We start from the raw sequence: 57,671 nt of genomic DNA on the forward strand, positions 1-57,671 counted from the left end.
AACAACACGGAAGATCAGCCCTCATGGTGAGGAGGCCCAAAGGCCCGTCTCGAACCACGAGGGCGGGTGGCTGGCCTCCCTTTACAACCTCCATACTTCCAGCATCGTGCTCTACGTGCTTATACTGCCGAAACCGTGTGTATAGATTTAGGTTTGAGCAATGTTCTTGCTCTATCGTGCCAACAACACGCCGGATTTGGCGTCACGGTTCAATGGGAAGAACGTTCATGGCCACGATCAATTCCACCAGCTTCAGCGGCGAAACTTTGGAGATCATTGCTTTCCGGCTGCATGATCAGGAATTCTGCGTCAAGACCACCACGATCCGCGAAATTCGCGGCTGGGCGCCGTCGACGCCGATCCCGCACGCACCGGCCGATGTCATCGGCGTCATGAACCTGCGCGGCTCGGTAATCCCGATCATCGACCTCGCCTACAAGCTCGGCATGCAGAGCACGGTCGCCAACGAGCGCAGCGCCATCGTTGTTGCCGAAGTACACAACATGGTCATCGGCATGCTCGTTGACCGTGTCTCGGATATTCTCACGATCGCCTCCGAACAGGTTCAGCCCGTTCCGGAAGTAACCGCCTCCTTCGATCGCGCCTATTGCGAAGGCATCATCGCAACGGAGAACGGCATGATCTGCTTCCTGAACCTTGCCAAGATGTTCAAGGAAAACGAGACAGACGAACTCGCTGCATAACTTCGCAGCATATTCCGCTTTTAAGAACCGTCGCCCTTCCGCGGCGGTTTTTGTTTCCTAGTTATTTTAGTTAATTATGTTTTATTTAAATTATAATTTCTAATGCGCTAATTTTTACTCAATATTAAGGGAGAAAGATCCATCATCGATTGTGAAGCGAGGAAAGAAAATACAATCTCAACATTCCGACCATCCCGAGCGGAACGCCGTTTCTGGCGCGCCGACGAGCGCGGCCGCCCGCTTCGATGCCATCAATCGACGCCCGGGCAGGCGCGAGCTTTATGAGAGGGAATAGGAATGTTCAGTCTATCATCGGATGCCAGCCGCATTCTTTCCGCCGTTTCCAAATCGCAGGCCATCATCGAGTTCGACCTTCAGGGCAAGGTCCTGACCGCAAACGAGAATTTCTGCCGCGCGCTCGGCTATGACCTCAAGGAGATCGTCGGCAACCACCACCGGATGTTCTGCGACCCCGCCTATATCACGACCCCTGCCTATCACGATTTCTGGGCGCGTCTCGGCCGCGGCGAATATGATGCCGGCACCTACAAGCGGCTCGCCAAGGGCAATCGCGAGATCTGGATACAGGCCTCCTACAACCCCGTCTTCCGCAACGGTAAGCCGGTGAAGGTTGTAAAATTCGCGGCCGACGTCACCGAAACCAAGAGGAAGGCAATCGACGACGCCGGCAAGCTCGAGGCGATTTCCCATTCGCAGGCCGTCATCGAATTCCTGCCGACCGGCGAGATCCTGACGGCGAACGAGAACTTCTGCAACGCCATGGGGTATGCGCTCGGCGAGATCGTCGGCAAGCATCACAGCCTCTTCTGCGATCCGACCTATGCCCGCACGGAGGAATACAAGCGCTTCTGGCAACGTCTGGCGCAAGGCGAGTTCATCGCCAACGAATTCGTCCGCTACGGCAAGGGCGGCAAGGAAATCTGGATTCAAGCCGCCTATAATCCGATCGTCGATGCCGACGGCAAGGTCTACAAGGTCGTGAAATTCGCGACGGATGTCACGTCGCGCATGAGCGCCATCAGCGAACTCGCCGGCGCGCTGCGCAACCTCTCGGAAGGCGATCTGACGAAAAAGGTCGAACGGCCCTTCGTGCCGTCCATGGAGCAGCTTCGCCACGATTTCAACGCGACGATCGAGAAGCTTTCCGAGACGCTGACCACCGTCGGCCACAATGCCAGCGCCATTGCCGCCGGCTCGCGGGAGCTCGGTGATTCGGCAGAAGCTTTCTCGAGACGCACCGAACAGCAGGCCGCTTCCGTTGAGGAAACGGCGGCGGCTCTCGAAGAGATCACCACGACGGTCGCCGATTCCAGCCAGCGTGCCGAAGAGGCCGGACGTCTCGTGGCCGAAACCAAGCGAGGCGCCGAGCAATCCGGCACGGTGGTGCGCAGCGCCGTCGCCGCCATGGACCAGATCGAGAAGTCCTCGCGCGAAATCACCAACATCATCGGCGTCATCGACGACATTGCTTTCCAGACCAACCTTCTGGCGCTGAATGCCGGCGTCGAGGCGGCGCGTGCCGGCGAGGCGGGCAAGGGCTTCGCGGTCGTCGCGCAGGAGGTGCGGGAGCTGGCGCAGCGCTCCGCCAGCGCCGCCAAGGAGATCAAGGCGCTGATCACCGCCTCAAGCGAGCACGTCAAGAACGGCGTCGGCCTGGTCGGCCAGACCGGCAAGGCACTGGAAGAGATCGTCACCCAGGTCGGCGACATCAACACCAACGTCGCTGCCATCGTGAAAGCTTCGAAGGAACAGACGATCGGTCTCAGGGAAATCAATTCGGCGATCAATTCGTTGGACCAGACCACCCAGCAAAATGCCGCCATGGTCGAGGAAAGCACGGCCGCAAGCCTCCGGCTCGCCAACGAGGCCGATGCGCTGCACACGCTGCTCGCCCAGTTCCGCCTGGCCGACTCGATGATCCGCGACATGGTGATGCGGCGCGCGGCATAGCACCTCGCATCTTTCCATCCAGAACAAGCCGCCCCGAGAGATCGGAGCGGCTTTCTCATGTTCAAGGACGGTTATCCGAACAGCGCATAGGTGCTCTTGATCGTCACCCAGACACCCCAGAGCAGCGGAATCCCGACCAGCGCCCAGGCAATCAGCGCCTTGCCGTCGAACCCGCCCTTGCCGATGCCGAAGGAGCCGGTGGGGCCGGCATTGGCGGCAGCGGTCTTTGCCTGTAGCGCGGCCACTTCCTCGTCCGACATGAACCACTTGTCGGCAAGCGGCCTGACCAGCGAATTGGCAATCAACCCCAATGCCAGCATGGCTGCGAGGATATACATGGTGAAGGTATAGAGCTGCGCGCCTTCCACGCCTGCCGCCTTTTGCGCCTCGCGGATATAATTGACCACGACCGGCCCGATAATCCCTGCCGTCGCCCAGGCCGTCAGCAGCCGGCCATGGATCGCGCCGACGAACTGGGTTCCGAAGATATCGGCGAGATAGGCGGGAACGGTCGCGAAACCGCCGCCATACATCGACAGGATAATGCAGATCGCGCCGACGAACAGCACCTTGCTGTGAATGCCCGCGGCCCACGGAGCCAGGATGTAAAGCGCGATGCCGATGACGAAGAAGCAATAATAGGTATTCTTGCGGCCGATCTTGTCGGACAGCGACGCCCAGAAAAAGCGGCCGCCGATGTTGAAAAGCGAGATCAGTCCGGCAAAGCCCGCCGCAATGGCCGCGACCGTCGCCACCTGATCCTTGCTGAGATCGGTGAACTTCAGATCCGGCAAGCCGATCAGGGCACCGCCGAAGATTTCCTGCAGCATCGGTGAGGCCATGCCGATGACGCCGATACCGGCCGAGACGTTGAGGCACAGCACGGCCCAGATCAGCCAGAACTGCGGGGTCCTATGTGCGTTATGCAGGTGCACGTGCTTCGTCGTGATCATCGTGCTTTTGGCAGCGGGCGGCGTCCAGCCTTCAGGACGCCAGCCCGCCGGCGGCAGGCGATAGCCGAAGGCACCACCCATCATGAAGATGAAGTAGATCACCGCCATGACGATAAAAGTCTGCCAGACGCCGACCGAACCGTCGACGCGGAAGTGGTTCATCAGCAGGCTTGCGAGCGGCGCACCGATCATCGCGCCGCCGCCGAAACCCATGATCGCCATACCGGTCGCCATGCCGCGCCGGTCGGGAAACCATTTGATCAGTGTCGACACCGGCGAGATGTAGCCGAGGCCGAGCCCGATACCGCCAATGACACCCGCCCCGATCCACATGATCCAGAGCTGGTGGAAGATGACGCCGATCGCCGCGATCACAATGCCGCCGCACCAGCAGCAGGCGGCAACGACGCCGGCCTTGCGTGGCCCGGCCCGTTCCAGCCAGCCACCCCAGATGGCTGCGGAGGAGCCGAGCAGCACGAAGAACAGCGTATAGATCCAGCCGAGGTCGCTGACGCGCCAGTCGCAGCTCGTCGTGAACAGGGCCGTCAGCAGATTGAGGCTGGCGCATTCGGCCGGAGGTGGCGCCGCGGTGCCGAGCGCCTTGGAGAGCGGCAGCCAGAAGACGCTGAAGCCATAGGCCATGCCGATGCAGAGATGGATTGCCAGCGCAGCCGGCGGCACGAGCCACCGGTTAAATCCGGGCTTGGCAATGATGCGCTCGCGATCAAGCAGCCCCGCCGGCGCCGTACCTCGGGAAATATTCGTATCCGCAGCCGTCATGAACAACTCCTCCTTGTTTCAAAGACCGGCACCCCTTCCCTGATCGGGAATCGCATTCGTGGACGGAGCCTCCACTCTCCATCCCCTCACCCTCGCATGTCCCTGAATACTAAGCCGACTTACTTTCGCCTATCGGAGCCGGCCTGTGGATCAGCACGGCCGCCTCCAGAACCAGAGGATTCAGCCCGCTATCTCCATGATCGATGATCGCAAAAAGCTGGCGCCGCATACGCGGCTCCCAGAATTTGTTGATGTGCGTCGCAACTCCCTGAACCGCTTCGCCCGCCGGCTGCGTCTTGAAGAAGGTGGCGATCTGGTTCGCCATGTAGATGAGCTTCGTCTCGGTCTTGCCGTGCGGCGTTTCGTCAGGCGACATCGGCGATGCTCCCAGTGATGATGCGATGCGGATGGGTGAAAATCTCGAAATCGTCGCCGCGCACCAGCGCCACCAACGTCATGCCGGCCTCCTCGGCCGTACGGATGGCAAGCGCTGTCGGCGCGGAGATCGCGACAAGGACCGAGCTGCCCAATATCGCCGCCTTCTGCACCATTTCGACGGACAGGCGGCTAGTGACGGCGACCACGCCATCGCCCCCCTTGCGGCCGGAGCTGATGACGGCGCCGCAGAGCTTGTCCAACGCATTGTGCCGGCCGACATCCTCGCGCACGGCCAGCAGCCCCTCGGATGGGATATAGAAGCCCGCCCCGTGTACGGCGCGCGTCTCGCGATGCAGCGGCTGCGCGTCGTTGAGAAGCGCAATCGCGCGAACGATATCTTTCTGTGTCAGCGAAAGCCCGACCTTGGAAACGTCGGGCACCTTGCGCACCGCCTGCTCGATCGATTCGATGCCGCAGAGGCCACAGCCGACGGGGCCTGCCATATGGCGCCGACGCAGCCGCAGGGCATCCGCGACATCGTCGACCAGGCTGATCTGTACATCGATCCCCTGCTCGTCCTCGATCGGCTCGATCGCCGCGATCTGATCGATGTCGGTGATGATCCCCTCGGTCAGGCTGAAGCCGACGGCAAAATCCTCGATATCGGCAGGCGTTCCCATCATGACGGCATGCGACGTGCCGCCATAGGAAAAGGCGATCGGCACCTCCTCGGGGACGATGCGAGAACCCGAACGAACCAGGCCATTGCGGCGGGCGGTTTCGGGAACGGTGGTGGTTGGGGTGAACTTGGTCATATGGCTGCGATACCGGCATATTCTTTAACAGCACCACAAACTTTGGTGTTCGTGGAAAGCGAATACCCCCCTCTGTCACTCCGTGACATCTCCCCCACAAGGGGGGAGATCAGCAGGACGCAAACGCGCGCTCCTGTGATACCCACAGAGGGTGTTTCCAAGGGGATGGTGTCCATTATCTTGCGAGGAGAGCACCACCCATTAACAATCTCCCCCCTTGTGGGGGAGATGTCACGAAAGTGACAGAGGGGGGTATCACTTCTCGCACTTCGGCTCACTCCGCAGCCTCCATCTTCCCGGCGATGCGGCGGGACTGCTTGGCCTGCTCGTCATAGTCAACCTGCCACTGCGACGGACCATTCGACGGCGAGACCTGCACGGCCGTCACCTTATATTCCGGGCAATTCGTCGCCCAGTCGGTGTAGTCAGTCGTAATGACATTCGCCTGCGTATCCGGATGGTGGAAGGTCGTGTAGACGACGCCGGGCGCCACGCGGTCGGTAATCAAGGCGCGAAGCGTCGTGTCGCCGGAGCGGCTGCTGAGCCTGACCCAATCACCCTCGCGGATACCGCGCTGTTCCGCATCGTGCGGATGGATTTCCAGCCGATCTTCCGCATGCCACATGACGTTCTCGGTGCGTCGCGTCTGTGCGCCGACATTGTACTGGCTGAGAATGCGCCCGGTGGTCAGCAGCAGCGGGAAGCGCGGCCCGGTGCGCTCGTCTGTGGGAACATATTCCGTGCGGATGAACTTGCCCTTGCCGCGCACGAAACCGTCGATGTGCATGATCGGCGAGCCGAGCGGCGTCTTCTCGTTGCAGGGCCACTGCACCGAACCCATCTTCTCCAGATAGTCGTAGGAGACCAGAGCGAAGCTCGGCGTCGTCGCTGCGATCTCGTCCATAATCTCGGATGGGTGCGCGTAGTTCCAGCCGAGGTCCATGGCCTGCGCCATCTTCTGCGTCACTTCCCAGTCGGCGTAGCCGTTGCGTGGCGTCATCACCTTGCGCACGCGATTGATGCGGCGCTCGGCATTGGTGAAGGTGCCGTCCTTTTCCAGGAACGTCGAGCCGGGCAGGAAGACATGCGCGTAGTTGGCCGTCTCGTTGAGGAAGAGGTCGTGGACGACGACGCATTCCATCGCGGCAAGGCCGGCTGCCACATGCTTGGTATCCGGATCGGACTGGAGGATATCTTCACCCTGGATGTAGATGCCCTTGAAGGTGCCTTCGACGGCGGCATCCAGCATGTTCGGGATGCGCAAGCCGGGCTCGTTGTTGAGCTTCACGCCCCAGAGCTTTTCGAAGATGTCGCGGGTGGCATCGTCGGAGATGTGGCGATAGCCCGGCAGTTCATGCGGGAAGGAGCCCATGTCGCAGGAGCCCTGAACATTGTTCTGGCCGCGCAGCGGGTTCACGCCGACGCCCGGACGGCCGATATTGCCAGTCACCATCGCGAGGTTGGCGATCGCCATGACCGTGGTCGAGCCCTGGCTGTGCTCGGTGACACCGAGGCCGTAATAGATCGCGCCATTGCCGCCCTTGGCAAATAGGCGAGCGGCACCGCGAACGAGTTCGGGAGAAACGCCGGTATATTTTTCGGTTTCCTCCGGGCTGTGCTGCGGCTCGGAAACGAAGGCTGCCCAGTCCTCGAATTCGGACCAGTCGCAGCGCTCGCGGATGAACTTCTCGTCGAACAGGCCTTCGGTGACGATGACGTGGGCAAGCGCCGTCATCATCGCAACATTGGTGCCCGGCTTCAGCGGCAGATGATAGCTGGCTTCCACATGCGGCGTGCGAACCAGATCGATACGGCGGGGATCGATGACGATGAGCTTGGCGCCCTGACGCAGCCGCTTCTTCAGGCGCGAGCCGAAGACCGGATGGCCATCCGTGGGGTTGGCGCCGATGACGATGACGACATCGGAATGCTCGACGCTATCGAAATTCTGCGTGCCGGCCGAAGTGCCGAAAGCCTGGCCGAGGCCATAGCCTGTCGGCGAATGGCAAACGCGGGCGCAGGTATCGACATTGTTGTTGCCGAAGCCGGCGCGCACCAGCTTCTGCACCAGATACGTCTCCTCATTCGTGCAGCGTGAGGACGTGATGCCGCCGATGGAATCGCGGCCATATTGATATTGCAAGCGCTTGAACTCGGTGGCGACATGGGCAAAGGCCTCGTCCCAGGTTACTTCGCGCCATGGGTCTGTGACCTTCTCGCGCACCATCGGGTTGAGGATGCGATCCTTGTGGGTCGAATAGCCATAGGCGAAGCGACCCTTGACGCAGGAATGGCCGCGATTGGCCTGGCCATCCTTCCAGGGCACCATGCGCACCAGCTCCTCGCCGCGCATCTCCGCCTTGAACGAGCAGCCGACGCCGCAATAGGCGCAGGTGGTGACGACTGAATGTTCGGGCTGGCCGATCGAGATCACAGACTTTTCGGTCAGCGTCGCCGTTGGACAGGCCTGCACGCAGGCGCCGCAGGAGACGCATTCCGAATCGATGAAATGCTCGTGCATGCCGGGCGAGACGCGCGAGCCGAAGCCACGCCCCTCAATGGTCAGTGCAAAGGTGCCCTGCACTTCCTCGCAGGCGCGAACACAGCGCGAGCAGACGATGCACTTGGAGGGATCATAGGTGAAATAGGGGTTCGACTCGTCCTTCGGCATCCATTTCAGATTGATGTCGCCGTTGTTGCGTGCCTTGACGTGGTTGTCACCCTCGTAGCCATAGCGCACATCGCGCAGGCCGACGGCGCCTGCCATGTCCTGCAACTCGCAATCGCCATTGGCAGCGCAGGTCAGACAGTCGAGCGGGTGGTCGGAGATATAGAGTTCCATCACGCCGCGGCGGATGTCCTTCAGCCGGCCGGTCTGCGTGTGCACGACGAGGCCAGGTGCGACCGGCGTGGTGCACGAGGCCGGCGTGCCGTTGCGGCCTTCGATCTCGACGAGACAGAGGCGGCAGGAACCGAAAGCGTCGACCATGTCGGTGGCGCAGAGCTTCGGCACCTGGATGCCGGCTTCCATCGAGGCCCGCATGATCGACGTGCCCTCAGGCACGCTGATCTGACGGCCATCGATGGTCAGCGTCACCATGGTTTCGGAGGTGGAGGCGGGCGTGCCGTAGTCGATTTCTGGAACGAGGGACATGGATCTTACTCCGCCGCTTCAATCAAGGGTGCCGGAGAAAAGTCCTCCGGAAAATGGGTCATCGCGCTCATGACGGGATAGGGTGTGAAACCACCGAGCGCGCAGAGCGAGCCGAACTTCATCGTGTTGCAGAGATCGGCAAGCAGAACTCTGTTCTTCTCAGGCTCGATTCCTTGGGCGATCTTGTCGGCCGTCTCGACGCCGCGCGTCGAGCCGATGCGGCAGGGCGTGCACTTGCCGCAGCTTTCGACCGCGCAGAATTCCATCGCGAACCGCGCCTGCTTCAGCATGTCGGCGGTATCGTCGAAGACGACGATGCCGGCATGGCCGATCAGGCCATCCTTGGCCGCGAAGGCCTCATAGTCGAACGGGGTGTCGAACAAGCCACGCGGGAAATACGCTCCGAGCGGACCACCCACCTGCACCGCCTTGACCGGCCGCCCGGTTATCGTGCCGCCACCAATCCTGTCGACGATATCGCCGAGCGAAAGGCCGAAGGCTGTCTCATAAAGACCGCCATGCTTGACGTTGCCGGCGATCTGCAGCGGGATCGTGCCGCGCGAGCGGCCCATGCCGAAGTCACGATAGAACGCTGCGCCCTTGTCCATGATGATGGGGACAGAGGCGAGCGAGATTACGTTGTTGATGACTGTAGGGCAGTTGAACAGGCCCTTATGCGCCGGCAGCGGCGGCTTGGCGCGCACGATGCCGCGCTTGCCCTCGAGGCTGTTCAGCAGCGCCGTTTCCTCGCCGCAGACGTAAGCGCCAGCGCCGGTGCGGATTTCCATGTCGAACGCCTTGCCGGAACCGAGCACCGAAGCGCCGAGAATGCCGGCCTTGCGGGCGATTTCCACCGCTTCCGTCATCGCAGCAATCGCATGCGGATATTCCGAACGCGTATAGACGAAGCCCTTGGTCGCGCCCGTCGCGAGACCTGCGATCGCCATGCCCTCGATCAGCACGAAGGGATCGCCTTCCATGATCATCCGGTCGGCAAATGTACCGCTATCGCCCTCGTCTGCATTGCAGACGATGTATTTGCGGTCACCCGGCGCATCGAGCACCGTCTTCCACTTGATGCCGGTCGGGAAGCCAGCCCCGCCGCGGCCGCGCAGGCCGGAATCGGTGACGTCCTTGACGATATCGCCAGCCGCCATGCCGATCGCGCGACGCAACCCCTTCAGGCCGCCATGAGCTTCATAATCCGACAGCGAGAGCGGATCGGTAATGCCGCAGCGGGCAAAGGTCAGGCGGGTCTGTTCCTTGAGGAATGGGAGGCTTTCGACCTCCCCAAGACAGAGCGGATGCTCGCCGCCTTCAGCGAGCCCGGCATCGAAGAGTGCCGCTACGTCCTTTGCCTTTACCGGCCCATAGCCGATGCGCTTGCCGCTAATCTCGACCTCGACCAGCGGCTCGAGCCAGAACATGCCGCGCGAACCGTTGCGCACGATGCGCGCATCCAGGCCACGTTTGTCAATTTCCTGCGCAACCGATGTCGCCACCTTCTCCGCACCGAGAGAAAGGGCAGCCGCGTCACGGGGGATATAGATGGTGAGCGTCATTGGCGCGCCTCCTTAACGAGGTCGTCAGCGCTTTCGTCGTCGAGCCGGCCATAGAGTTCGCCATCCAGCATCGCCGCCGGCGCGCAGGCGCAGAGCCCGAGACAGTAGACCGGCTCCAGCGTGACGCTGCCATCGAGCGTGGTCTGATGGAAATCGATGCCGAGCAGCCGCTTGACGCGCTCCGCCAGCGCATCGCCGCCCATCGACTGACAGGCCTCGGCGCGACAGAGCTTGAGGACATGGCGACCCGTGGGGTGATCGCGATAATCATGATAGAAGGTCATGACGCCATGTACTTCGGCGCGCGAGAGGTTCAGTGCCTTGGCAATCAGCGGCAGCGCATCCTGCGGCACATAGCCGAACTCCTCTTGAATTCCATGAAGGATCGGCAAAAGCGGCCCCTCCATCGATTTCATGTTATCGATGATGGTGCCGGCACGGTTTGCGATATCGCCCGCGCCTTGATTCAAACTCATCAGCAGCCTCCTGCGCACAACCCCGAAAGCCGTCGAGCGGCTCTCGGAAACGCTTGTGCGGCATTTCCTCCTCGGACGTACGATCACTACGCCCCAAAAATAAAGTCGCAGGGAGGCGGCAAAGGATCAATAATGCAGTCCCGTTGCTTGATAGAAAATTTCTATCAAACCTTATCACCTTCTGCGAGCAATCTTGCTTCATGCAACAAGGCGGAGACGAGGGGCGTAAAGGGCTCGCGGTGTGTGGCAACCAGGCCGACGAGATGCTCCGCGTCGGGCTCCGTGATCGGGATCTTGCGAATATCGGAAGGAAATCCGAAGGAATCGGCGATATTCTTCGGCATGATGCTCGCCCATCGCCCGGTCTGCACATGCGAAAACAGCACGATCATCGAATTGGATTCAAGCGTCGGCTTGGCTGGGACTCCCGCCTCCGTGAGATGCCGGTTGATGATGCGGCGGTTTTGCATGTCTGCAGTCAATAGACAAAGCCGAAGATCGCCGACCTCCTTCCAGGTGACTGTTTTTCGCTCGGAAAACGGGCTGCCGGCCGCCGTGATGAGATGATAGCGCTCGGCATAGAGCGGTACGCTCGTGACCCGGCCGAGCGGCTCGTTTTCCAAATAAGTAATGCCGGCATCGATCTCGAGATTTTCGAGCAGGCTCAGAACCTGCAGCGAGTTGCGCGATAGGATGGAAAAGGTGACGTCCGGATGCCTTTCCTGAAAGGGCGTGGTGATTTTCTGCACCATCGCCAGCGCCGTCGGAATCGCCGCGATCCGGATGTGACCGGCAAGACCCTTGCGCGCCGCGCGCATCTCCTCGCGCATGGTGCGGCTGTCGCCGACGATGCGGCGGGCCCATTCGAGCACGCGCTGTCCCTCCGGCGTCAACCCTTGAAAGCGTGAGCCGCGGCTGACGAGTATCACGCCAAGTTGATCTTCCAATTGCCGGATCGCAGCCGACAATGTCGGCTGCGTCACGCCGCATTCTTCGGCTGCGCGACCAAAATGCTTCTGATTCGCCAACGCGATGAAGAATTCCAGCTTTTCGATCATCCCACTCTCCCGCAGGAAAAGAGTTAGACCGGCCGCCCGGCAAGCGCAACACGCAAGGAGGCTTCAGATCTCAGCGATCGCCCGGGCAAAAGGCTTTCTGCAGGGAATCGACGACGGCGCAGATTTCCGACCGCGCAACGGCGTAGTGGATAAGCCGCCCTTCGCGACGCGTATCGACCAGCTTGTCCAGGCGAAGGCGTGCCAGATGTTGCGAGACGACGGCCTGCGGCAGATCGAGAAGAGCCTCGAGTTCCATCACCGTTTTCTCGTGCTTGGCAAGCATGAAAAGAATTGCCAGACGGGTCTCATGGGACAGCGCTTTTAACAGGGCGCTCGCCTTTCGCGCCCTATCGGTCATTTCCTCGACATTATGCTCTGCTGCACCACCCTGCGGTAGAGACGACGACATATCACAGCCTCTAGTGAGAACCCCTAGAGGTATGCTTATAATATTATCAAACCACACGCTGATTCAAAAAAGACATGGAAAACCAAAAAAGGTCCGTTTTATCAGCAGATAAGCTGGCCGCCATTGATCTCGACCACCTGCCCGGTGATGTAGCCGGAAAGCGAAGGTGACGCGAGGAAGAGATAGGCGGGCGCGCAATCTTCCGGTGTGCCGAGGCGTTGAAGCGGGATCGCCTTGCGTGTCTGCTCCAGCTTCTCTCTGGATGAATAGCGCTCATGGAAATCGGTCGCTATCGTGCCCGGTGAGACACAGTTCACTCGAATGCCATCGGGCGCCAGCTCGCGCGCCAATGCTTTCGAATAGGTCGAGACGAAGGCCTTCGACGCGGAATAGATCGCCGATCCCGGACTGCCGCCCGTCAGCGCGGAAATCGAAACCGTATTGACGATCGCAGCCTGCCCGGCGGCCCGCAGCAGCGGCAACAGCCCCCTCGTCACTTCCATGACGGAGGTCTGATTGAGCTGAACGATCCCCGCATATTGCTCGTCCGTCAATTCGCCGGCGGGGAAGCGGCCGACCATCGTTCCGGCATTGTTGACCAGCACGTCCACGCGGTCGAAACGCTCGCCGGCGGCGCTGACGAAATCGCGCGTGCCGTTGCTGGTAGCAAAATCGCCGGCAATCAGGAAGGCGCGGCGGTCGGCCTCCGCCTCCATCAGAAAGTCAGGCAACTGGCGCGCGGCATCACGGCCGATATGCGCGAGAACGTGGGCGCCGCAATCGAGAAACTGCCGCGCGACCTCCAGCCCGATACCCCGGCCGGCGCCGGTGACCACGACGTTGCGATTTTCGAATAGCTTCGGATGAAACACCATGACCTCCCCAATCGCACTATTCGCGCGCCGGTAATTGCGGAATTTTCACTTTATCATATGATGACGAAAAAACGAAAGAAAGGGAGCGAAAACCATGTTCCTGTCCGGGCGCCAGACGGAGATTCTCGACATCGCCAAGGCGGAGGGGCGCGTGCTGGTGGAGGAACTGGCGCTGCGTTTCTCGGTGACGCCGCAAACCATCCGCAAGGATCTGAACGACCTCTGCGACGGGCGCGTGCTGTCGCGCGTGCATGGCGGCGCGATCTTTCCCGGCGGAACCGAGAACGTGAAATACGAAGCGAGACGCTCTATCGCCGCATCCGAGAAACATGCAATCGGCCGAGCCGCCGCCAGCCTGATCCCCAACAACAGCTCGCTTTTCATCAACATCGGCACCACGACCGAGGCCGTCGGCGAGGCGCTTCTCGGTCATCAGGAATTGATGGTCATCACGAATAACATCAATGTCGCCAATAAGTTGCGTATTTTCCCATCCATCGAGGTCGTCATTTCCGGCGGTGTGGTGCGCGGCTCGGACGGCGGCATCGTCGGCGAGGCAGCCGTCGATTTCATCAAGCAGTTCAAGGTTGACTATGCCGTCATCGGCGCCTCCGCGATCGATCCTGACGGCGCGCTTCTGGATTTCGATTTTCGCGAAGTGAAAGTTGCGCAGGCCATCATCGCCAATGCCCGGCATGTCATCCTCGTCGCCGACAGCACCAAGTTCGAACGAACCGCCCCGGTTCGCATCGGCCATCTCTCGCAGGTTCATACGTTCGTAACAGACGAATGTAGTATCGAATCCGTGCGATCCATCGCTGCGGAACATGACGTGCATCTCGTTGAAACCTCTCGCAGATCGGCCTGATTGGCTCGTTTTCTGTCAAGAAACGTTCGTTTGACATTCATATTTGTTTCGCTTTAGATGAATTAATTTCGTTTTTCGCTTTCGCGGAATGAATTGATCTTTGTGGGGTGACGGGTGAGCGAGCAGGTCTACGACATCTTCGTTATCGGCGGCGGCATCAATGGCTGCGGCATCGCCCGCGATGCCGCGGGCCGCGGCTACAAGGTCGCACTCGCCGAAATGAACGACTTCGCCTCCGGCACATCGTCAGGCGCCACCAAGCTCATCCATGGCGGGCTGCGCTACCTCGAACATTATGAATTCCGCCTGGTGCGCGAATCGCTGATGGAGCGCGAAGTGCTCTGGGCCATGGCGCCGCACATCATCTGGCCGATGCGCTTCGTGCTGCCCTATCACAAGGGCGGCATCCGGCCCGCCTGGCTCATTCGTCTCGGCCTTTTCCTCTACGATCACCTCGGCGGGCGAAAGCTCTTGCCGCCGACGGCGACGCTGGACATGAAAACCGACCCTGCCGGCAAGCCGCTGAAGGCGCTTTTCACCAAAGCCTTCGAATATTCCGACGGCTGGGTCGACGATGCCCGCATGGTGGTTCTGAACGCGCGCGACGCGGCCGATCGCGGCGCAACGATCATGCCGCGAACGAAGGTGATCTCCGCCCGGCGCGAAGGTGCCGTGTGGGCCATCGAAACGGAAAACACGGCCAATGGCGAGAAGCGGCAGTTCCGCTCGCGCATGCTGGTCAATGCCGCCGGCCCCTGGGTCGACCATGTCCTGTCGGATGCCTTCGGCAAGAACCAGGTGCACAACGTTCGCCTCGTTCAGGGCAGCCATATCATCGTGCGCAAGAAGTTCGACGGTCCCCGCGCCTATTTCTTCCAGAACCCGGACAACCGCATCATCTTCGCCATTCCCTATGAGCAGGATTTCACGCTGATCGGCACCACGGATCGCGACTACAAGGACGATCCGAAGGACGTGAAGATCAGCGAGGAGGAAACCCTCTATCTGTGCAATGCCGCCAGCGAATATTTCAAGGAACCGGTAAGGCCCGAGGATATCGTCTGGACCTATTCGGCCGTGCGCCCGCTTTATGACGACGGCGCGTCCAAGGCGCAGGAAGCGACCCGCGATTACGTGCTGAAGGTCGAAGGCGAAGAGGGTCAGGCGCCGCTCTTGAACGTTTTCGGCGGCAAGCTCACCACCTATCGCCGGCTCGGCGAACATGCGCTGGAAAAAATCGGCGAGGCGATCGGCCTCAAGGGCACGCCCTGGACCGCCAAGAGCTCGCTGCCCGGCGGCGACTTTCCGGCACGCGGCTATGACGCGGAAGTCTCCAAGCTCAAGTCGCGCTACCCTTTCCTTGCCGATCAACATGCCCGCCGCCTCGTTCGCCGCTACGGCACGCGGTCGGCGATGATCCTTGGTGACGCAAAGACCATCGCCGATCTCGGCCGCTGTTTCGGAAGCGATCTCTACGAGGCGGAAGTGCGGTACCTGATAGATCAGGAATGGGCTCACAATGCCACGGACATCCTCTGGCGCCGCTCCAAGAAAGGTCTCTACCTCTCGAAGGATGAAGCCGCAGCCCTCGACAGCTACATGGCCGACAGCCGCGTCCACGCCTGATCTCGGCGCATCATTCGGGATCGAGCAGTCTCGGCCCCGCTCCTTCCTCCGAAAGCTGGTCCCATGGATTTCTCAGCGGACAGCCTTCGAGCGACAGGCAGCCGCAACCGATGCAGCTGTCCAATTGATTGCGAAGCCCCTGCAGGCGCCTGATCCTGGCGTCGAGATCGTCTTTCCATAGTTCCGAAAGCACTTTCCAATCGGATGCCGTGGGCGTGCGCCCCTGCGGCAGGGCACCGAGCGCCGCCTGCACCTCAGCGAGCGGAATGCCGACCCGTTGCGCCACCTTGATGATCGCGACGCGTCGCAGCACTTCGCGAGGATAACGCCGCTGGTTGCCGCGGCTGCGATGGCTCTCAATCAGCCCTTTCGCCTCATAGAAATGCAGCGCGGATACCGCTACACCGCTGCGCGCCGCCACCTCGCCGACCGTCAGGAGTCTCGAAAATTGCGCGGGATCGATTCTTGCCATTTTGCCTATTGACCTCAACTTTGCTTGAGGTTTTATAACTCCAGCTCCAAACCGCGTAAAGCAGGAGCATGACATGACCGAAAGAACCCGGCTGGCGATTATCTACGGCAGCACCCGCCCGGGTCGTTTGTGTGATCGAGTGGTCAATTGGGTAGCCCGCGAGCTGGCACACTACCCCCTCATCGATATCGACCTGATCAATCCCCTCGAATTTGATCTGCCGTTCCAGCACGACCGGGCGCACGCCGGCGTCAACGCCCTTTCCGACCGGCTTTCGGAGGCGGACGCCTTCATTATCGTCACGCCCGAATACAATCACAGCTTCACGGCATCGCTGAAATTCGTGCTCGATCTCGTCTATGAACCATGGCACGGCAAACCCGTCGCCTTCGTTTCCTATGGCGGCATTTCCGGCGGCTTGCGCGCCGTCGAACAATTGCGGGTGGTGCTTGCGGAACTGCATACGGTGACGGTGCGCGACACCGTGAGCTTCGCCAATCCGTGGGGCCGATTCGCCGAAGACGGCACGCTGGAAGATCCGCTCGAAGCCAGAAAATCGCTGGTACTGATGATCGCGCGGCTGAACTGGTGGAGCAATGCGCTAAAGCCGGCGCGCTCCATGCGGCCCTATCGTTCCGCCGCCGCCTGAGCCATCCCGAAACATTGCGAATCCGATCTCCCGTTTCTGGCAGGTGCGGAAGATCGGTTCGACGCTCGGGTCTGGCACCTCAGATCCGGGCGTCCTGCCGCCAGGAAAGGGCCTTGCCGAAACCGTCGCGATCCCCTAACCCAACGAACAGGGAGTTTTGACGGACAAGGAAATGCAGAACGGCAAGCGGCTGGGAGGAGCGGATTTCATGCGCGCCGTCGCATGCCTGATGGTGCTCGTTCATCATCTCGTTCTCCGGATGAATTTCTACAAGATCCCGCCGAACCTGGATATGACCTTTATACTGGCGCGCTTCGGCAACCACGGCGTCTCGGTCTTCTTCGTCCTCAGCGGCTTTCTTCTCGCGCGCCCCTTCTGGCTGGCGCTGGATAGAGCCCAGCCCATGCCATCGCTGAAGATTTACGCCATGCGCCGCGCCGCGCGCATCCTGCCGGGCTTCTGGTTTGCCCTGACGGTTGGTTTCCTGATCAGCTTCACCATCTACGGCTTTCCACTGGATGCAGAGCTGATTGGCCGCTACATCGCCGGCTTTTTCCTCATGAGCCAATGGCATTGGCGCACCTTTTTCCCGGTGCAGGGTGACGGACCCTTGTGGTCGATCCCCTTCGAGACGACCTGCTATGTCCTGATGCCGATCGGCTTCCTGCTGCTGTTCAATGCCAAATTGAGATCGCGCTCCGCCATCGTCAGCCGCCTGCTCTGGATCGGCATCATCGCGGTATCATTGGTCGGCCACTGGCTTGTCGTCACCTATCTGCCGACCGACAGCGTCGGGCGCGGATGGCAATATGGTTTCCAGGGCGGCGCCAAGGAATGGATGCCGCGCTACAATCCCATCGGCTTCTTCGCGATATTCGCGATCGGCGCGCTGGCCGCCGGTATCCAGACCATCCTCCCGGCCCGTCGCTCGGTACTCTATGACATTATCGGCGCGCTCGCGATCGTCATGGGCGCATGGCAGCTGCCGCAGTCGATCGGCGGCGCGGGAGAAGGCTATGCCTGGCTCGGCATTCCCTATCAATTCCCGCTGCTGCCGCTGGCGGTCGCAACAGCGCTTTGCACGCTTCCGCAATCGCTGCTGCTGGCTAGACTACTGGACAATCCCGCGAGCCGCTATGTCGCCACCGTCTCCTTCGGCATCTACATCTGGCAGGATATCGTGCTGACCCTGATGCCGCAGCTCTTCCCATCGTCCTTCGGCGCGGGCTCGGACAACGTGCTGGGCGGCTGGATCGTCTCAAGCCTCATCGCAACCGCCATCATCTTCGCCATCGGCACGCTGAGCTATGTGCTGCTCGAACGCCCTGTCATCCAGTGGGCGCGAACACGGGAAGGCAAAGCAATGCGACCCGCCACTGCGTGACGGGCCGTAAATGAAATGGCTGGTAGCGAAAGTTTTTGAATGCGTTCCTAGATGCGCGTCGCCTTCAGCCGCTCCTCGTCGAGAACGATACCGAGCCCCGGCGCGACGCCGAGGTCGAGCCAGCCGGCATCGTGCTTGAGCGGCGAGGCCATCGGATAATCGCGGCGGGCTTCGCTCCACTCCGGATTATCATAAGGATATTCGAGCCAGGCAGCATCGGCAACGCCGGCCGTCAGGTGCGCATTGGCCAGCACGCCGATGCCGTTCGTCCAGGAATGCGGCGTGAACTGCACGCCGGCCTCGCGCGCCTGATAGGCCAGCCGCCGGCAGCCGGTGATACCGCCGACCAGCGCGACATCGGGCTGCACGACGTCGAAGGCGCGTTCCTCGATGATATCTCGGAATTCATAGAGTTCGCGCGTCATCTCGCCGCCGACGATGCGCACCGAGGTTGCGTGCTTCAATTCCTTCATGCCCTTGCGGTCGGAACGGTGAAGCGGCTCTTCCATCCAGTAGACGCCGAGCCGTTCCAGCTCTTTGGCAACGGTTAGCGCATCCTTGAAGGTCCAGGGCAAGGTCGTATCCCAGGGCATACGCCAGCCCTGATTGCAGTCGACCATCAGTTCCAGCCGATCGCCGACGCGGGCGCGGATCGCTTCCAGCGCCTTGACGTCTTCGCGCCAACCGCCGCGACCGCCAGAAGACGAGGAGAAGCGCACCTTCATGGCTGGGAAGCCTTCGTCGATGTAACGCTGGGCCTGGTCGGCCATGGCCGTGGGCTCGCGCAGCACGCCGGAGGAGGCATAAAGCCGCACGCGGCCGGCACGGCCGCCGAGCATCCGCCAGACCGGCTCGCCGGTGATCTTGCCGGAAAGGTCCCACAGCGCCAGGTCCATCGGCCAGCAGCGGCCATAATGGAAGTTGATATGCGACAGGACTTCATAGTGCCGCTCGAGGTGTCGAGGGTCCTGTCCTATGAACAGGTCCTCGTGCCCTTCGAAACCCTTCATCAGGTCGCCGGAGCCAATGCCCTCACGGCCTTCATCATCCCGGACGCGAACGATGGTCGCATCGAAATGCCGACGCGGGCGGCCGTCCCAGCTCGCCTTGAAGGCGGGATCAAGCGGCAGGCGGTGATGGGTGATTTCGATGGAAACGATCTTGCTCATTATGGCTCCCCTTTATCCTCCGGACATGATCCCGCAAGCGTCGCCACTTTGAACGGGATCATGCTGATTTCAATCCTCAGCCGAACTGCTGCCAGATCGTCTTGTAATCGCAGTACTTGTCGATCGCATGCACCGAACGGTCACGGCCGAAGCCGGACTGCTTGAAGCCGCCGAACGGCGTTGCGAAGTTCGACATGTCGTAAGTGTTGATCCACACCGTACCCGCATGGATCTCTTCGGAAAAGCGGTGGGCGCGATTCATATCTCTGGTGAAGACGGCGCCCGCCAACCCGTAGATCGTGTCGTTGGCGATCTTGAGCGCCTCCTCTTCGGTATCGAAGGGAATGGCGGCCAGCACAGGGCCGAAGATTTCCTGCCGCGCCAAGCTCATATCGTTGGTCATGTCGACGAACACGCCCGGCGACACATAGTAGCCGCCGGTTTCGCTCAAGACACGCTCGGCACCGAAGGCACGGCGCGCGCCCTCCTTCTCCCCGGCCGCGATCATCGCCAGCACCTTGTTCATGTGCTCTTCCTCGATCAGTGCGCCGATCTGCGCGGAGGGATCAAGGGGATGCTTGAGCGCGATATCGGAGCGGGTCACCGCTTCGATCTTCTCGATAAGCTTGTCCTGTACGGAGCGCTGCACGATCAGACGCGTCGAGGCATGGCAGGTCTCGCCGGAATTGTAGAAGCAGCCCCAGGCCGCCGCGACGGCGGCGGCATCGAGATCGGCATCTTCGAACACGACGAGCGGCGATTTGCCGCCGAGTTCCAGCGCCACGCGCTTGACGTTCGATTGCGCCGCATAGCCCATGATCAGCTTGCCGACCTCGGTCGAGCCCGTGAAGGCGATCATGTCGACATCCATGTGCAGCGCCAGCGGCTTGCCGGTCTCTTCGCCGTAACCTGTCACCACATTGAAGACGCCGGCGGGCAGACCGGCTTCGATCGCGAGTTCGGCTAGGCGGATCGCCGAAAGCGAGGACTGCTCGGCCGGCTTCAGCACCACGGAATTGCCAGCCGCAATCGCCGGACCAAGCTTCCAGGCGTCGATGATCATCGGATAGTTCCAGGGCGTGATCGCGCCGATGACACCGAGCGGCACCTTGCGGACCAACGCGCGGGCATTCGGGCCGGTCGGTGCGATCTCGTCATACATCTTGTCGATCATTTCGCCGTAGAACTGGATGCCCTCGGCGCAGAGGCGTACGTCGACACCAAGCGACGCCATAACCGGCTTGCCGACGTCGATCGTCTCGAGCATGGCCAGCTCGTCACCATGGGCACGAATGAGATCGGCCCATTTCAGCATGATCTTCTTCTTTTCCAGCGGCTCCTTCTTGCGCCAGACACCGCTTTCAAAAGCGGCGCGGGCGGAGGCAACAGCAGCGTCGATATCGGCGGCATTGCCGCGTGCGAGCTGAGCGCCGGGCTTGCCATCCATCGGCCGGATGCGGGTGAAGGTTTCTCCCGATGCGGCGGCTCTGTGGACGCCGCCGATGAAATGACGGCCCTCCGGCTTGAGGCTGGAGAGAACGCCTTCCCAATAGTCGCGCGTATAGTTCTTGGTCATTTCAAATTCCTTTCGGCAGCGCCATGACGGCGGCGGCAAAGCGGTCTATGTCGGCATCCGTCACATCGCGGATCGTCGAGCGCCGCATGGGCTGGTTTTCCGGTGCGTGCATTTCACGGGCGAGATCGGCTTCATCGAACGGCTTGAAGGCCGCCGGCAGCGAGCGCACGATCCCGCAGCGATCCATCCAGCCGGAGACGAAAGCTGGAAGCTCGGCGGCACTGCCGACACCACAGGCCTCAGCTGCGGCATTGAGATCCGCCGTATCCGCTTCGACGAGCCACGGAAGCGTCAGTTCGAAGCCGAGCGCGGTTGCCAGGCCATGATGAACGGGTCCAAGACCTGCCAGCGCATGGCTGATATTGTGAGCGATCGCCGTGCCGCAATTGTCGATGGCAATACCGCCGAAGCAGGAGCCGAGCAACACGTCGCCGCGCGCCGCCATATCGTCGGGATGTTTTACTGCCGTCTCCAGCGAAGCCGTCAGCAGCCGCAGCGCCTGATGCGCATAGAACTGCGCGCCGCGATGCGTGTTGCGGTTCGTCGCCGCTTCGAAAGCATGGATGAAGGCATCGAGACCGCACCATGCCGTCAGGCTGGCGGGCAGGGTCTTCGTCAGCGCCGGATCGAGAATGACGAGATCCGCCTTCGTTTCCGGTCCCCAGATCCACAGCTTCTTGCCTTCGGGGCCAGCGAAGATATTCGTGGCCGACGTTTCCGAACCCGTGCCGGCCGTGGTCGGGACCATGATCTTCTTCAGCGGATTCTTCGGCAGTGGATTGGCGGCAAGCGCGTAGTGCATCGGGTCCTCACCGGAGGCGAGGCAGCATGCGACGATCTTGCCGATATCGAGGGCCGAACCGCCGCCTACGCCGATCACCATGTCGGCGCCTTGCCCGACAGCAATCGCCGCATGCAGATGAGCAAGCTTCGGCTCGCCGGCAAAGTCGGAAAAGACCTGCGTCTTGACGCCCGCTTCGGCAAGCGAGCCGCTGATCTGGGCAGCGAGGCCCGACTGAGCCAGGAAGGCATCGATCACGAGCAGAACGACATGGACGCCATCGAAAGATTTGACCGCTGCGGGAAGCTCGGAAAGCGTACCCTCACCGAAGCGAATGTCTGGAATGGCGGAAATGGAAAAGGACACGCGAGATCCCCTTGGAAAAGCGACTGAAGATGATGTCACAATCCTGCATCACAATTTCAGATCTTCAAATCCGGGCAATTATCAGGAATATTGATGATTTGAAGTCATGGAGAGCTGATGCTAGAGAAAATACCGCTGGAGGCCTTCCGCGTGTTCGACGCGGCCGCGCGCGCCATGAATTTTTCCCGCGCCGGCCGCGAGCTGAACATCACCCAGGCCGCCGTCAGCCGCCGCATCAAGGGACTTGAGGATCACCTCGGCGCCACACTCTTCACCCGGCGGGGGCGAAATCTGGCTCTGACGCCGGATGGCGAACGGCTGTTCCAGCGTGTACGCGCGACGCTGGAATATCTGGAGGAAAGCCTGGAGCCTTTTCGCGCCGGCACGGGCCAAATCATTTCCATTGCGGCAAGCGGCTCGACCTCGCACCTCTGGCTCGGGCAGCGGCTGCGGGATTTCGGCAAGGAGAACCCGGGCATCTCCGTGCGCCTGCTGACGACGGACATCCATTCCGAGCTCGCCTCGGAGAACAACGACCTCATCATCATCTATTCCACCGGCGAACATCCGCGCTGGAGCCTGACGCCGCTCCTGAAGGAAGTGCTGGTGCCGATCGCCTCGCCGGATTATCTGGCGGTCCGCGGCCTCGACCCACGGGCGCTGACGGCGGTCGATATCGCCGGGCTCGATCTCATCGACTACGAGCGCGCGAACGCCCACTGGATCAGCTTCCGCCAATGGTTCGGCCGCATCGGCGACCCCCTGAAAGGCAAGCTGCCGCGACCGCGCCTGTCTTTCTCGACCTACATCATGGCAGTAGAAGCAGCGCTTCGGGGCGAAGGCATCGCGCTCGGCAGCATCGGCCTCATCGAAGAATATCTGCAATCCGGCATGCTCGTCACTGTCGGCAACGATCGCTTCGAGAGCGGCTTCGGATATTTTCTCGGTGCGCCGCGCTTCCGCTCGCTGTCGCCCGAGGCGGCACAACTGCATAGGTTTCTGCTGGAGGGGCAATAGGCCTGGCGCGATTTTGGGAGGAACCGCCTCTCCGCTCCCGCTTTGAGAAGTATGAGTTGCAGTCGCTCGCCACCCGCCCTCGTGGTTCGAGGGCGCCTACGCACCACCTCACCATGAGGGCTGGTCTTCTCGCGCCACCGCTAAAAGGTGGCAAGCCGTATCGAGGCCGGATCAGTGCCATCCTCACCCTGAGGTGCTAGGACTCCTGAGCCTGCCGAAGGAGGCGAAGCCTCGAAGGGCGAGGATGGCCCGGGCCGTCAAACAAAAAAAGCGGCCCATAGGACCGCTTTCGTCTCATTCATCGGAGCCAGGATGGCATCAATCCTGCGGAATCGCGCCGCGCAGATGCGAGAGTTCCATGATGAAGTGCTCGAGGCGCGACTTGTGCTCGTGATGCTCGGCATCTTCGAGTTCGGCCTTTGCGGCATTGATGCGGCGCTCCAGTTCGTCGCGGCTCATGTCCTCGACGGGAACGGCGGATTCGGCAAGCAGCGTGCAGCCCGTCGGCAGGATATCGGCGAAGCCGCCGAAAACGACGTAATCCTGCTTCTTGCCCGAAGCCGAATGCACCTTGACGACACCAGGCTTGATGGTGGTCATGGTCGGCGCGTGATGAGCCATCACGGTCATCTCGCCTTCGCTGGCGGGAATGACGACATCGATGACCTGCTCCGACAGGAGCAGACGCTCCGGAGACACCAGTTCGAAATTGAAATTGTCAGCCATGGCCCGTCACTTCTCGATTGTCTTATTCGCAAGGCAAGGGCGCGCGGGCAATGCCGCGCGCCGATGGATTGGCCTGATTAGGCAGCCAGCTTCTTGGCCTTTTCGATCGCTTCTTCGATCGAGCCAACCATGTAGAAGGCAGCTTCCGGCAGATGGTCGTATTCGCCGTTGACGAGGCCCTTGAAGCCCTTGATCGTGTCTTCGAGCGCAACCAGCTTGCCCGGCGAACCGGTGAAGACTTCGGCGACGAAGAACGGCTGCGACAGGAAGCGCTCGATCTTGCGGGCGCGGGCAACAGCCAGCTTGTCGTCTTCCGACAGTTCGTCCATGCCCAGGATGGCGATGATGTCCTGCAGGGCCTTGTAGCGCTGCAGCGTCGACTGAACCTTACGAGCGATCTCGTAGTGCTCTTCGCCGACGACCATCGGGTCGAGCATGCGCGAGGTGGAGTCGAGCGGGTCGACAGCCGGGTAAATACCCTTTTCGGCGATCGAGCGCGACAGAACCGTCGTTGCGTCCAGGTGAGCGAACGAAGTTGCCGGCGCCGGGTCGGTCAAGTCGTCGGCCGGAACGTAAATGGCCTGAACCGAGGTGATCGAGCCCGTCGTCGTCGTGGTGATGCGTTCCTGCATCTGGCCCATGTCGGTGGCGAGCGTCGGCTGATAGCCCACGGCCGAAGGAATACGGCCGAGCAGAGCCGACACTTCCGAACCTGCCTGGGTGAAGCGGAAGATGTTGTCGACGAAGAACAGAACGTCCTGGCCTTCGTCGCGGAAGTTTTCAGCAACGGTCAGACCGGTCAGAGCGACGCGGGCGCGGGCGCCCGGCGGCTCGTTCATCTGGCCGTAAACGAGCGCGGCCTTGGAGCCTTCGCCGCCGCCATGCTTGTTGACGCCCGATTCGATCATTTCGTGGTAAAGGTCGTTGCCTTCGCGGGTGCGTTCACCCACGCCTGCGAACACCGAGTAACCACCGTGCGCCTTGGCGACGTTGTTGATCAGTTCCATGATGAGAACGGTCTTGCCGACGCCGGCGCCGCCGAACAGGCCGATCTTGCCGCCCTTGGCGTAAGGAGCCAAGAGGTCGACGACCTTGATGCCGGTGACGAGGATCTGCGCTTCCGTGGACTGCTCGACGTAGGACGGAGCATCCTGGTGGATGGCGCGCTTCTTCGACGTGTTCAGCGGACCTGCTTCGTCGACCGGCTCGCCGATGACGTTCATGATACGGCCGAGCGTCTCGTGTCCGACCGGAACCGAGATCGGCGCGCCTGTATCGGAAACGGGCTGCCCGCGAACCAGACCTTCGGTCGAGTCCATGGCGATCGTGCGGACCGAGTTTTCGCCGAGGTGCTGCGCGACTTCCAGAACAAGGCGGTTGCCGTTGTTGCTGGTTTCGAGAGCATTCAGGATCTTCGGCAGATCGCCTTCGAAAGAAACGTCCACAACGGCGCCGATAACCTGCGTAACCTTACCGTGAGAACCTGCGGGGGTAGCTGCGTCAGCCATATTCTTACCCTCTTTTTCCTAACCTCAGAGCGCTTCCGCGCCCGAAATGATTTCAATCAATTCCTTGGTGATCTGTGCCTGGCGCTGACGGTTGTAGTTCAGCGTCAGCTTGTTGATCATCTCACCAGCATTGCGCGTCGCATTGTCCATCGCACTCATCTTAGCGCCCATCTCGCCGGCGACGTTTTCGAGCAACGCGCGGAAGATCTGGACGGAGATGTTGCGCGGGATCAGGTCCGCGAGGATCGAAGCCGCATCCGGCTCGTATTCGTAGACGGCGCCCTTGTGGGCTGCATCTTCCTCGACGACGGCCGGAGCCGACGCCGGGATGAGCTGCTGCGCCGTCGGGATCTGGCTGATCACCGACTTGAATTCGGAATAGAACAGCGTGCAGACGTCGAATTCGCCTTCTTCGAACATTTCGATTATGCGCTTGCCGATGGCGTCGGCATTTTCGAAGCCGATGCGCTTGACGTCGCGCAATTCCTTGCGCTCGACGATCAGCGAAGCGTATTCACGGCGAAGCACGTCATAGCCCTTCTTGCCGACGGTGAAGATCTTCACCGTCTTGCCTTCGGCCAGCAGCTTGCGGGCATGGTCGCGGGCGAAACGCGAGATCTGCGAATTGAAGCCGCCGCAAAGGCCGCGTTCGGCCGTGCAGACGACGAGCAGATGCACATCGCTCTTGCCGGTTCCGGTCATCAGCAGCGGCGCGCCGTCAGCATCGGTGACGGCTGCCGAGATGTTAGCCAGAACAGAGGCCATGCGCTGCGAGTAAGGCCGGGCGGCCTCGGCCGCCTCCTGCGCACGCCGAAGCTTCGCCGCGGCGACCATTTTCATCGCCTTGGTGATCTTCTGCGTCGCCTTGACGGAGGCGATCCGGTTTTTCAGATCCTTGAGTGAAGGCATCCTTGGTCCGTCCTAGAGCTTGGGCCCGATTACGCGAAAGACTTGGCGAAGCTGTCGAGAGCAGCGGTGAGCTTGCCCTTCGTCGCGTCGCTGATGGCCTTTTCGGTGCGGATGGTGTCGAGGATTTCCTTGCCTTCCGAGCGGAGGTAGGACAGCAGGCCCTGCTCGAACTTGCCGACCTGGTTGACAGGCAGCTTGTCGAGGTAGCCGTTGACGCCGGCGAAGATCACCGCAACCTGCTCTTCCGTCTTCAGCGGCGAGAACTGCGGCTGCTTCAGGAGTTCGGTCAGGCGAGAACCGCGGTTCAGCAGGCGCTGCGTTGCGGCATCGAGGTCGGAACCAAACTGGGCGAAGGCGGCCATTTCACGATACTGGGCGAGTTCGCCCTTGATCGAGCCTGCAACCTGCTTCATCGCCTTGATCTGAGCCGACGAACCGACGCGCGAAACCGAGAGACCGACGTTAACGGCCGGGCGGATACCCTGGTAGAACAGGTCGGTTTCGAGGAAGATCTGGCCGTCGGTGATCGAGATCACGTTGGTCGGAATGAAGGCCGAAACGTCGTTGCCCTGCGTTTCGATAACAGGCAGAGCGGTGAGCGAACCGGCGCCCAGCTCGTCGTTCATCTTGGCGGCGCGCTCGAGGAGGCGCGAATGCAGGTAGAAAACGTCGCCCGGATAAGCTTCGCGGCCCGGCGGGCGGCGCAGCAGCAGCGACATCTGACGGTAGGCAACGGCCTGCTTGGAAAGGTCGTCATAGCCGATCAGGGCGTGCTGAGCGTTGTCACGGAAGTATTCGCCCATGGCGCAACCGGCGAACGGAGCCAGGAACTGCATCGGAGCCGGATCGGAAGCGGTCGCGGCAACGATGATCGAGTACTTCAGTGCACCGCGCTCTTCGAGCACCTTGACGAACTGGGCAACGGTCGAACGCTTCTGGCCGACGGCGACGTAGACGCAGTACAGCTTTTCGCTGTCCGGACCGGCATCGTGGATGGCCTTCTGGTTCAGGATCGTGTCGAGAATGATGGCGGTCTTGCCGGTCTGGCGGTCGCCGATGACGAGCTCGCGCTGGCCGCGGCCAACCGGGATCAGAGCGTCGATGGCCTTGAGACCGGTCGACATCGGCTCATGAACCGACTTGCGCGGAATGATGCCCGGAGCCTTCACGTCGACGCGCGAACGGCGGGTCGCGTTGATCGGGCCCTTGCCGTCGATCGGGTTGCCGAGCGCGTCAACAACGCGGCCGAGCAGTTCCGGACCGACCGGAACGTCCACGATCGCGCCGGTGCGCTTGACGGTGTCGCCTTCCTTGATGTCACGGTCGGATCCGAAAATAACGACACCGACGTTGTCTGATTCGAGGTTCAGCGCCATGCCGCGGATGCCGCCGGGGAATTCGACCATTTCGCCGGCCTGAACATTGTCCAGACCGTAGACGCGGGCGATACCGTCACCGACGGAGAGAACCTGGCCGACTTCGGAGACTTCAGCTTCCTTGCCGAAGTTTTTGATCTGATCTTTCAGAATTGCGGAAATTTCCGCTGCGCGGATATCCATCAGCCGACCTCTTTCAATGCAAGCTTAAGGGTGGAGAGTTTGGTGCGAAGGGACGTATCGATCTGACGCGAACCGACCTTGACGATCAGGCCGCCAAGGATCGACGGATCGACCGTGACGGCAATTGCCACGTCCTTGCCGGTGACGCCCTTCAGCGCCGCCTTCAATTCATCTTCCTGCGCCTGAGTGAGCGCATGGGCCGAGGTTACCTCGGCGGAAATCTCGCCGCGATGCTGGGCGGCGATGATGCGGAAAGCCTTGATCATGCCCGGCAGCGCAAAAAGGCGCCGGTTGCTGGCCACAAGCTTCAGAAAATTGGTGACATAGGCGCCAAAGCCGGCTTTCTTCGCCAGCGCTTCAATCGCACCGACCTGCTCTTCAGCCGAAAAGACCGGGCTGAGGACGAATCGCTTCAGATCTTCGCTTTCGTCAAGCATGGCTTGGAACCGATCGAGATCGGCGGTCACTGCCGGTACGGCACCCTCTTCAAGGGCCAATTCGAACAGCGACGAGGCATATCGTTCTGCAACGCCAGAAACATGCTGGGATGTGTCTGCCACGGGCACAAAATTCCCTGATTTCAACCCAAGAACCAGACTTCCGGGTGACGGAAGCGATATGTCCTTGAATTCGTTTTGATTTCCCCCAGAAATCAGCAGGAGTGCTCTCCCGCCTCATCCGAAATTCGGGGTTCGTCTAACATAGGATATTGAGACTCGCAACACGCGTATTCGACGAATACGCCATTCGGGCAAATTTATGATGTCAAAATTCAAAAACCATGGGGATAGCGCGGGCGAAAATGCCCTTACCGGAGCTGTTTTCGGCTTAAATATAGCCGAGCCCATACAGAAAAGGTAGCGCAGCCAGTATAGCCTGCACAACCAGAAGAAGAAGACTCAAAAATATGCTGCCACGATCGGACATGAGCGAGAGGATGCGACCGAACGCCGCGACCCCGAAGGAGGCCCCGAGCGCGAGATAGATCATCGGCTGCGCGAGCAGGATCGCCATCAGCCCGAAGCCCAGCATGAAACCGCCGGCCGAACGTGCCTCGGCATAGGCCTCGGAGCGCCCTTCCTTCACCTGCAGCTTGAGGAATCGGTAGGTGTAACCCGGCGCAAACATCAGGAAGAGGCCGATCAGCGCCGTGACCGCGGCCGAACAGTAGGCAAGCCGCTCGCCGAATTCGGTTGGAAAATAAAGCTCCATCGGTCGCCTTCAAAATCAGCCGGCGCGCAAATCGCGCAATTTAGACGGCCGACTTATGGCATGATCCGCGTTGCAAGGGGAAGGCGCAGTCAAGCTATCTGCCGCGTCAATCACAGAAAGCTTTGCGGATCGATATCGAGCTGGACCTGCACCGAACCGCGCTCCTTCGGCGACTGCGCCAGCATGGCCCGCAGAAAACCTTGCATGTCGGAATTGCGCCGGCCGTGCACGAGCAGGCGGAAGCGGTGGCGGCCGCGCACCAGCGCGATCGGCGCTTCGGCCGGGCCGAGCACCGAAATGCCGGTGACTTGCGGCGCCGCATTGCGCATGCCGCGTGCATGGGTCTCGGCATCCTGCCTGGTATCGGCCGAGACGATGATCGAGGCGAGCCGGCCGAAGGGAGGCAATATGGCCCTCTCCCGCTCGGAAATCTCGCGCTCGTAAAAGGCGCTGGCATCGCCCGAAACGATCGCCTGCATGACGGGATGCTGCGGCTGGTAGGTCTGCAGCAATCCGTGGCTTTTCAGACCGGTCCGCCCGGCGCGTCCCGTCACCTGCGACAGCAGCTGGAATGTGCGTTCGGCGGCGCGCGGGTCGCCATTCGCCAGGCCAAGATCCGCATCGACAATGCCGACCAGCGTCATCAGCGGGAAATTGTGCCCCTTGGCGACGAGCTGTGTGCCGATGACGATATCGGCCTCGCCCTTGGCGATCGCATCGAGCTCCAGCCGCAACCGCTTGACGCCACCCATGATGTCGGAGGAGAGCACGATCGTCCGCGCCTCGGGGAAGTGCCGCTCCACCTCCTCGGCGATGCGCTCGACGCCCGGCCCGCAGGCAACGAGATGATCGAACGTGCCGCATTCGGGGCAGGCCTCCGGCGTGCGCTCGGCATAGCCGCATTGATGGCACTGGATCTGGCCGCGGAACCGGTGCTCCACCAGCCAGCTCGAACATTGCGGGCACTGAAAGCGGTGGCCGCAGACCCGGCAAAGCGTCAGCGGCGCATAGCCGCGCCTGTTGAGGAACAGCAGTGCCTGTTCGCCCTTGGCGACCGTCTTGCCGATCGCGCGGATCATGACAGGCGACAGGAAGCCGCCGCGCTCCGGCGCGTGCCGGCGCATGTCGATCAGATGCAGATCCGGAAGTGCCGCATCGCCAAAGCGCGTCGGCAGATGGATTGTCGTGTAGCGCCCGCTTTGACCGTTGACCTGGCTTTCGACCGAAGGCGTCGCCGACACCAGCACGACCGGAAAATCGCCGATGCGGCCGCGCACCACGGCCATATCACGCGCATTATAATAGACGCGATCCTCCTGCTTGTAGGCAGGATCATGCTCTTCGTCGACGATGATCAGCCCGAGATCCTCGAAAGGCAGGAAGAGAGCGGACCGCGCACCGGCAACCACGCGCACTTCACCCGTCACAGCCTGTCGCCAGACCTTTTCGCGCATTTTCGGTGCGAGGTCGGAATGCCATTCGGCCGGCTTGGCGCCGAAGCGATCCTGAAAACGCTCGAGAAAGCTTGCCGTCAGCGCGATCTCCGGCAACAGGATCAGCACCTGCTTGCCACGTCTTAGCGTTTCAGCGATGGCCTCGAAATAGACCTCGGTCTTGCCGGAACCGGTGACGCCGTCGATCAGCGAAACCGCAAACTCGCCCTTGCGTACATCGGCCAGGATCTCGTCAGCCGCATCCTTTTGCGGCCCCTGCAGCCGCGAGGCGGTAAATTCCGGATCGGGCCTGGCGACCACGGGCGGCGGCGGCAGGAAGATGGTCTCGAAGATGCCCTGCGAGATCAGCCCGTCGACGACGCTGGTGGAAACGCCGGCCGCATGCGCCAAGCCGATCCGCGTCCAGGAAAGCCCATCGGCGGCAATCTCCATCACCTTGGTGCGAGCCGGCGTCAGACGCTCGGGCTGGCCGCCAATAAAGCGCAGGCCCTCCACCATCGGTTCGGGATCGAAAGCAGCCGGCGCCCGAAGCGCCATGCGCGCCACAAGCCCGGGAGGCGACAGCGTGTAGGTGGCAACCCAGTCGACGAAATCGCGCATATGCTTGCCGAGCGGCGGGCAATCGAACACATGGCTGATCGGCCGAAGCTTCTTCGGATCGACCCCGCCATCATCGTCGCCATCCCAGACGACGCCGATGACCTGCCGCGGCCCGAGCGGCACCTGCACGACCGACCCCGGCTCGACCGCCATGCCCTCGGGCACGGCATAGGAATAGGCCCTCGGCGCCGGCATCGGCACGAGAACGGGAACCGTACGGCTCATCACAGGCTTTGCGGGCGCCGCCTCGAAAAGCGCACCGAACAGATCGGAAGAATCTTTGCTCATTGCGCCAGACCATGCCCCGGACGGGAACAAAAGGAAACCCGGGAGTGAGCGAGGGACGCTCGCAAATGCCGACAATTTAGAAGCCGCCCTGAATATCCGGCCCCATCTAGCAGCACCACCAGCGACCACTATCGCGCCGAAACAATGGCTTTCGCCGGATTGGACGCCCCTCAAGCCGCCTGACAGGCATCCTTTACGGGGAGCTCAGGTCGGCTGATGGCTTTATCCTTTTCCTATTTCTGCAAGAGCCGTTCCCAATCGAAAAACTATGAGGTCGTCGTTAGGCTGGGCGCGGCACCGCGAAATGGAACCTCATGTCCATCGACAGCGCACGAATGCCCGAAGGAAATGACGCTATGTATGGCCAACCAAGAGCACGGTACCTCTTGAAACATACCGACGCCAAGTTGGCAGACCGAGAATTCAGGACGGTTGATCACCGTCACTCGCGCAACGAACGGGCGCCATACCTCTGCTTGCCTAGCGTGATGGGCCCGTTTCGACACAATCGGCCTTCTTGGCGTGATGCTTGGTTAAGAATCCCAAATGGCAGAACCAAGCCGTGACCGATAGAAGCCTCTGGTCTCCCGAGGTCTGGGGTTGCGGAGCATCGACAGACTTTCTACGCCGACGTGAAGGAGGCACGCGTGACAAGCTTTAGTTCAATCCTTCACGCCTTTACCACTTTGTTGGTGGCTGTCGATCCGCCAGGCCTTGCGCCGCTTTTCCTCGGCGTAACGCACGGCATGACGCGCCAGCAACGTAAGCTGGTTGCAACCCGCGGCGTGGTCATCGCTTTCGGCATCTTGACTACATTTGCCCTCTTCGGTGCGAGCATCCTTCAAACGCTCGGCATATCGATGGGCGCGTTTCGTATTGCAGGCGGCCTGATGCTGCTGACGATCGCTTTTGAAATGATCTTCGAATTCCGCCAGCAACGTAGATCGCGCAGCAGTGACGCTGCCATTACCAAGGAACACCTGCATCACCTTGCGGTGTTTCCAATCGCGATCCCGCTCGTCGCCGGGCCGGGTGCTTTGTCCGCGACAGTGCTGATTGCGGGAACACTGGACGGAATAGCCGGAAAACTTGAGTTGATAGCCGTTATTGCTGTCGTGATGGGATTCGTCGTCGCTGCGCTTTTCCTGGCACAGAAGGTCGACCGAGTGCTCGGGGCCAGCGGTCGTGTACTGCTTACTCGTTTGCTCGGCGTTCTCTTGGCGGCGCTTTCGATCCAGTTCGTAGTTGACGGCATCCGCTCCGCATTCAACCTGTAGAAGAGCTGATAACGCGTAACCATGGCCCTAAAGTTGCCGGCGAAACATCCGAACCGGGTAGATGACCGCTTGTGGCGCAAAGTTGCCGTGATTACCTCTATGCCGAACGTGGCATCTGCTACCGGATTGCGTGAATTTCAGAGATTTCGCTATACCGCAGACAGCCTGCCACCTTCGCGAATCCGGAGCTTGGGCCGGTCAAAATCGTCATTATTGATAATCGCATCGGCAGCGAGAGCCGGTGCGGCTAGGCTTTCATAAAGCGCAAAGGCCGGCCGGTATCGGTCGGCGTAGAGTTGGCGGGTCGTCTCCGTTCCGCCCAGAAGCTGGGTGTCGCGCGCAATGCCGCGCTGCTCGGATACATGCTCCGAGGTTTCGGCGAAGATGGCGAGGTCCCAGCCTTCGCGCAGCTCCGGCCGCTGAAGGAAGGTCCCGTCGACGATGAGGATCGCGTTGGCTGGCGCCAATTGCGGGTCCTGTTTAATCGGCACGTCATTGTGCAGATCGAAGGAGGCCGTGCGATACCATCGATCGCCGCCCGGCCCCAGGGGCTTCAGAAGCAGGGCATTAATCGCTGGAAGATCGCGCGCATCGTGGTAATAACCCTCGGCGGAATGTCGACCGCGCGCATAGCGCTCAACCTTCGACCGATGAAAACCATCGATCGACGTGCGGATGATATCTCGTCCGCTGGACTTCAGACATTCGGCCAGTTCGTTCGCCAGCGTCGTCTTGCCCGACGCCGTACGGCCGTCGACAGCGACACGAATCGGCCGCGCCAAGTCAACGCTCGCGATCATGGCAGCTAGGTCGGTCAGCACGGCGGCTCTGCTCAAAGAGGTCATTTCAAAAATTCCTTTTGGGATGCTTCCATGTCTAAAAAATGAGAGTGCCGCCGGATGGCCGCTATTCGTCCTCATCGTCGATCACACCGGTCAGCCGCATGCCGTCGATCCAAGTGGAACCGTCCTCGCGGATGACACGGCGCGGTTTTGCCCCGCAGCGTTCACGCACGGCCTGAGCAAGAACCTCGGAATGGGTGACGATCCAGATCTGGCTCGTCTTTGCCGCCTGCGCGATCATATCGGCAAGCGGCCGCAGCATATCGGGATGCAAGCTCGCCTCCGGCTCGTTGAGCGCGATCAGCGGCGGTAGTCGATAGGACATCAGGGCGGCGGCAAGGCCAAGGAAGCGGATCTGGCCGTCCGATAATTCGCGCGGCTGGAAAACGCGGTTGGGAAACTCGGGCAACATCAGCCCGAAATCTGCCGTTTCCTCCGGCGCTGGCACGACGAGCCGCGCCCCGCCGAGGGCAGTGGCAATCACCCGGTCGAGCTCGACCGTATCTCCGCGAATATGCGCAAGCGTGGCGAAAACGGCGGCAATATTGGCGCCATCCTCATCCAGCATCGGCGACGTCACCGCCAGACACGGCGCGCGCAGCGGCGAACCGCGATCGGTGCGAAAACCATGAAAGAACCGCCAGGCGTCGACGGCGCGGCGGAAGGTGCCGATTTCCGGATAATGTCCGGCATCGCCGAGCAGCGCGATCGCGGTTTCCGAAGGCAAAGCCTGCTCGCGATAGGCCTCCATGCGGCCGGTCTCCCCGCGCACCGAAATGCCGGCCCCTTCGCGCTTCATCATCGTCACCGGCCGACGCCCGCCCTCGAACGAAAGCTCCTCGGCCTTGATTTCGGGCTCGAGCGAGAAACCGGCAGCACCTGGCGGCCGCATGCCGGCCTCGATCCAGTAGCGGAAGGTCGCCGCCCGCTCCATATCGAGCAGCTCGACATCGAAGCGGATGCGAGGCGACTCGTGAGAACGCCGCTTGCCAGACCACATGGCCGAGAACATGCCGCCTTCGCTGGAGATTTCATGCGCGAGCCGGCCGCGAACCGCCGCCTGCACCAGCTGCAACGAGCGATAGAGATTGGACTTGCCGACACCGTTCTCGCCGATGAACAGGTTGACATCGGCAAGATCCATGCGGATCGAGCGCAGGGAGCGGTAATTGCGGGCAAACATGGAGCGTAGCTGCATGCCACGCGGTTTAGCCGATTCCCCCCTCAAAGAGAATGCGAAACCAGGGACTCATCCTGCTTCGGGGGAACAAGCGGCGAGAAGCTTGCGTCGCCGTCGGCAGCAAGATCGAAGACCGTGTGCTTCTCCAGCGCTTTCGTCACCTCGTTTACGTCGCCGTCCAGATGTTCGACGGGAATGAGGTTGCCGACCAGGAAATCGAACCGATCGCCGCGCTTGTTGAGCAGCTCGTGGAAGACAGTCATGTCGCGCAGCTCGGTCGACCATTTGGCGAACCAGTAGAACAGGCCGGAATTGCGCGCCGTCAGATGCACGGGCAGGATCGGCAGATTGTATTTGCGCGCCAGCCCGACCGCCGAGGTTTTCCAGGGGCGCTCGTTCAACTTGCCGTTCGCCCAATAGGCGATGCGGCCGGAGGGAAACAGCACGGTCACCTTGCCTTCCGCGACGGCGCGGTTGGTCAGCTGCAGCGTCTCACGCGTCTTCGGCTTGCTCTTGTACTCCTCGCGCCATTCCACCGGGATAATCATCTCGGCAAACCGCGGATTGACACGCACCGCATCGCGATTGGCAAAGATCATCATGTCGGGACGGTGCGACTTCAGAAGATCGAAGACCGCAACGCCATCGGCAATGCCAGTCGGGTGGTTGCTGACGAGAATGAAGCCGCCGGAGGCCGGAATGCGGTCGGCATGGGTGACGCCGATGTCGAGCCGCAGCAGATCACTCATATATTCGAAGCACTGGAAGCCGGAAAGCTTGGCGACATCATCGGCGAATTCTATCGCCTTGTTGTAGCGCAGCAGCGTGTAGAGAAACGGGCGCATGACCGGCCAGAGCGGATTGCGCACGATCTTCTGACCGCGTTCGGCGATCAAAGTGTCGACGATATGTCCCGGCTGCCCCTGAGACACCAAAGCAATCGCCTCTGCAAGCTGTCCCAGTGCAGTTATCGAGCCGCGGCGAGCCATGAAGGGTCCTGAATGGTTGGGATATATTCTATCGCAATCGAATATGATCGAAGCATGACAAGCGCCTCGCATATGGAGGCCGAACCATCCGAGATCCGGCATCGGGCCATATGCAGTTTCATTGAAGTCTAGCCGAGTTCGCAGCACGGGGGAGAAACGTGCCGGAAGCAGCGGGAAAGTTAGCGATTCCATAACCTTCCTTCCTTCAAAGTGGCAGATGCGATCCGAATTTCAAGGGGTTTTCCACTGAACGAATTGTTGATCATCGCCGACTCAGGGTTGATGGCGGAACGCAGCCGCTGGCTCGATGCGCTTGGCCGGGAACGGCGGCTTGCCGCGCATACGCTCAATGCCTATGAGCGCGACACCCGGCAGTTCCTGACTTTCCTCACCGGCCACCTCGGCGGCCCGGCGACGATCGAAGATATCCATGCGCTTCGCCCCGCCGATTTTCGCGCATTTCTGGCCGCCCGCCGCAAGGATGGCGCGGGAGCGCGCTCGCTTGGACGCAATCTCGCAGGCCTACGCTCCCTGTTGCGCTATCTCGAAAAGAAGGGCCTGGTGAATGCTGCGGGTGCTGCCGCCGTGCGTTCGCCGAAACAGCCGAAATCACTGCCGAAGCCGCTCTCCGACAGACAGGCGATCACCGTCGTCAGCGACGAAGCGCAGCTACACGAGGAACCTTGGATCGCCGCACGCGACGCAGCCGTGCTGACGCTGCTCTACGGCTGCGGCCTGCGTATCTCCGAGGCTCTCGATCTGAAGCCGCAGGATTTTCCGCAGGGAGCGACCTCGCTGCGCATCACCGGCAAGGGCAACAAGACGAGACTGGTGCCGCTGTTGCCGATCGTTACCGAAGCGGTCGAGCAATACCGCAAGCTCTGCCCCTATCATCTCGAGGCCGATGGCGCCCTCTTTCGCGGCGCGCGCGGCGGCAAGCTGCAGCCGGGCATCATCCAGCACGGCATGCAGAAGCTGCGCGGCGCCTTCGGACTGCCTGATACCGCCACGCCGCATGCGCTTCGGCATTCCTTCGCCACTCATCTGCTCGCCGGTGGCGGCGACCTGCGCACCATCCAGGAACTGCTCGGCCACGCCAGCCTTTCGACGACGCAGGTCTATACCGGCGTCGATTCCTCGCGCCTGCTCGAAGTCTACGACCGCGCCCATCCGCGTGCATAAGGAAAGATTAACCGCTCGCGTTAAGGGAATCTCCGTCTCGTTCGCGTAAAGCAGAGCAATCTCCCGGCATGCCTCCCGAAAGCCGCTTTCGGGCGCTAGGGATCATGCTCTCTGCGAACGGACGGTTTTGATGATTTCTGCCCTCGGGTCCAAGACGATGCGATCGATGAAGCCGGCGCTCGGCGATATCATGCTGTGGCTTGCCACGGCCTTTCCGCTGATGCTCGCCATCCTGCTGGTCGCGACCATGCTGACGCTGCAACCGGCGCATGCCGAAGGTGGAGTATCCGACAGCTGCGGCGGCAAGGATCTCATGGCCGAACTTCAGAAGACCGACCCGGCAAAATACGCCTCGATCATCGCCGCCGGCGACAAGGTCGAAAACGGCAAGGGCACCTTCTGGAAGATCGAAAAGCCCGGCCTGAAGCCGTCCTGGCTGCTCGGCACCATGCATGTCTCGGATTCGCGCGTGCTCACCATGCCGAAAGGTGCGGCGGAAGCCGCTGCGGCGGCCGATGCGATCGTTGTCGAATCCGACGAAATCCTCGATGACAAGAAGGCAGCGGCCGCCCTCTTCGCCAATCCGTCCCTGACGATGCTCACCGACGGCTCGACCATCAGCCAACATCTCTCGCCCGAGGACAATGCCCAGCTGGAAGCGGGGCTGAAAGCGCGTGGCATAGCACTCGCCGCCGTTTCCCGCATGCAGCCATGGCTGATCTCGAGCTCATTCGAAATGACCGGCTGCGAGGTTCGCCGCAAGACCGCAGGCGCAAAGTTCCTCGACCAGAAACTGGCGACCGATGCCGCCGCCGAGGGCAAGAAGGTGGTCGGACTGGAGACGTTGGCCGAGCAGGCCAAGGCCATGAGCGACCTGCCGATCGCCCTGCATCTTAAATCGCTGATGCAGACGCTCGAACTGGGTGACAAGATCAACGATGTCAACGAAACCATGACCGGCCTCTATCTCGCCGGCAATATCGGTGCGATGATCCCGATGCTGAAGGTGATCGAACCCGACCAGAAGATCACCGACGACGACACCGCCGCCTTCGAGCAGCGCATTATCCTCGACCGCAACAAGGTCATGGCCGAGCGCGCAGCACCGGTTCTTGACAAGGGCAACGCCTTCATCGCCGTCGGCGCGCTGCATCTCGTCGGCGATCAGGGCCTCGTGGCTCTCTTCCGCAAGCAGGGCTTTACGGTAACGTCGGGGAACTGATCGCGCGCATCCGCTTGCCGAAATCGGCAAGCATCGTCGTGACGATCAGGCGGTGAAATGGCGCAATCAGCGCGATGTAGATCCGGCCAAGCAATATCTTTCGCCTGACCAGCGTGGTCGTATCGACCAGCCTATGCCCCGCGTCATCGTCCCGCACGTCGATGACGACGCGAAAATCGAGATGCCGGTCGTCGAAGCCGAGCACGACCTGACGGTCGGACTGGCTGACGACGGGAAAGAAGCCGATCCTTTCCAGGCCATCAGCTTGATCGCTCCGGGTGGTTCTCAATCCGAACCGGCCGGCCACGGCATCGCGCAATCGCAACAGAAGCCGCACCCACAGCGGAAAGCGGCCGAGCATGGCGCGCGCCGCAGCCATCGCCGTAACATCCGATTTCGGAATCCGCAGCTCGTAGCAATCCGCCCAATCCGCGCCGGGTAGCGCGGGATGCGGCACATGCGGCTTTACCATCGACGGTCTTGCTGACATCGCCTCATCCATCAACCTGCAACCACAGCAAACTAGCATAAGCTGCAGGCGAGCCCGACCGGCAAAAGCCGGCTGCGGCAATTTGGCCGGCTGATGGCAGGTCAGCGCACCGCCGACCCATTGGCCGGCAATATCTTGAGCCGCCAGAACCTGTCCGGCTTCAGATAGGTCGATGCTATCGCGCGGACATCGTCAGCGGTCACGGCTTCGTAGCCGCTGATGCCCTTGCGAATGCGGTCAAGACGCCTCGGGTCCGTCTGGGCATCGCGAAGGTTCTGGACCCAGTAGCCGTTGGCTTGCTGCGAACGCTTTACCGCTTCGATGATCGGAACCTTGGCCCGCGTCAGCTCGTCGGACGACACGTCGCCATTGCCAAGATCGGCGGTGATCTTGTCCACCAGCTCGAAGAAATGCTCCACCTTCGCGGGCGTAGTTTCGACGTAGAGATAGGCAAAGCCGTAGCCGGGGATTGATCTCGACAGATCGACCTCGCCCTGAGGGCTGTAGGTTGACCCCTCGGCAATGCGGAACTGATCGATTAGACGGTTCCGCAGGATCGCGCCCGCGACGTTCGCGGCGGCAGCCCGCGGCAGATCGGAGAGGAAATCCCCGATCGGGATCGCAACGGCGGCGCCGGCGCTATCGCTGCGGCCATCGTGGAGGCGAACGACCGGATCGGCCGTCGGCGCCGGGAAATGCACGCTGGAGCCGTCGACCCCATTCTCGTCGCTGCGAGCAGGCAAGGCGCCGAAGGTCTCTGCCGTCAGGCGAATGGCGTCGTCAACTTCGACATCGCCGGCAATGATGACCTCGATCGGCCCCTTTGCAAGCGAGGGACGCAGGAGGCCTTCGAAATCCTCCGGCTTGGCGTCGAGCAGCTGCGTCCGGTCCGGGAATGACCAGCGCGGATCGCCGGAATGCAGAAGGCCGGACAGATCGCGCCCGACAACGCTGCCCGGCGTCGCCTGAAGCTGGGGAAGCGTGTTGAGATAGGCTTGCTGAACCCGCTTGAAGACATCAGGGCGATAGGCCGGATCGAAGACATAGGCCGTCAGCAGCTGCAGCTGCGTCTGCAGGTCGCGCGGCCGCGTCGTGCCCTCGAATTTGAAGGCGGCATCCTGAATGGCGAAATCGATGCCGACGGTCTTCGCCGCGAATGCCTTCTGCATGTCGTCATAGCTGATGGCTTTCAGGCCGGACAGCTGCAGTGCCGGCGCAGCCCAGAGCGGCAGCGAGCGGTCACTCGGCAGGTCCATACGGCCATGTCCCACCTCGGCGCGGACCTGCACCTCATCCTGACGGTACTTGGTCGGCTTAATGGTCAGACGGACACCGTTGGCAAAGCGTACCATCGTGACGCCGAGATCATCGACCGTACGGCGCTCGACGACATCGCCCGGCTTGCCGAAGTCGGTATAGGGCCATGCGACCGCAGCCGCATGTTCCGGCGCCGTCACCGCCACGGCACGCGAATCGGCATAGGCTTTCTCGACAGCGGCATCCCCGCCATCAGGCATTTGCGGGATCTGCAACACCAGCTGCGGACCGTTGCCGGCAAAAACACGCTGAAGAACCTGGTTGACCTCATCCGCGCTCAGATCCTTCGTCGCGGCATCAAACAGCGCCAGGTCTTCCGCGGGCGAGGTGAAAACCATGCTCTCGCCGACGCTCCAGCTGAGCGCGCCGGCAATATCAGGGCTCGTGCGTGTCGCGGCTCCGCCTGCGCCCGCCTGCAGCGTCGAGCGCGTTTCGGCAATTTCGCGGTCGATCTCGCTCTGGTCTGCGCCGAACTGCGCAATGCGGCGCTGTTCCTGATCGATGGCCGCCAGGGCAGTCTGCCAATTTGCCGGATCGCTGTCGGCGGAGATCATCGCGACATGGGCTGACTTCAGGAGATCCTGCGCACCGGCCTGCGCGCTGACGAACGGCGGATTGGGCTGCTGCGCCAGAAGGGACAGGCGTCGGTTGAGAACGGCAAGGCCGATATCTTCGACGAGCTGCGCGCGGCGCGTGGCAACGGTATCCGGCGAGCTGTCGTAGGGCCGTGTCCAGGCAAGCTGCACCCGGGTCGCGGCACCCGGCACGACAACCGTGCCGACGCGCTCTCCATGGCTTTGGAGGGTGCCGAGATCAGGATCGGCCGGCGCTGGGCCGGTGGCCGCCCAATTGCCGAACCGGGAGCGGATATCGGCTTCGATGGCGGCGGCATCGATATCGCCGACGACGATCAGGGTGGCCCGATCCGGGCGATAATAGGTGTGGTAAAACTCTCTGAGCAGATCGACCGGGGCGTTGCTGATGATGTCTGTCTTGCCGATGGGCGAGCGCTGCGGCACGCGCTGCCCCGGCAGCAGTTGGGCAAGCAGTCCCGTTCCGCCGCGATATTGCGGCGTATCGCGCAATTTCTCTTCCGAAAGGATGACGCCGCGTTCGCGGTCGAAGGCGCCGGCATCGAGCGTCAGCTCGCTCGCCGTCTCGCGCATCAGCATCAGGCCGGTCGAAACCGTCTCCGGATTGGCTTCGGGCAGATCCAGCGCATAGACCGTTTCGCCGTAGCTCGTGGAGGCATTTGTGTCCGCGCCGAAAGCAAGACCCAGGCGCTGAAGCGTGCGTATCATTTCGCCTTCGGGAACATGGGTCGATCCCTTGAAGGCCATGTGCTCGAGGAAATGCGCAAGACCCTGCTGATCGTCACGCTCCTGCAGCGAGCCCGCACCGATGCGGAAGCGGATCGCCACCTGACCGGCCGGCGTCGCATTATGCATGACGGCATAGCGCATGCCGTTCGGCAAGGTGCCGAAGCGGATGCCCTGCTCCACTGGCAGATCGCTGACTGACTGCGGCCAATTCACGACCGGCGCTTCGGCCATGGCGGGCGCTACAACGGCCGCGAGGACTGCGAACGTCACTGCAATGAAGAGTTTCAGGGATGTGCGAACGGATAGGATCTGACGTGACATGCTTGCTCTGGTGGTGAGAACGAATGGATGATGCGATGCACGGGAGCGCCGTACATCGCATCATCAGGCAAGCATTGCAATCCCGGCGCCTGTTCCGCCGGGATCACGGGTTCTTACATGTGGATCGGCTTGAAGAAGGTCGCGAGCGCGGCTTCCTTGACGGCCTCCGACATCGTCGGATGCGCATGGCAGGTGCGGCCGAGATCTTCCGACGAGCCGCCGAATTCCATCAACACGGCAATCTCGTGGATCATTTCGCCGGCGCCGAAGCCGACGATATGGCCGCCGAGAACGCGATCGGTTTCCTTGTCGGCCAGGATCTTGACGAAACCGTCCGTCGCCAGCATGGCGCGGGCGCGGCCATTAGCCGAGAATGGGAACTTGCCGACCTTGTAGGCGATGCCTGCGGCCTTCAGCTCTTCCTCGGTCTTGCCGACGGAAGCGACTTCCGGCTGGGTGTAGACGACGCTCGGAATGACGTCGTAATTCACATGACCGGCCTGGCCTGCAAGGATTTCGGCAAGGGCAACACCCTCGTCTTCCGCCTTGTGCGCCAGCATCGGGCCCTTCACGACGTCGCCGATGGCGTAGATGCCGGCAACATTGGTCTTGAAGTGACCGTCGATCTCGACGCGACCGCGATTGTCGAGGGCAACGCCGGCTTCTTCGAGGCCGAGACCGGCCGTGTACGGCTTGCGGCCGGTGGCGACCAGAACGACATCCGCATCAAGCACGACCTTGTCGCCACCCTTGACCGGTTCGAAGGTAACCTTGGCGCCATTACCGGACTTTTCAACGCCGACAACCTTGGCGCCGAGATGGAACTCGATGCCCTGCTTGGCCAACATACGCTGGAACTGCTTGGAGACTTCGCCGTCCATACCGCCGAGAATGGTGTCGAGATATTCGACGACGGTAACCTTGGCGCCGAGGCGCGACCAGACCGAGCCGAGCTCGAGGCCGATGACGCCGCCGCCGACCACGATCATCTTGCCCGGTACCTTGTCGAGCGCGATGCCGCCGGTCGAGGAGATGATGACCTTTTCGTCGATCTCGAGCGGCACGCCCGGAATGCCGGCAACGTCGGAGCCGGTGGCGATGACGATGTTCTTGCCTTCGATCTCGGTCACCTTGCCGTCATCGGCCGTGACGGAAACCTTGCCGGCCGAAACGATCTTGCCGGTGCCCTGGAAGGCATCGATCTTGTTCTTCTTGAACAGGAACGCGACGCCGTCGACGTTGGACTTCACGGTCGCATCCTTGTGGGCCAGCATCTTGCCGAGGTTCAGCTTCGGTGCGGCGACTTCGACGCCGAGCGCATCCATGCCATGGCCGGCATGATGGAACACTTCGGAAGCGTGCAGCAGCGCCTTCGACGGAATGCAGCCGACGTTGAGGCAGGTGCCGCCATAGGTCGCACGCTTTTCGACGACCGCGACCTTCAGGCCGAGCTGCGCTGCCTTGACTGCGCAAACATAGCCGCCGGGGCCGGTTCCGATAATGATCACATCGTAGGACATGTCTTAATTTCCTTGTTTACTATCTTTTGTTAGTCGGTCGCCCGTGCCAAGGCGAGGCGGATGCCGAAGCCGACAAGCGCCGCTCCGGTGATGCGGTTGAACCATTTGCCCGACGCGATGAAACGATCGCGCACCGGCTTGACGGTGAAGAAAGTAGAAACGCCGGCAAACCAGGCGACAAGCGCCGTTGCCATGCCGATGCCGTAGCTGAACTGGATGAGCGCCGGCGTATCGTGATGAACGAGCGTCGAAAACAGCGACAGGAAGAAGAGCACCGGCTTCGGATTCAGCGCATTGGTGACGAAGCCTGTCGCGAGGCAGCGCCAGACGGAAACCGGCTTGCGGTCTTCTTCGGTGATCTCGACATCCTTCACCTTGAAGCCCGGCTCGCGGAAGGACTTGATGCCGAGATAGACGAGGTAGAGAACGCCGGCCCACTTCACCACACTGAACAGGACAAGCGACTGCGAGACGATGAGGCCAAGGCCAAGGATGGTGTAGCTGATGTGGAAGAGCAGCGAGAAGCCCATGCCGAGCCCGGTCATCATGGCGGCGCGGCGGCCATGTACGATGCTCTGCCGGAGGATGACGGCAAAGTCGGCGCCGGGAACGACGATGAAGATGGAAAACACTGCCATCAGGCCGAGGAATTCGAGAATATACTGCATCTATCGACCCTTTCCGATCAACGTCCGCCGCTCACGTCGAGCAGGGCACCCGTTATATAGGATGCGTGCGGGCTTAGCAGGTAGAGGATGGCATCCGCGACCTCGTCGGAGGTTCCCGCTCGCTTCATCGGCAATTGCGGCGCGATATCACGGGCACGATCCGGCAGGCCGGCAGCGGCATGAATATCTGTGTCGATGATGCCGGGCCGCACAGCATTGACGCGGATGCCCTCCGCCGCCACCTCGCGCGCAAGGCCGACTGTGAACGTATCGATGGCGGCCTTGGACGCGGCATAATCGACATATTGTCCGCCGCCGCCGAGCACGGCAGCCATGGAGGAGACATTGACGATCACCCCGCCCTTGCCGCCATGCCGCGTCGACATCCGCCGCACGGCTTCCGCCGCGGCGAGCATCGAACCGGTGACGTTGATGCGGAACATACGCTCGATGCGCTCGGGCGTCATCTGGTCCAACCGCTGGATGGTATCGACGATGCCGGCATTGTTGACGAGCCCGTCGATGCGGCCGAAATGCGCATCGACCTTGGCGAACATGGCGGTGATATCCTTGGCTTTGCCGACATCGCCGGCGATCGCAATCGCTTTGCCGCCGGCGTCAACGATCGTCCCCACCACGGCCTCGGCCGCATCCTTGTTGGACGCGTAGTTGACCGCCACGGCCCAGCCATGCTGGGCGGCCGCCAGGCAAACAGCCGCACCAATGCCGCGGCTGCCGCCGGTCACGAGAAGAACCGGTGTCTCATCGATCATTGATTGCATCCTTTCAGACTAAGGACATCCCAGGGGGCGACCGTCGCTTTGCCCTTGCCCCATAGCGACGACTTCTGGATCGAAGGGCCGAGCGCCGGAAGAAACAGCCGGTCGGCCGCGCTCTGGCCTTCCCCCGGCAAGGCGCGGATATGGCCCTTGAGATCGGAGGCATAGATCATGCCTTGCCAGACGGTGCAGGCTCTGAGATCTGCGCCCGTCACATCGCCCTCCGGGCATTCGAACATGATCCGGCCATCGGCGCCCGGCTGATCGTCACCGTGCATGACGATGCCTTCTGCCACGATGGCGGTATTGCGCACTGCAAGCTTGAACTTGTTGCTGACGGATGATTCCGAACCCATGGGCTCGAAGCGCAGCTCATAGGCATTGTCCATATCAACGTAGACAGCCTTTTCCTGCACGCATTCTTCGGCAAATGCAGGCAAGGGATTAACGGCAAAGGCCAGCACCACCCAGGGCATCGACGCCAACCGTGTCCTCGTATTGATCGCCGGCATCGTCATTGCCCTCCCGGCTCGCGCCGGCCGTCGGCATTTTCCATGACGCCGAAATCGGTGAACAGAACGAGCGGCCGTCCACCCGCATCGAGCCCCCAGAACACCGGATAGAAGCCATCGCCCCAGCCGCTTGAGAAAACCGCGACATTGCCGCGCTTGCCCGATATCGGCCTGTGCATGGCGTAGTCGTCATTGTTGGGCTGCAGTTCGGACGCCAGAACATCATCGTAATAATTGATATCCGACGTCGCCTTATCCGCCTGAACCTGCTTTTCGCGTTCCTGGATCAGCGCATAGGTTTCGGCGTCCATGTAACAGCCAAGACCAGCGTCGACCGGATAGCCGAAGAACTCATCATTTTTCAGCGAATTGATATCCTGGCCGGGGACCACGGCCAGCTCCCAGCGCGCGGGCTTGCCCTCGGCAAAACGCATGCTGGCCGCGGCGATGCGGCCAAAGGCTTGATAGAGCGTGACGGGATAATCGCCGGGAGAAACGATGCGGGTAAATGCCGCCCGGTCAGGCCCGACGAGCGGATCGCTGGCGACGATGCGCCCCGAGGTCAGCTCGACCTTGCCGATGCGAAGAACATTGATCGAGCGGGAGGCGAGATCGGCGTCGCCGAGCGACGCCAGATCGAGATTGCTGCTGAGTTTGGAAATGTCGAGCTCGGCCGCGCCGGCGGACGATGGCACCCATGCGGCGACGGCGCACAACAATCCGCGCAGCGTCCGCATGGGCCATGTCGACATGATCCAACGCTCCCCTTAGAGATCGAGAACGAGACGTTCCGGATCTTCCAGGCTTTCCTTGACGCGGACGAGGAAGGTAACGGCTTCCTTGCCGTCGACCATACGGTGGTCGTAGGAGAGCGCCAGATACATCATCGGACGGATGACGACCTGACCGCCGATGGCGACCGGACGCTCCTGGATCTTGTGCATGCCGAGAATGCCCGACTGCGGCGCGTTCAGGATCGGCGAGGACATCAGCGAACCGTAGACACCACCATTGGTGATGGTGAAGGTGCCGCCCTGCATGTCGGCCATCGACAGCGTGCCGTCGCGAGCAGCCTTCGCCAGACGGCCAAGCTCCTTCTCGACTTCGGCGATCGACATCTGGTCGGCATCGCGGATCACCGGAACGACGAGGCCCTTGTCGGTGCCGACGGCCATGCCGATGTGGCAGTAGTTCTTGTAGACGATGTCGGTGCCGTCGATCTCGGCGTTGACGGCCGGGAGTTCCTTCAGCGCGTGGGTGACGGCCTTGGTGAAGAAGCCCATGAAGCCGAGCTTCACGCCATGCTTCTTCTCGAAGACGTCCTTGTACTTGTTGCGCAGGTCCATGACGGCCTTCATGTCCACCTCGTTATAGGTGGTAAGCATGGCGGCGGTGTTCTGCGCATCCTTGAGGCGGCGGGCAATCGTCTGGCGCAGACGCGTCATCTTCACGCGCTCTTCGCGGCTGACGTCCTCGACGGCGGTCGGGGCGCGAGCAGCAACGGGGGCGGCAGGTACGGCGGCAGGAGCCGAAGCAGCCTTGGCGACGGCGGCGATCACATCGCCCTTCAGAACCTGGCCGCGCTTGCCGCTGCCTTCGACCTGATCGGCAGAGAGATTGTTTTCGGCAAGCAGCTTACCGGCAGCCGGTGCTGGCGGCATCGAGGAAGCCGGAGCGGAAACGGCGGGGGCGGCAACCGGTGCAGCAGCGGCAGGGGCCGGAGCAGCAGCAGGTGCGGCAGCCTGTGCCGGAGCGGCGGCAGCGCCGTTGCCAGCAGAAATCTGGCCGAGCAGCGCACCGAGGCCTACGGTTTCGCCGGCCTGGGCAACGATTTCGGAAAGCGTGCCGGCGCTCGGCGCCGGAACTTCGATCGTCACCTTGTCGGTTTCAAGTTCGAGAAGCGGCTCATCGGCCTTGATGGCGTCGCCGACCTTCTTGAACCATGTACCGACGGTCGCTTCGCTGACGGATTCGCCGAGGGTAGGAACGCGGATTTCAGTGGCCATTGTTCAAATCCTGATTTTTCGTCTTTATGAGTTGGATGGAATTCCGGCGACAGACGGCCGGGGGACGGGTGATGCGCCGCGGCGCAAGCGCCCGAACGACCATGGCGGTCGACCGGGCATTTGCCTGATTGCGGCGATAGGCGGCATGTTGCTGCATGGCGGCCATGTTCTCCCCCGTCGCATCATGCGGAAGGCTGGGGCGCGACGCCGCGATTTTCAAACGAAAACGCGTCATCGCGCAACCCCTCAACCGCCGAGCGCGTCCTCGAGGAACGCCGCAAGCTGCGACAGATGCTTGGACATCAGGCCCGTCGCCGGAGAGGCGGCGGCCGGACGGCCGGTGTAGCGAACGCGCTGGTACTTGGCATCGATATGGGCAAGCACCCATTCCAGGTACGGATCGATGAAGGACCATGCGCCCATGTTCTTCGGCTCTTCCTGGCACCAGACCATCTCCGCATTGCGGAAGCGGCTGAGCTCGTTGATGAGCGCCTTGGCCGGGAACGGATAGAGCTGTTCGATGCGCAGCAGGTAGATATCGTCGATGCCGCGCTTCTCGCGCTCTTCCAGAAGATCGTAATAGACCTTGCCCGAGCAGATGACGACGCGACGGATCTTGTTGTCCTTCTGCAGCTTGATCGGGCTGTCCTTGAGCAGTTCGGCGTCGTCCCACAGCAGGCGATGGAACGAGCTTTCGCCCGCCATCTCCGCCAACGTCGACACAGCGCGCTTGTGGCGCAGCAGCGACTTCGGCGTCATCAGGATCAGCGGCTTGCGGAAGTCACGCTTCAGCTGACGGCGCAAGATGTGGAAATAGTTCGCCGGCGTCGTGACGTTGGCGACCTGCATGTTGTCTTCAGCGCAGAGCTGCAGATAGCGTTCGAGGCGGGCGGAGGAGTGCTCCGGACCCTGACCTTCGTAGCCATGCGGCAGCAGGCAGACGAGGCCGGACATGCGCAGCCACTTGCGTTCGCCCGACGAGATGAACTGGTCGAAGACGACCTGCGCACCGTTGGCGAAGTCGCCGAACTGGGCTTCCCAGAGGGTCAGCGCGTTCGGACGGGCCAGCGAATAACCGTATTCGAAGCCGAGAACCGCTTCTTCCGAGAGCATCGAATTGATGACTTCGTAACGTGCCTGGGTCGGCGAGAGGTTCGCAAGCGGGATGTAGCGCTCTTCGGTCTCCTGATCGTAGAGAACCGAATGACGCTGCGAGAAGGTGCCGCGCTCGCAATCCTGACCGGACAGGCGGATCTTGTGGCCGTCGAGAACCAGCGAACCGAATGCCAGGGCTTCCGCCATGGCCCAGTCGATGCCCTCGCCCGTCTGCACCATGTTGGCGCGGTTTTCCATGAAGCGCTGAATGGTGCGGTGCGCGTGGAAGCCGGCAGGAATTTCCGACAGCTTGCGGCCGATTTCCTTCAGCGACTTCATCGGCACCGCGGTCTTGCCGCGGCGCTGCTCGTCGGCATTGTCGGCCGTGTGCAGGCCGGACCATTCGCCGTCAAGCCAGTCGGCCTTGTTCGGCTTGTAGTGTTGGCCGGCCTCGAACTCCTGCTCGAGATGCGCGCGCCAGTCGGCCTTCATCTTCTCGACTTCGCCTTCGGTCAGCACGCCTTCGCTAACCAGCCGCTGCGAGTAGATCTGCAGGACTGTGCTGTGCGCGCGGATGACCTTGTACATGTTCGGCTGCGTGAAGGACGGTTCATCGCCTTCATTGTGACCGTAACGACGGTAGCAGAACATGTCGAGGACCACAGGCTTGTGGAACTTCATGCGGAATTCAGTCGCGATCTTCGCCGCATAGACGACCGCTTCCGGATCGTCGCCGTTGACGTGAAAGATCGGCGCTTCAATCATCTTGGCGACGTCGGACGGATAGGGCGACGAACGCGAGAAGGCCGGATTGGTGGTGAAACCGATCTGGTTGTTGATGATGACGTGCATCGTGCCGGCAACGCGGTGGCCGCGCAGACCGGAGAGGCCGAGGATTTCGGCAACGACGCCCTGGCCTGCGAAAGCCGCGTCGCCATGGATGAGCAGCGGCACGACCTTGGCGCGTTCGGACAGCGGGATGATATCGCCGTCCCACTGCGTGGCGCCCATGTCCTGCTTGGCGCGGACCTTGCCCATGACGACCGGGTTGACGATTTCCAGATGCGACGGATTTGCCGTCAGCGAAACGTGCACCTTGGAGCCGTCGAAATCGCGGTCCGAAGAGGCGCCGAGATGGTACTTCACGTCGCCCGAACCTTCGACTTCGTCAGGCGCATAGGAGCCGCCCTTGAACTCGTGGAAGATGGCGCGATGCGGCTTGCCCATGACCTGCGAAAGCACGTTCAGACGGCCGCGATGGGCCATGCCGAACACGGCTTCGCGAAGACCGAGCTGGCTGCCGCTCTTCAGGATCTGTTCGAGCGCAGGGATCAGCGATTCACCACCGTCGAGGCCGAAACGCTTGGTGCCCTTGAACTTGACGTCAAGGAACTGCTCATAGCCTTCGGCTTCGATAACCTTCTGGAGGATGGCCTTCTTCCGCTCCGGATTGAAGGCGATGCCCTTGTCCGGACCTTCGATGCGTTCCTGAATCCATGCCTTTTCCTCCGGGTTGGAGATGTGCATGAATTCGACGCCGAGGGTGGAGCAGTAGGTGCGCTCGAGAATCTCGATCATCTCGCGAACAGTCGCGTATTCGAGGCCGAGCACGTTGTCGATGAAGATCTTGCGGTCGAGGTCGGCCTCGGTGAAGCCGTAGGCTTCCGGCGACAGTTCCTTGTAGTCTTCGACCGGAGCGGCGATGCCGAGCGGATCGAGCTTGGCATGCAGGTGGCCGCGCATGCGATAGGCGCGGATCATCATGATGGCGCGAACGCTGTCGCGCGTCGCCCGCAGGACGTCGGTCGTGTCGGCCGGCGCGCCGGTGGTTTCGGCCTTGGCCTTCAGCTTGGTTTCGATGACCTTTTCGACAACGCCCCAGTCGCCGTCGAGCGCCGAGACGAGGTCGCCCTTTGCCGGGATCGGCCAGTTCTTGCGCTGCCAGGAGGCGCCCTTGGCCGCCCTCTTCACATCGTCGGGGCTATCCTCGAGCGCCTTGAAGAAAGACCGCCATTCGTCGGAAACCGATGAAGGATCGTCCTCGTAGCGGGCGTAGAGCTGCTCGATATAGGCAGCGTTGGCGCCATCCAGGAACGAGGTGATCTGAAATTGCTCGTTGGCTTCTTGCCTTGCCATGGTGAATCTGCGGGCGCTCTCGCCCGTCTCCCAACTTGTTTGCATTGCCGGTTTTCGGGTCCCCGGCGACCGTATTTCGTTCGCAGCCGTCAAGGCCGCATGCATGCACTTGCGAATGTCGAAACCGGACGGGACAAGGCTGATGCCGCCCCGTCCGGCCTTGCTATAGGTAGGCTCAGCCCTTCAGGACTTCCACCAGCGTCTTGCCGAGACGCGCCGGCGACGGCGACACGCGAATGCCTGCCGATTCCATCGCTGCAATCTTGTCTTCCGCGCCGCCCTTGCCACCGGAAATCACGGCGCCGGCATGGCCCATGGTGCGGCCGGGAGGTGCCGTGCGGCCGGCGATGAAGCCGACCATCGGCTTCTTGCGGCCCTTCTTGGCTTCGTCCTTGAGGAACTGTGCGGCGTCTTCTTCAGCCGAACCGCCGATTTCGCCGATCATGATGATCGACTTGGTTTCGTCGTCCGCGAGGAACATTTCCAGGATGTCGATGAACTCGGTGCCCTTGACCGGGTCGCCGCCGATGCCGACAGCCGTGGTCTGGCCGAGACCTTCGTTGGTGGTCTGGAACACGGCTTCATAGGTCAGCGTGCCGGAACGCGAGAGAACGCCGACGGAGCCCTTCTTGAAGATGGAGCCCGGCATGATGCCGATCTTGCATTCGTTCGGGGTCAGAACGCCCGGGCAGTTCGGTCCGATCAGGCGCGACTTAGACTTGATCAGACGGTCCTTGACCTTGACCATGTCGGCAACCGGAATGCCTTCCGTGATGCAGACGATCAGCGGGATCTCGGCGTCGATCGCTTCGAGGATTGCAGCCGCGGCACCTGCCGGCGGTACGTAGATGACCGAAGCATTGGCGCCGGTTGCGTCCTTGCCTTCGGCGACGGACTTGAAGATCGGCAGCTTTTCGCCGTCCTTGCCGGTCCAGGTTTCACCGCCCTTGGAGGGGTGGATACCGCCGACCATCTTCGTGCCGTGATAGGCAAGCGCCTGTTCGGTGTGGAAGGTACCGGTCTTGCCGGTCAGGCCCTGAACCAGAACCTTGGTGTCTTTGTTGATGAGAATAGACATGCGAGGCCTTTGTTACGAGAGGTTGGAAGACGCGGAGGCGACGCGACGATATAAGCCGCTGACGACCTCCTGCCATGTATCGCTGCCGGCGGGCGCAAAAGTGACGCCCATGCAGTAGCAGTCTTCATTTTCGAACTGAAAGAGAGTGCGCTGCGCGCCGCGCGGCGAAACCTTGGTCAGGACAAGCTTGCCGTCGATCCATTCACCGGAGGCCGGCGCGGCGGGCACGAAACCGACCGTATCGAACTGATAGAGCTTGTAAGACTGGTCAGCGGCGTCGAAACCGAGAATGTTCCTGGCTTCGAACGACGTGCTGCCGTCCCGCGTCTGCACGTAGCGCTGTTCGACGAAAAATCCGCCGAACAGACACTCGGCCGTGAGGCGCGCGGTTGCCGTGCCTTCCTTCGTCCAGGCCGAAGCCGCGACATGCTCTTCCCCTTCCCAGGTGCCAGCAAAGGCACCGAGGCGAAGATGATCAGCCGTTGGAGCGAAGGAAGCAGCCATCCCGATCAGCCCTTGACTGCCTTGACGATCTTCTGGGCGGCATCGTCCAGGTCATCTGCGGAGATGACGTTGAGACCGGATTCGTTGATGATCTTCTTGCCGAGCTCGACGTTGGTGCCTTCGAGGCGAACGACGAGCGGAACCTTCAGACCCACTTCCTTGACGGCTGCGAGCACGCCTTCGGCAATGACGTCGCACTTCATGATGCCGCCGAAGATGTTGACCAGAATGCCCTGGACAGCCGGATCGGCGGTGATGATCTTGAAGGCGGCCGTAACCTTTTCCTTGGTGGCGCCACCGCCGACATCGAGGAAGTTCGCCGGCTCGGCGCCGTAGAGCTTGATAATGTCCATGGTTGCCATGGCAAGACCGGCGCCGTTGACCATGCAGCCGATGTTGCCGTCGAGCGCGACGTAGGCCAGGTCATATTCGTGCGCCTGGATTTCCTTCTCGTCTTCTTCCGACGTGTCGCGCAGCGCGCGGACGTCTTCATGACGGAAGAGAGCGTTGCCGTCGAAGGAAACCTTGGCGTCGAGAACGCGCAGACGGCCATTGGTCATGACGATCAGCGGGTTGACTTCGAGCAGCGCCATGTCCTTCTCGACGAAGGCCTTGTAGAGGATCGGGAAGAGCTTGGCGCCGTCTTCGCGGGCAGCCCCTTCGAGCTTCAGCGCGTCGGAAATGGTCGCCGAGTTCTCAGCCGTGACGCCCGTTGACGGGTCGATGGCAACGGTGATGATCTTTTCCGGCGTATCGTGCGCGACGGTCTCGATGTCCATGCCGCCTTCGGTCGAAACGACGAAGGCAACCTGACCGACGGAACGGTCGACCAGGATCGAGAGATAGAGTTCGCGGTCGATGTCGGCGCCGTCTTCGATATAGAGACGGTTGACCTGCTTGCCGGCCGGGCCGGTCTGCTTCGTCACCAGCGTGTTGCCGAGCATGTCCTTGGCGTTGGCGACGACGTCGTCAACCGACTTGGCGAGGCGAACGCCACCCTTGGCGTCCGGGCCGAGTTCCTTGAACTTGCCCTTGCCGCGGCCGCCAGCGTGGATCTGGCTCTTGACGACGTAAAGCGGGCCTGGAAGCTGCTTGGCAGCGGCGGCGGCTTCATCGGCGGAGAAGATGGCAACGCCGTCCGCGACGGGTGCGCCATAGGACTTCAGCAGCGCCTTGGCCTGGTATTCATGGATGTTCATGGGTCTATCCCTGTTATAACGGCTAGATTATTTCAGCGACGGCGCGATGGTGGCGCAAGCTTCGCAAAGACCGGCAACGGCTGCGACCGACTTGTCGAAAGCTTCCTTTTCGGCCTTGTTCAGGTCGATTTCGATGACGCGCTCGATGCCGCCGGCACCGATGACGGTGGGAACGCCGACATACATATCCTTGACGCCATACTGACCATCGAGGTGCGCGGCGCAAGGCAGAACGCGCTTCTTGTCCTTGAGGTAGGATTCAGCCATCGCGATGGCGGAAGCGGCCGGAGCGTAATAGGCCGAACCGGTCTTGAGCAGGCCGACGATTTCGGCGCCGCCATCACGGGTGCGCTGGATGATTTCTTCGAGACGCTCGGCGGTGAGCCAGCCCATGGTGACGAGGTCGGTCAGCGGAATGCCGGCAACCGTCGAGTAGCGAGCGAGCGGAACCATCGAGTCGCCGTGGCCGCCGAGAACGAAAGCCGTAACGTCTTCGACCGATACGTTGAATTCCTTGGCGAGGAAGAGGCGGAAGCGCGAGCTGTCGAGCACGCCGGCCATGCCGACGACCTTGTTGGTCGGAAGGCCGGAGAACTTCTGCAGCGCCCAGACCATCGCGTCGAGCGGGTTGGTGATGCAGATCACGAAAGCGTTCGGGGCATACTTCTTGATGCCGGCGCCGACCTGCTCCATGACCTTGAGGTTGATACCGAGAAGATCGTCGCGGCTCATGCCCGGCTTGCGGGGAACGCCGGCGGTGACGATGCAGACGTCAGCGCCTTCGATCGCGGAATAGTCGCTGGCGCCGGTGAGGTTGGCGTCGAAGCCTTCGACGGGAGAGGACTGGGCGATGTCGAGACCCTTGCCCTGAGGAATGCCGTCCGCGATGTCGAACAGGACGATGTCGCCCAGTTCCTTCAGGCCGGCGAGATGCGCCAGCGTGCCACCAATCATGCCAGAACCAATAAGTGCGATCTTGTTACGCGCCATTTCGGTGTATCCTTTGCGATCAAAATCCGTGGCGGGACACCGTGAAGGGTATCCACAATAGCCGCCAATCGCATAGACCCAAAGGCCGAAATTGGCAATTGATTATTTTTGGATCAGGAATTTCAATCGGTTAGATCGAAAAACTCTTACGTAAACGTAAGATAGTCTGTCACCGAATTGTTACTCGGCAGCGCGCCTGGCCGGAGTCTGGGCGAGATATTCGGCGCTGCGCATCTCGAAGAGCCGCGATGCCGTGCGGTCGAATTCGAAGCCCTCCGTCCCGCGCCGCTCCTCCAGAAGATCCTCCGGCATGGCGGCGGCGGACACGTAAAGACGGATGTTATGATCGTAGAGCGTGTCGATGAGAATGATGAAACGCTTCGTGGGGTTGCGCTTGTCCGGACCGAGCTTCGGCACACGATCGAGGAAGATCGTATCGAAGCGTTCGGCAATCGCGAGGAAATCGGCGGGCCCGAGCGGAGCCTCGCAAAGATCGGCGAAGGAAAAACGCGCCATGCGATCGACGGCCAGCGGCACATGGATGGAGCGTCCCTTCATCGGGATCTCCATCGGCTGCGCCTTGCGCCCGTGCAGCGCCTGCATCCAGGAGGCGTCCATCGCCATCTCGGCACGCTGGTCGAGCGGCGAGAGATAGACGGGCTGGCTGTTCAGCTTCTCCATGCGGTAGTCGGTCGGCGAATCCAGCGTCACCACATCGACATGCTTCTTCAGGAGATCGATGAAAGGCAGGAAGAGGCCGCGATTGAGCCCGTCGCGATAGAGATTGTCCGGCTCGACATTCGACGTGGCGATCAGCACGCAACCGAGCGAGAACAACTCGGAAAACAGCCGCGACAGGATCATCGCATCGGCGATATCGGTGACGGTGAATTCGTCGAAGCACAGCAACTCGGCCTCGGCATAGAGATCGGCGGCGACAGGCGGTATCGGGTCGGCCTGCTTGGTTTCACCGTTCTTGAATTTCAGCCGCTGCGCCGCAATGCGATTGTGCACATCGGTCATGAACTCGAAGAAATGCGCCCGGCGCTTCTTCTGGCAAGGCGCCATGGAGAAGAACATGTCCATCAACATGGTCTTGCCGCGACCAACGCTGCCGTGAATATAGAGGCCCTTTGTCGTCTCGGCGGGCTTCTTACGCGCGGCGAACATCCAGCCGAGCGCGCTGGATTTCGCGGCCGGCTTCCTTCGCTTGAGATCGGCAAGCACGCGGTCCAGCATTTTCGCCACATCCATCTGCGCCGAATCCACCTGGAGGGACCCGGACGCCGTCAGCGCCTTCAGCTGTTCGCAGACGCTGATCGAATAATCTGGCATGGGCTGCATGGGGAAATATCCGCCTGTGCAAATGAGGCACATCCAAAGGACGCCACCCCGTCAACTAGAGCAATTCCCGGAAAAGTGCGCAACGGTTTTCCGTCCGAAATTGCGTGGAACGACATTTCAAAGCCTTCAACCGTCTCGACGAAACGGCTGAGGGCTTTGAGCTTAGCGGCTGAGGCTGAGCGGCTGGCCGGAAGCGGTCGAGCCGTCAAAGCGTGAATCGGCCGTCTTGTAGAGCGTACCGATCGTCGCGCCGTCACGATTCTTGAGGAGGACCTGCTTGCCGGAAACTTCCCAAGCCCCCATCGAGGTCAATTCGCCGGCGCAACCGCGTGTGCCGCCGCGCGAGCCGCTGCCGAGGTTCGTCAGCGTCAGGAACATGTCGCAGCTCGATCCGCCGTTGCTGACCTTCCAGCTGCCGACCATCGATTCCTTCGTGACATCCATGGCGGAAGCCGCCATTGCCTGCTGCTGCGCCGGATTGGCCGCATTCGGCGCGCCCGCGGGTGCTGCCGGGAACTGCGAACCGTTACCCGCGCCGGGGGGCGGAAGCTGGCTGGATTGTACGGAAGGAACAGGCTGGGCCTGCAGGGGTGGTGGAGACGAATAACTGTCGTTGTTGTATGCCGTGCGCTGGCAACCGGCAAGCGACAGACCAATCGCCGCAGCCGTCACTGCATATCTAAACTGCATCATCACACTCCTGATTGATTGTCCACCGCTGACATCTGCAAAGTTATGTTTAATGATGTCGGAATTATCGTATTTCACTTTGGTTAATCAAGTCGATACCGTCACAAATCGCCGAAGGCCATAGCTGGACAAGAATCAGGTGGTTTCAAGGCTCAGTCCACCGAACCAGATGTAAAATAGATGTAAGCGGCTGATTTCGACGCGCCCTGAGCATCGAGGACGCGTCGAAGGAATTGGAACGGCGGGTCAAACCCGCCGCTCAACCATCATCTTCTTGATTTCAGCGATCGCCTTGGCCGGATTCAGACCCTTCGGGCAGGTCTGGGCGCAGTTCATGATCGTGTGGCAACGATAGAGGCGGAAAGGGTCCTCGAGATTATCGAGGCGCTCGCCCTTGGCTTCGTCTCTGGAGTCGATCAGCCAGCGATAGGCCTGCAGCAGCACGGCCGGACCAAGGTAACGGTCGCCGTTCCACCAGTAGCTCGGACAGGACGTCGAGCAGCAGGCGCAGAGAATGCACTCGTAGAGGCCGTCGAGCTTTAGACGGTCTTCATGGCTCTGCTTCCATTCCTTGGCGGGCGGCGGCGATACCGTCTTCAGCCAGGGTTCGATCGAGCGGTGCTGGGCGTAGAAGTTCGTCAGATCAGGCACGAGGTCCTTGACGACAGGCATGTGCGGCAGCGGGTAGATCTTCACCGTGCCCTTGATCTCGTCCAGACCCTTGGTGCAGGCGAGCGTGTTGGTGCCGTCGATGTTCATCGCGCAGGAACCGCAAATGCCTTCGCGACAGGAGCGGCGCAGCGTCAGCGTCGGGTCGATCTTGTTCTTGATGTAGAGCAGGCCGTCGAGCACCATCGGGCCGCAATCGTCGATATCGATATAGTAGGTATCGATGCTCGGGTTCTGGCCGTCATCCGGGCTCCAGCGATAGACGCGGAATTCGCGCGTGTTCTTGGCGCCGACCGGCTTCGGCCAGACCTTGCCTTCGCGCATCTGAGAGTTCTTGGGGAGAGCGAGTTCAACCATGGTCAGTTCCTCTCAGATCAGTACACGCGCGCCTTCGGCTCGATCTTGTGCGGATCGATGCCTTCGGCGATCAGGTCGGTGTGAACCGGACGATAGTCGAGCTTCACGTCGCCTGCCTCGTTGACCCAGGCAAGCGTGTGCTTGCGCCAGTTTTCGTCGTCGCGGCCGGCGAACTTGCCCTCGGTATAGTCTTCGCGGGCATGCGAGCCACGGCTTTCCTTGCGGGCCTCGGCGCCGTAGATCGTCGTGATGGCATTGGCCATCAGATTGTGCAGCTCCAGCGTCTCGACGAGGTCGGAATTCCAGATCAGCGAGCGGTCGGTGACCTTGATATCGGCCATTTCCTTCCAGATCTCCGAAAGGCGGCGGACACCGGATTCCAGCGATTCCTGGGTGCGGAACACGGCGGCGTCTTCCTGCATGGCGCGCTGCATCTTCTCGCGCAGCACCGCCGTCGGCGTCGAGCCGCTGGCATGACGCAGGCGATCGAAGCGATCCATGATCTTGTCGCAGGCAGCGACATTCACGGGCGGAACCGGGCTGTCACGGTCGATGACCTGGCCGGCGCGGATGGCAGCGGCGCGGCCGAAGACCACGAGGTCGATCAGCGAGTTCGAGCCGAGGCGGTTGGCGCCGTGCACCGAAGCGCAACCGGCTTCGCCGACGGCCATCAGACCCGGCAG

At 61.5% G+C, this 57,671-nt stretch carries 51 protein-coding genes (1 of these 51 running past the window's edge); 10 read left to right on the forward strand and 41 right to left on the reverse strand.

All coding sequences use genetic code 11. The features are described from left to right. The first annotated feature begins 227 nt into the window (after positions 1-227). Together BJ928_RS22085 and BJ928_RS22090 are read left to right on the forward strand one after the other, a co-directional pair. Positions 228-704: a chemotaxis protein CheW gene (locus BJ928_RS22085; RefSeq protein ID WP_047630685.1), complete on the forward strand. Its 477-nt coding sequence runs from the start codon at positions 228-230 to the stop codon at positions 702-704. A gap of 297 nt (positions 705-1,001) precedes the next feature. Further along, positions 1,002-2,675, forward strand: coding sequence for a methyl-accepting chemotaxis protein (locus BJ928_RS22090; RefSeq protein WP_047630684.1), 1,674 nt, complete (start codon positions 1,002-1,004; stop codon positions 2,673-2,675). Positions 2,676-2,746: 71 nt separating this feature from the next. Here BJ928_RS22090 and BJ928_RS22095 read toward each other — a convergent pair whose 3' ends face one another. From BJ928_RS22095 to BJ928_RS22135, 9 genes are all read right to left on the reverse strand, one after another. Beyond that, a complete protein-coding gene (locus BJ928_RS22095) occupies positions 2,747-4,408 on the reverse strand; it encodes an OFA family MFS transporter (RefSeq protein WP_047630683.1) in 1,662 nt (553 codons plus the stop codon). Between the two features lie 109 nt (positions 4,409-4,517). Further along, positions 4,518-4,784 carry a formate dehydrogenase subunit delta gene (locus BJ928_RS22100; RefSeq protein WP_047630682.1) on the reverse strand — a complete coding sequence of 89 codons (267 nt, stop codon included), beginning with the start codon at positions 4,782-4,784 and terminating at the stop codon, positions 4,518-4,520. Continuing rightward, positions 4,774-5,601 carry a formate dehydrogenase accessory sulfurtransferase FdhD gene (gene fdhD / locus BJ928_RS22105; protein ID WP_047630681.1) on the reverse strand — a complete coding sequence of 276 codons (828 nt, stop codon included), beginning with the start codon at positions 5,599-5,601 and terminating at the stop codon, positions 4,774-4,776. The genes BJ928_RS22100 and fdhD overlap by 11 nt, the downstream gene beginning before the upstream one ends. A gap of 274 nt (positions 5,602-5,875) precedes the next feature. Next, complete coding sequence (gene fdhF / locus BJ928_RS22110; RefSeq protein WP_047630680.1) at positions 5,876-8,755, reverse strand: formate dehydrogenase subunit alpha; 2,880 nt, start codon at positions 8,753-8,755, stop codon at positions 5,876-5,878. Between the two features lie 5 nt (positions 8,756-8,760). After that, positions 8,761-10,317 (reverse strand): NADH-quinone oxidoreductase subunit NuoF, encoded by a 1,557-nt coding sequence (locus BJ928_RS22115; protein ID WP_047630679.1) that lies wholly within the window; start codon positions 10,315-10,317, stop codon positions 8,761-8,763. After that, positions 10,314-10,793 (reverse strand): formate dehydrogenase subunit gamma, encoded by a 480-nt coding sequence (locus BJ928_RS22120; protein WP_047630678.1) that lies wholly within the window; start codon positions 10,791-10,793, stop codon positions 10,314-10,316. Before BJ928_RS22120 ends, BJ928_RS22115 begins: the two co-directional genes overlap by 4 nt. A 164-nt stretch (positions 10,794-10,957) precedes the next feature. Next, positions 10,958-11,851 (reverse strand): LysR family transcriptional regulator, encoded by an 894-nt coding sequence (locus BJ928_RS22125; RefSeq protein WP_047630677.1) that lies wholly within the window; start codon positions 11,849-11,851, stop codon positions 10,958-10,960. Positions 11,852-11,921: 70 nt separating this feature from the next. After that, positions 11,922-12,260, reverse strand: a complete 339-nt coding sequence (locus tag BJ928_RS22130) for a metalloregulator ArsR/SmtB family transcription factor (protein WP_047630676.1) — start codon at positions 12,258-12,260, stop codon at positions 11,922-11,924. Between the two features lie 101 nt (positions 12,261-12,361). Beyond that, the gene (locus BJ928_RS22135; RefSeq protein WP_047631024.1) at positions 12,362-13,132 is read right to left on the reverse strand and encodes an SDR family oxidoreductase; all 771 of its coding nucleotides are present in this window, start codon (positions 13,130-13,132) and stop codon (positions 12,362-12,364) included. 97 nt (positions 13,133-13,229) lie between these two features. On the opposite strand from BJ928_RS22135, the gene BJ928_RS22140 reads away from it, so the two are divergent. Then, on the forward strand, positions 13,230-14,003 hold the full coding sequence (locus tag BJ928_RS22140) for a DeoR/GlpR family DNA-binding transcription regulator (protein ID WP_047630675.1): 774 nt from the start codon (positions 13,230-13,232) through the stop codon (positions 14,001-14,003). A 114-nt stretch (positions 14,004-14,117) separates the two neighbouring features. After that, positions 14,118-15,629, forward strand: a complete 1,512-nt coding sequence (gene glpD / locus BJ928_RS22145) for a glycerol-3-phosphate dehydrogenase (RefSeq protein ID WP_047630674.1) — start codon at positions 14,118-14,120, stop codon at positions 15,627-15,629. 10 nt (positions 15,630-15,639) lie between these two features. Here glpD and soxR read toward each other — a convergent pair whose 3' ends face one another. Beyond that, positions 15,640-16,101 (reverse strand): redox-sensitive transcriptional activator SoxR, encoded by a 462-nt coding sequence (gene soxR / locus BJ928_RS22150; RefSeq protein WP_047630673.1) that lies wholly within the window; start codon positions 16,099-16,101, stop codon positions 15,640-15,642. Between the two features lie 73 nt (positions 16,102-16,174). Here soxR and BJ928_RS22155 point away from each other — a divergent pair, with 73 nt between their 5' ends. After that, entirely contained in the window at positions 16,175-16,750 is a 576-nt protein-coding gene (locus tag BJ928_RS22155) for an NAD(P)H-dependent oxidoreductase (RefSeq protein WP_047630672.1), read from the forward strand. A 172-nt stretch (positions 16,751-16,922) separates the two neighbouring features. After that, entirely contained in the window at positions 16,923-18,134 is a 1,212-nt protein-coding gene (locus tag BJ928_RS22160; RefSeq protein WP_047631022.1) for an acyltransferase, read from the forward strand. A gap of 47 nt (positions 18,135-18,181) precedes the next feature. Here the strand turns inward: BJ928_RS22160 and BJ928_RS22165 are convergent, their stop codons facing one another. From BJ928_RS22165 to BJ928_RS22175, 3 genes are all read right to left on the reverse strand, one after another. Continuing rightward, positions 18,182-19,303 (reverse strand): mandelate racemase/muconate lactonizing enzyme family protein, encoded by a 1,122-nt coding sequence (locus BJ928_RS22165; RefSeq protein ID WP_047630671.1) that lies wholly within the window; start codon positions 19,301-19,303, stop codon positions 18,182-18,184. A gap of 76 nt (positions 19,304-19,379) precedes the next feature. Then, positions 19,380-20,879, reverse strand: a complete 1,500-nt coding sequence (locus BJ928_RS22170) for an aldehyde dehydrogenase (RefSeq protein ID WP_047630670.1) — start codon at positions 20,877-20,879, stop codon at positions 19,380-19,382. Between the two features lies 1 nt (position 20,880). Beyond that, the gene (locus tag BJ928_RS22175) at positions 20,881-22,026 is read right to left on the reverse strand and encodes an iron-containing alcohol dehydrogenase (protein WP_047630669.1); all 1,146 of its coding nucleotides are present in this window, start codon (positions 22,024-22,026) and stop codon (positions 20,881-20,883) included. A 117-nt stretch (positions 22,027-22,143) separates the two neighbouring features. On the opposite strand from BJ928_RS22175, the gene BJ928_RS22180 reads away from it, so the two are divergent. Further along, entirely contained in the window at positions 22,144-23,043 is a 900-nt protein-coding gene (locus BJ928_RS22180) for a LysR substrate-binding domain-containing protein (protein WP_047630668.1), read from the forward strand. Between the two features lie 318 nt (positions 23,044-23,361). On the opposite strand, the gene BJ928_RS22185 is transcribed toward BJ928_RS22180, so the two are convergent. The 7 genes from BJ928_RS22185 to BJ928_RS22215 form a co-directional block, all read right to left on the reverse strand. After that, positions 23,362-23,769, reverse strand: a complete 408-nt coding sequence (locus BJ928_RS22185) for a F0F1 ATP synthase subunit epsilon (protein WP_047630667.1) — start codon at positions 23,767-23,769, stop codon at positions 23,362-23,364. Between the two features lie 77 nt (positions 23,770-23,846). Beyond that, on the reverse strand, positions 23,847-25,277 hold the full coding sequence (gene atpD / locus BJ928_RS22190; protein WP_047630666.1) for a F0F1 ATP synthase subunit beta: 1,431 nt from the start codon (positions 25,275-25,277) through the stop codon (positions 23,847-23,849). 24 nt (positions 25,278-25,301) lie between these two features. Then, positions 25,302-26,186: a F0F1 ATP synthase subunit gamma gene (locus BJ928_RS22195; protein ID WP_047630665.1), complete on the reverse strand. Its 885-nt coding sequence runs from the start codon at positions 26,184-26,186 to the stop codon at positions 25,302-25,304. A gap of 29 nt (positions 26,187-26,215) precedes the next feature. Further along, entirely contained in the window at positions 26,216-27,745 is a 1,530-nt protein-coding gene (atpA, locus tag BJ928_RS22200; protein ID WP_047630664.1) for a F0F1 ATP synthase subunit alpha, read from the reverse strand. Further along, on the reverse strand, positions 27,745-28,311 hold the full coding sequence (locus BJ928_RS22205) for a F0F1 ATP synthase subunit delta (protein ID WP_082011821.1): 567 nt from the start codon (positions 28,309-28,311) through the stop codon (positions 27,745-27,747). Before BJ928_RS22205 ends, atpA begins: the two co-directional genes overlap by 1 nt. 262 nt (positions 28,312-28,573) lie before the next feature. Further along, complete coding sequence (locus BJ928_RS22210) at positions 28,574-28,957, reverse strand: hypothetical protein (RefSeq protein ID WP_047630662.1); 384 nt, start codon at positions 28,955-28,957, stop codon at positions 28,574-28,576. Positions 28,958-29,067: 110 nt separating this feature from the next. Further along, a complete protein-coding gene (locus BJ928_RS22215; RefSeq protein ID WP_047630661.1) occupies positions 29,068-31,299 on the reverse strand; it encodes a primosomal protein N' in 2,232 nt (743 codons plus the stop codon). A 647-nt stretch (positions 31,300-31,946) separates the two neighbouring features. Here BJ928_RS22215 and BJ928_RS22220 point away from each other — a divergent pair. Continuing rightward, a complete protein-coding gene (locus BJ928_RS22220; RefSeq protein WP_047631020.1) occupies positions 31,947-32,576 on the forward strand; it encodes a MarC family protein in 630 nt (209 codons plus the stop codon). 149 nt (positions 32,577-32,725) lie between these two features. On the opposite strand, the gene BJ928_RS22225 is transcribed toward BJ928_RS22220, so the two are convergent. The 3 genes from BJ928_RS22225 to BJ928_RS22235 all read right to left on the reverse strand — a co-directional run bounded on the left by BJ928_RS22225 (position 32,726) and on the right by BJ928_RS22235 (position 35,587). After that, positions 32,726-33,421, reverse strand: coding sequence for a uridylate kinase (locus BJ928_RS22225; protein WP_047630660.1), 696 nt, complete (start codon positions 33,419-33,421; stop codon positions 32,726-32,728). Positions 33,422-33,482: 61 nt separating this feature from the next. Next, on the reverse strand, positions 33,483-34,616 hold the full coding sequence (locus BJ928_RS22230) for an AAA family ATPase (RefSeq protein ID WP_047630659.1): 1,134 nt from the start codon (positions 34,614-34,616) through the stop codon (positions 33,483-33,485). Positions 34,617-34,642: 26 nt separating this feature from the next. After that, positions 34,643-35,587 carry a 1-acyl-sn-glycerol-3-phosphate acyltransferase gene (locus BJ928_RS22235; RefSeq protein WP_047631018.1) on the reverse strand — a complete coding sequence of 315 codons (945 nt, stop codon included), beginning with the start codon at positions 35,585-35,587 and terminating at the stop codon, positions 34,643-34,645. 246 nt (positions 35,588-35,833) lie between these two features. On the opposite strand from BJ928_RS22235, the gene BJ928_RS22240 reads away from it, so the two are divergent. Next, positions 35,834-36,769, forward strand: coding sequence for a tyrosine recombinase XerC (locus BJ928_RS22240; RefSeq protein ID WP_047631016.1), 936 nt, complete (start codon positions 35,834-35,836; stop codon positions 36,767-36,769). Positions 36,770-36,899: 130 nt separating this feature from the next. Beyond that, positions 36,900-37,991 carry a TraB/GumN family protein gene (locus BJ928_RS22245; protein ID WP_047630658.1) on the forward strand — a complete coding sequence of 364 codons (1,092 nt, stop codon included), beginning with the start codon at positions 36,900-36,902 and terminating at the stop codon, positions 37,989-37,991. On the opposite strand, the gene BJ928_RS22250 is transcribed toward BJ928_RS22245, so the two are convergent. The 18 genes from BJ928_RS22250 to sdhA form a co-directional block, all read right to left on the reverse strand. Beyond that, the gene (locus BJ928_RS22250; protein WP_047630657.1) at positions 37,969-38,481 is read right to left on the reverse strand and encodes a DUF2867 domain-containing protein; all 513 of its coding nucleotides are present in this window, start codon (positions 38,479-38,481) and stop codon (positions 37,969-37,971) included. The two genes, BJ928_RS22245 and BJ928_RS22250, sit on opposite strands and share 23 nt — an antisense overlap. A gap of 101 nt (positions 38,482-38,582) precedes the next feature. After that, complete coding sequence (locus BJ928_RS22255) at positions 38,583-41,441, reverse strand: insulinase family protein (RefSeq protein WP_052227597.1); 2,859 nt, start codon at positions 41,439-41,441, stop codon at positions 38,583-38,585. Between the two features lie 113 nt (positions 41,442-41,554). Then, positions 41,555-42,961 (reverse strand): dihydrolipoyl dehydrogenase, encoded by a 1,407-nt coding sequence (gene lpdA / locus BJ928_RS22260; protein WP_047630656.1) that lies wholly within the window; start codon positions 42,959-42,961, stop codon positions 41,555-41,557. Between the two features lie 29 nt (positions 42,962-42,990). Then, positions 42,991-43,629, reverse strand: coding sequence for a LysE family transporter (locus tag BJ928_RS22265; protein WP_047630655.1), 639 nt, complete (start codon positions 43,627-43,629; stop codon positions 42,991-42,993). Between the two features lie 17 nt (positions 43,630-43,646). Next, complete coding sequence (locus BJ928_RS22270) at positions 43,647-44,399, reverse strand: SDR family oxidoreductase (protein WP_047631012.1); 753 nt, start codon at positions 44,397-44,399, stop codon at positions 43,647-43,649. Beyond that, positions 44,399-44,920 (reverse strand): hypothetical protein, encoded by a 522-nt coding sequence (locus BJ928_RS22275; protein ID WP_047631010.1) that lies wholly within the window; start codon positions 44,918-44,920, stop codon positions 44,399-44,401. The genes BJ928_RS22270 and BJ928_RS22275 overlap by 1 nt, the downstream gene beginning before the upstream one ends. A gap of 2 nt (positions 44,921-44,922) precedes the next feature. Further along, positions 44,923-45,672, reverse strand: coding sequence for a DUF4241 domain-containing protein (locus BJ928_RS22280; RefSeq protein WP_047630654.1), 750 nt, complete (start codon positions 45,670-45,672; stop codon positions 44,923-44,925). A 15-nt stretch (positions 45,673-45,687) separates the two neighbouring features. Continuing rightward, positions 45,688-46,926: a 2-oxoglutarate dehydrogenase complex dihydrolipoyllysine-residue succinyltransferase gene (gene odhB, locus BJ928_RS22285; RefSeq protein WP_047630653.1), complete on the reverse strand. Its 1,239-nt coding sequence runs from the start codon at positions 46,924-46,926 to the stop codon at positions 45,688-45,690. Continuing rightward, positions 46,916-47,161, reverse strand: a complete 246-nt coding sequence (locus BJ928_RS22290) for a hypothetical protein (RefSeq protein ID WP_047630652.1) — start codon at positions 47,159-47,161, stop codon at positions 46,916-46,918. Before BJ928_RS22290 ends, odhB begins: the two co-directional genes overlap by 11 nt. 11 nt (positions 47,162-47,172) lie before the next feature. Continuing rightward, positions 47,173-50,157 carry a 2-oxoglutarate dehydrogenase E1 component gene (locus BJ928_RS22295; RefSeq protein ID WP_047631008.1) on the reverse strand — a complete coding sequence of 995 codons (2,985 nt, stop codon included), beginning with the start codon at positions 50,155-50,157 and terminating at the stop codon, positions 47,173-47,175. 175 nt (positions 50,158-50,332) lie between these two features. Next, the gene (sucD, locus tag BJ928_RS22300; protein ID WP_047630651.1) at positions 50,333-51,235 is read right to left on the reverse strand and encodes a succinate--CoA ligase subunit alpha; all 903 of its coding nucleotides are present in this window, start codon (positions 51,233-51,235) and stop codon (positions 50,333-50,335) included. A gap of 12 nt (positions 51,236-51,247) precedes the next feature. Next, positions 51,248-51,739 (reverse strand): DUF1579 family protein, encoded by a 492-nt coding sequence (locus tag BJ928_RS22305; protein WP_047630650.1) that lies wholly within the window; start codon positions 51,737-51,739, stop codon positions 51,248-51,250. A gap of 5 nt (positions 51,740-51,744) precedes the next feature. Next, positions 51,745-52,938 carry an ADP-forming succinate--CoA ligase subunit beta gene (gene sucC / locus BJ928_RS22310; protein WP_047630649.1) on the reverse strand — a complete coding sequence of 398 codons (1,194 nt, stop codon included), beginning with the start codon at positions 52,936-52,938 and terminating at the stop codon, positions 51,745-51,747. Between the two features lie 27 nt (positions 52,939-52,965). Beyond that, on the reverse strand, positions 52,966-53,928 hold the full coding sequence (mdh, locus tag BJ928_RS22315; RefSeq protein ID WP_015341411.1) for a malate dehydrogenase: 963 nt from the start codon (positions 53,926-53,928) through the stop codon (positions 52,966-52,968). 180 nt (positions 53,929-54,108) lie between these two features. Further along, on the reverse strand, positions 54,109-55,272 hold the full coding sequence (zapE, locus tag BJ928_RS22320; protein ID WP_047630648.1) for a cell division protein ZapE: 1,164 nt from the start codon (positions 55,270-55,272) through the stop codon (positions 54,109-54,111). 162 nt (positions 55,273-55,434) lie between these two features. Further along, positions 55,435-55,962, reverse strand: a complete 528-nt coding sequence (locus BJ928_RS22325; RefSeq protein ID WP_047631006.1) for a protease inhibitor Inh/omp19 family protein — start codon at positions 55,960-55,962, stop codon at positions 55,435-55,437. 246 nt (positions 55,963-56,208) lie between these two features. Then, positions 56,209-56,988 carry a succinate dehydrogenase iron-sulfur subunit gene (locus BJ928_RS22330; protein ID WP_047630647.1) on the reverse strand — a complete coding sequence of 260 codons (780 nt, stop codon included), beginning with the start codon at positions 56,986-56,988 and terminating at the stop codon, positions 56,209-56,211. A 17-nt stretch (positions 56,989-57,005) separates the two neighbouring features. Further along, on the reverse strand, positions 57,006-57,671 hold the end of the coding sequence (gene sdhA, locus BJ928_RS22335) for a succinate dehydrogenase flavoprotein subunit (protein ID WP_047630646.1). The gene runs 1,191 nt beyond the window's last position; 666 of the gene's 1,857 nt are visible here — the last part of the coding sequence; its start codon lies off the right edge, out of view — the gene reads right to left on this strand; its stop codon occupies positions 57,006-57,008.

It is taken from the genome of Rhizobium sp. WW_1, assembly GCF_003610155.1.
In the GTDB taxonomy this organism is placed as follows: domain Bacteria; phylum Pseudomonadota; class Alphaproteobacteria; order Rhizobiales; family Rhizobiaceae; genus Rhizobium; species Rhizobium tropici_A.

Coding starts and splice junctions, on each gene's coding strand:
- BJ928_RS22085 (WP_047630685.1), top strand. CDS start 228: ATGGCCACGATCAATTCCACCAGCTTCAGCGGCGAAACTTTGGAGATC.
- BJ928_RS22090 (WP_047630684.1), top strand. CDS start 1,002: ATGTTCAGTCTATCATCGGATGCCAGCCGCATTCTTTCCGCCGTTTCC.
- BJ928_RS22095 (WP_047630683.1), bottom strand. CDS start 4,408: ATGACGGCTGCGGATACGAATATTTCCCGAGGTACGGCGCCGGCGGGG.
- BJ928_RS22100 (WP_047630682.1), bottom strand. CDS start 4,784: ATGTCGCCTGACGAAACGCCGCACGGCAAGACCGAGACGAAGCTCATC.
- fdhD (WP_047630681.1), bottom strand. CDS start 5,601: ATGACCAAGTTCACCCCAACCACCACCGTTCCCGAAACCGCCCGCCGC.
- fdhF (WP_047630680.1), bottom strand. CDS start 8,755: ATGTCCCTCGTTCCAGAAATCGACTACGGCACGCCCGCCTCCACCTCC.
- BJ928_RS22115 (WP_047630679.1), bottom strand. CDS start 10,317: ATGACGCTCACCATCTATATCCCCCGTGACGCGGCTGCCCTTTCTCTC.
- BJ928_RS22120 (WP_047630678.1), bottom strand. CDS start 10,793: ATGAGTTTGAATCAAGGCGCGGGCGATATCGCAAACCGTGCCGGCACC.
- BJ928_RS22125 (WP_047630677.1), bottom strand. CDS start 11,851: ATGATCGAAAAGCTGGAATTCTTCATCGCGTTGGCGAATCAGAAGCAT.
- BJ928_RS22130 (WP_047630676.1), bottom strand. CDS start 12,260: ATGTCGTCGTCTCTACCGCAGGGTGGTGCAGCAGAGCATAATGTCGAG.
- BJ928_RS22140 (WP_047630675.1), top strand. CDS start 13,230: ATGTTCCTGTCCGGGCGCCAGACGGAGATTCTCGACATCGCCAAGGCG.
- soxR (WP_047630673.1), bottom strand. CDS start 16,101: ATGGCAAGAATCGATCCCGCGCAATTTTCGAGACTCCTGACGGTCGGC.
- BJ928_RS22155 (WP_047630672.1), top strand. CDS start 16,175: ATGACCGAAAGAACCCGGCTGGCGATTATCTACGGCAGCACCCGCCCG.
- BJ928_RS22160 (WP_047631022.1), top strand. CDS start 16,923: ATGCAGAACGGCAAGCGGCTGGGAGGAGCGGATTTCATGCGCGCCGTC.
- BJ928_RS22165 (WP_047630671.1), bottom strand. CDS start 19,303: ATGAGCAAGATCGTTTCCATCGAAATCACCCATCACCGCCTGCCGCTT.
- BJ928_RS22170 (WP_047630670.1), bottom strand. CDS start 20,879: ATGACCAAGAACTATACGCGCGACTATTGGGAAGGCGTTCTCTCCAGC.
- BJ928_RS22180 (WP_047630668.1), top strand. CDS start 22,144: ATGCTAGAGAAAATACCGCTGGAGGCCTTCCGCGTGTTCGACGCGGCC.
- BJ928_RS22185 (WP_047630667.1), bottom strand. CDS start 23,769: ATGGCTGACAATTTCAATTTCGAACTGGTGTCTCCGGAGCGTCTGCTC.
- atpD (WP_047630666.1), bottom strand. CDS start 25,277: ATGGCTGACGCAGCTACCCCCGCAGGTTCTCACGGTAAGGTTACGCAG.
- BJ928_RS22195 (WP_047630665.1), bottom strand. CDS start 26,186: ATGCCTTCACTCAAGGATCTGAAAAACCGGATCGCCTCCGTCAAGGCG.
- atpA (WP_047630664.1), bottom strand. CDS start 27,745: ATGGATATCCGCGCAGCGGAAATTTCCGCAATTCTGAAAGATCAGATC.
- BJ928_RS22210 (WP_047630662.1), bottom strand. CDS start 28,957: ATGGAGCTTTATTTTCCAACCGAATTCGGCGAGCGGCTTGCCTACTGT.
- BJ928_RS22215 (WP_047630661.1), bottom strand. CDS start 31,299: ATGAGCAAAGATTCTTCCGATCTGTTCGGTGCGCTTTTCGAGGCGGCG.
- BJ928_RS22225 (WP_047630660.1), bottom strand. CDS start 33,421: ATGACCTCTTTGAGCAGAGCCGCCGTGCTGACCGACCTAGCTGCCATG.
- BJ928_RS22230 (WP_047630659.1), bottom strand. CDS start 34,616: ATGCAGCTACGCTCCATGTTTGCCCGCAATTACCGCTCCCTGCGCTCG.
- BJ928_RS22235 (WP_047631018.1), bottom strand. CDS start 35,587: ATGGCTCGCCGCGGCTCGATAACTGCACTGGGACAGCTTGCAGAGGCG.
- BJ928_RS22245 (WP_047630658.1), top strand. CDS start 36,900: ATGATTTCTGCCCTCGGGTCCAAGACGATGCGATCGATGAAGCCGGCG.
- BJ928_RS22250 (WP_047630657.1), bottom strand. CDS start 38,481: ATGTCAGCAAGACCGTCGATGGTAAAGCCGCATGTGCCGCATCCCGCG.
- BJ928_RS22255 (WP_052227597.1), bottom strand. CDS start 41,441: ATGTCACGTCAGATCCTATCCGTTCGCACATCCCTGAAACTCTTCATT.
- lpdA (WP_047630656.1), bottom strand. CDS start 42,961: ATGTCCTACGATGTGATCATTATCGGAACCGGCCCCGGCGGCTATGTT.
- BJ928_RS22265 (WP_047630655.1), bottom strand. CDS start 43,629: ATGCAGTATATTCTCGAATTCCTCGGCCTGATGGCAGTGTTTTCCATC.
- BJ928_RS22275 (WP_047631010.1), bottom strand. CDS start 44,920: ATGCCGGCGATCAATACGAGGACACGGTTGGCGTCGATGCCCTGGGTG.
- BJ928_RS22280 (WP_047630654.1), bottom strand. CDS start 45,672: ATGTCGACATGGCCCATGCGGACGCTGCGCGGATTGTTGTGCGCCGTC.
- odhB (WP_047630653.1), bottom strand. CDS start 46,926: ATGGCCACTGAAATCCGCGTTCCTACCCTCGGCGAATCCGTCAGCGAA.
- BJ928_RS22290 (WP_047630652.1), bottom strand. CDS start 47,161: ATGACGCGTTTTCGTTTGAAAATCGCGGCGTCGCGCCCCAGCCTTCCG.
- BJ928_RS22295 (WP_047631008.1), bottom strand. CDS start 50,157: ATGGCAAGGCAAGAAGCCAACGAGCAATTTCAGATCACCTCGTTCCTG.
- sucD (WP_047630651.1), bottom strand. CDS start 51,235: ATGTCTATTCTCATCAACAAAGACACCAAGGTTCTGGTTCAGGGCCTG.
- BJ928_RS22305 (WP_047630650.1), bottom strand. CDS start 51,739: ATGGCTGCTTCCTTCGCTCCAACGGCTGATCATCTTCGCCTCGGTGCC.
- sucC (WP_047630649.1), bottom strand. CDS start 52,938: ATGAACATCCATGAATACCAGGCCAAGGCGCTGCTGAAGTCCTATGGC.
- mdh (WP_015341411.1), bottom strand. CDS start 53,928: ATGGCGCGTAACAAGATCGCACTTATTGGTTCTGGCATGATTGGTGGC.
- zapE (WP_047630648.1), bottom strand. CDS start 55,272: ATGCAGCCCATGCCAGATTATTCGATCAGCGTCTGCGAACAGCTGAAG.
- BJ928_RS22325 (WP_047631006.1), bottom strand. CDS start 55,962: ATGCAGTTTAGATATGCAGTGACGGCTGCGGCGATTGGTCTGTCGCTT.
- BJ928_RS22330 (WP_047630647.1), bottom strand. CDS start 56,988: ATGGTTGAACTCGCTCTCCCCAAGAACTCTCAGATGCGCGAAGGCAAG.